Source organism: Pseudomonas rhodesiae (genome assembly GCF_007858255.1).
GTDB classification, from domain to species: domain Bacteria; phylum Pseudomonadota; class Gammaproteobacteria; order Pseudomonadales; family Pseudomonadaceae; genus Aquipseudomonas; species Aquipseudomonas rhodesiae.
In genome coordinates, this window is sequence record NZ_VFEU01000006.1 from 115,343 (window position 1) to 173,013 (window position 57,671).

The 57,671-nt window shown below is 62.5% G+C and carries 37 protein-coding genes (1 of these 37 cut by a window edge); 24 read left to right on the top strand and 13 right to left on the bottom strand.

Features of this window, described 5'->3' with window-relative positions:
• On the top strand, positions 1 to 10,296 hold the 3' portion of the coding sequence (locus FIV35_RS11325; protein WP_231980919.1) for a non-ribosomal peptide synthase/polyketide synthase. The gene continues 3,840 nt to the left of window position 1, outside the view; the window shows 10,296 of its 14,136 coding nt (coding positions 3,841-14,136); the start codon falls outside the window, past its left edge; its stop codon occupies positions 10,294 to 10,296.
• Positions 10,296 to 14,393, top strand: a complete 4,098-nt coding sequence (locus FIV35_RS11330; RefSeq protein WP_052198947.1) for an amino acid adenylation domain-containing protein — start codon at positions 10,296 to 10,298, stop codon at positions 14,391 to 14,393. Before FIV35_RS11325 ends, FIV35_RS11330 begins: the two co-directional genes overlap by 1 nt.
• 64 nt (positions 14,394 to 14,457) lie before the next feature.
• On the opposite strand, the gene FIV35_RS11335 is transcribed toward FIV35_RS11330, so the two are convergent.
• Both FIV35_RS11335 and FIV35_RS11340 read right to left on the bottom strand, forming a co-directional pair.
• Positions 14,458 to 16,875 (bottom strand): TonB-dependent siderophore receptor, encoded by a 2,418-nt coding sequence (locus FIV35_RS11335; RefSeq protein ID WP_034137862.1) that lies wholly within the window; start codon positions 16,873 to 16,875, stop codon positions 14,458 to 14,460.
• Positions 16,876 to 16,979: 104 nt separating this feature from the next.
• Complete coding sequence (locus FIV35_RS11340) at positions 16,980 to 18,632, bottom strand: cyclic peptide export ABC transporter (RefSeq protein WP_034137863.1); 1,653 nt, start codon at positions 18,630 to 18,632, stop codon at positions 16,980 to 16,982.
• 200 nt (positions 18,633 to 18,832) lie between these two features.
• On the opposite strand from FIV35_RS11340, the gene FIV35_RS11345 reads away from it, so the two are divergent.
• Positions 18,833 to 19,666: a formyl transferase gene (locus FIV35_RS11345; protein WP_034096975.1), complete on the top strand. Its 834-nt coding sequence runs from the start codon at positions 18,833 to 18,835 to the stop codon at positions 19,664 to 19,666.
• A gap of 171 nt (positions 19,667 to 19,837) precedes the next feature.
• On the opposite strand, the gene pvdO is transcribed toward FIV35_RS11345, so the two are convergent.
• Genes pvdO through pvdM form a run of 3 tightly spaced genes read right to left on the bottom strand, consistent with a single transcriptional unit; the run spans position 19,838 to position 23,385 of the window.
• Complete coding sequence (gene pvdO, locus FIV35_RS11350) at positions 19,838 to 20,710, bottom strand: dihydropyoverdine dehydrogenase (protein ID WP_034137864.1); 873 nt, start codon at positions 20,708 to 20,710, stop codon at positions 19,838 to 19,840.
• Between the two features lie 34 nt (positions 20,711 to 20,744).
• Positions 20,745 to 22,016: a pyoverdine-tailoring periplasmic protein PvdN gene (pvdN, locus tag FIV35_RS11355; protein ID WP_034137865.1), complete on the bottom strand. Its 1,272-nt coding sequence runs from the start codon at positions 22,014 to 22,016 to the stop codon at positions 20,745 to 20,747.
• A gap of 19 nt (positions 22,017 to 22,035) precedes the next feature.
• Positions 22,036 to 23,385: a pyoverdine-tailoring dipeptidase-like protein PvdM gene (gene pvdM / locus FIV35_RS11360; RefSeq protein ID WP_034137866.1), complete on the bottom strand. Its 1,350-nt coding sequence runs from the start codon at positions 23,383 to 23,385 to the stop codon at positions 22,036 to 22,038.
• A 141-nt stretch (positions 23,386 to 23,526) separates the two neighbouring features.
• Between pvdM and pvdP the strand changes: the two genes are divergently transcribed.
• Positions 23,527 to 25,158 carry a pyoverdine maturation tyrosinase PvdP gene (gene pvdP / locus FIV35_RS11365; protein ID WP_034137867.1) on the top strand — a complete coding sequence of 544 codons (1,632 nt, stop codon included), beginning with the start codon at positions 23,527 to 23,529 and terminating at the stop codon, positions 25,156 to 25,158.
• Positions 25,159 to 25,268: 110 nt separating this feature from the next.
• Positions 25,269 to 25,706: a carboxymuconolactone decarboxylase family protein gene (locus FIV35_RS11370; RefSeq protein ID WP_034137868.1), complete on the top strand. Its 438-nt coding sequence runs from the start codon at positions 25,269 to 25,271 to the stop codon at positions 25,704 to 25,706.
• A 4-nt stretch (positions 25,707 to 25,710) separates the two neighbouring features.
• Here FIV35_RS11370 and FIV35_RS11375 read toward each other — a convergent pair whose 3' ends face one another.
• The gene (locus FIV35_RS11375; protein WP_034137869.1) at positions 25,711 to 27,861 is read right to left on the bottom strand and encodes a TonB-dependent siderophore receptor; all 2,151 of its coding nucleotides are present in this window, start codon (positions 27,859 to 27,861) and stop codon (positions 25,711 to 25,713) included.
• A 169-nt stretch (positions 27,862 to 28,030) separates the two neighbouring features.
• Between FIV35_RS11375 and FIV35_RS11380 the strand changes: the two genes are divergently transcribed.
• On the top strand, positions 28,031 to 28,810 hold the full coding sequence (locus FIV35_RS11380) for an acetoin reductase (protein WP_034137870.1): 780 nt from the start codon (positions 28,031 to 28,033) through the stop codon (positions 28,808 to 28,810).
• Positions 28,811 to 29,008: 198 nt separating this feature from the next.
• On the opposite strand, the gene FIV35_RS11385 is transcribed toward FIV35_RS11380, so the two are convergent.
• A complete protein-coding gene (locus tag FIV35_RS11385) occupies positions 29,009 to 30,880 on the bottom strand; it encodes a sigma-54-dependent Fis family transcriptional regulator (protein WP_034137871.1) in 1,872 nt (623 codons plus the stop codon).
• Between the two features lie 309 nt (positions 30,881 to 31,189).
• On the opposite strand from FIV35_RS11385, the gene FIV35_RS11390 reads away from it, so the two are divergent.
• From FIV35_RS11390 to FIV35_RS11405, 4 genes are all read left to right on the top strand, one after another.
• Positions 31,190 to 32,167 carry a thiamine pyrophosphate-dependent dehydrogenase E1 component subunit alpha gene (locus FIV35_RS11390; protein ID WP_034113112.1) on the top strand — a complete coding sequence of 326 codons (978 nt, stop codon included), beginning with the start codon at positions 31,190 to 31,192 and terminating at the stop codon, positions 32,165 to 32,167.
• Positions 32,168 to 32,193: 26 nt separating this feature from the next.
• Positions 32,194 to 33,213, top strand: a complete 1,020-nt coding sequence (locus FIV35_RS11395) for an alpha-ketoacid dehydrogenase subunit beta (RefSeq protein ID WP_034137872.1) — start codon at positions 32,194 to 32,196, stop codon at positions 33,211 to 33,213.
• Positions 33,210 to 34,310: an acetoin dehydrogenase dihydrolipoyllysine-residue acetyltransferase subunit gene (locus FIV35_RS11400; protein ID WP_034137873.1), complete on the top strand. Its 1,101-nt coding sequence runs from the start codon at positions 33,210 to 33,212 to the stop codon at positions 34,308 to 34,310. The genes FIV35_RS11395 and FIV35_RS11400 overlap by 4 nt, the downstream gene beginning before the upstream one ends.
• Positions 34,311 to 34,503: 193 nt before the next feature.
• Complete coding sequence (locus FIV35_RS11405) at positions 34,504 to 34,920, top strand: SRPBCC family protein (protein WP_034137874.1); 417 nt, start codon at positions 34,504 to 34,506, stop codon at positions 34,918 to 34,920.
• 54 nt (positions 34,921 to 34,974) lie between these two features.
• Here FIV35_RS11405 and FIV35_RS11410 read toward each other — a convergent pair whose 3' ends face one another.
• Together FIV35_RS11410 and FIV35_RS11415 are read right to left on the bottom strand one after the other, a co-directional pair.
• Positions 34,975 to 36,366, bottom strand: coding sequence for a sensor histidine kinase (locus FIV35_RS11410; RefSeq protein WP_034137875.1), 1,392 nt, complete (start codon positions 36,364 to 36,366; stop codon positions 34,975 to 34,977).
• Positions 36,344 to 37,027, bottom strand: coding sequence for a response regulator transcription factor (locus FIV35_RS11415; protein WP_034096990.1), 684 nt, complete (start codon positions 37,025 to 37,027; stop codon positions 36,344 to 36,346). Before FIV35_RS11415 ends, FIV35_RS11410 begins: the two co-directional genes overlap by 23 nt.
• Positions 37,028 to 37,316: 289 nt before the next feature.
• Here FIV35_RS11415 and FIV35_RS11420 point away from each other — a divergent pair, with 289 nt between their 5' ends.
• Positions 37,317 to 38,210 (top strand): hypothetical protein, encoded by an 894-nt coding sequence (locus FIV35_RS11420; protein ID WP_034096991.1) that lies wholly within the window; start codon positions 37,317 to 37,319, stop codon positions 38,208 to 38,210.
• 86 nt (positions 38,211 to 38,296) lie between these two features.
• Here the strand turns inward: FIV35_RS11420 and FIV35_RS11425 are convergent, their stop codons facing one another.
• Entirely contained in the window at positions 38,297 to 39,532 is a 1,236-nt protein-coding gene (locus FIV35_RS11425) for a multidrug effflux MFS transporter (RefSeq protein WP_034137876.1), read from the bottom strand.
• Positions 39,533 to 39,624: 92 nt separating this feature from the next.
• On the opposite strand from FIV35_RS11425, the gene pdxR reads away from it, so the two are divergent.
• A complete protein-coding gene (gene pdxR, locus FIV35_RS11430; protein WP_034137877.1) occupies positions 39,625 to 41,040 on the top strand; it encodes a MocR-like pyridoxine biosynthesis transcription factor PdxR in 1,416 nt (471 codons plus the stop codon).
• A gap of 19 nt (positions 41,041 to 41,059) precedes the next feature.
• Here the strand turns inward: pdxR and FIV35_RS11435 are convergent, their stop codons facing one another.
• Positions 41,060 to 41,968, bottom strand: coding sequence for a MurR/RpiR family transcriptional regulator (locus tag FIV35_RS11435; RefSeq protein WP_034137878.1), 909 nt, complete (start codon positions 41,966 to 41,968; stop codon positions 41,060 to 41,062).
• A gap of 284 nt (positions 41,969 to 42,252) precedes the next feature.
• Here FIV35_RS11435 and FIV35_RS11440 point away from each other — a divergent pair, with 284 nt between their 5' ends.
• The 12 genes from FIV35_RS11440 (at position 42,253) to FIV35_RS11490 (ending at position 56,625) form a co-directional block, all read left to right on the top strand.
• Entirely contained in the window at positions 42,253 to 44,190 is a 1,938-nt protein-coding gene (locus FIV35_RS11440) for a bifunctional 5-dehydro-2-deoxygluconokinase/5-dehydro-2-deoxyphosphogluconate aldolase (RefSeq protein WP_034137879.1), read from the top strand.
• Between the two features lie 104 nt (positions 44,191 to 44,294).
• Positions 44,295 to 45,182 (top strand): myo-inosose-2 dehydratase, encoded by an 888-nt coding sequence (gene iolE / locus FIV35_RS11445; RefSeq protein ID WP_034137880.1) that lies wholly within the window; start codon positions 44,295 to 44,297, stop codon positions 45,180 to 45,182.
• A 3-nt stretch (positions 45,183 to 45,185) separates the two neighbouring features.
• Positions 45,186 to 45,974 (top strand): 5-deoxy-glucuronate isomerase, encoded by a 789-nt coding sequence (iolB, locus tag FIV35_RS11450; RefSeq protein ID WP_034137881.1) that lies wholly within the window; start codon positions 45,186 to 45,188, stop codon positions 45,972 to 45,974.
• Between the two features lie 79 nt (positions 45,975 to 46,053).
• Positions 46,054 to 47,985, top strand: a complete 1,932-nt coding sequence (gene iolD / locus FIV35_RS11455; protein WP_034137882.1) for a 3D-(3,5/4)-trihydroxycyclohexane-1,2-dione acylhydrolase (decyclizing) — start codon at positions 46,054 to 46,056, stop codon at positions 47,983 to 47,985.
• A gap of 19 nt (positions 47,986 to 48,004) precedes the next feature.
• Positions 48,005 to 49,015 carry a bifunctional inositol 2-dehydrogenase/D-chiro-inositol 1-dehydrogenase gene (gene iolG, locus FIV35_RS11460; RefSeq protein ID WP_034137883.1) on the top strand — a complete coding sequence of 337 codons (1,011 nt, stop codon included), beginning with the start codon at positions 48,005 to 48,007 and terminating at the stop codon, positions 49,013 to 49,015.
• 74 nt (positions 49,016 to 49,089) lie between these two features.
• Positions 49,090 to 50,118 (top strand): Gfo/Idh/MocA family protein, encoded by a 1,029-nt coding sequence (locus FIV35_RS11465; protein WP_034137884.1) that lies wholly within the window; start codon positions 49,090 to 49,092, stop codon positions 50,116 to 50,118.
• 128 nt (positions 50,119 to 50,246) lie between these two features.
• Entirely contained in the window at positions 50,247 to 50,423 is a 177-nt protein-coding gene (locus FIV35_RS29575) for a hypothetical protein (protein WP_167417500.1), read from the top strand.
• A 49-nt stretch (positions 50,424 to 50,472) separates the two neighbouring features.
• Positions 50,473 to 51,408: a sugar ABC transporter substrate-binding protein gene (locus FIV35_RS11470; RefSeq protein ID WP_034137885.1), complete on the top strand. Its 936-nt coding sequence runs from the start codon at positions 50,473 to 50,475 to the stop codon at positions 51,406 to 51,408.
• A 65-nt stretch (positions 51,409 to 51,473) separates the two neighbouring features.
• The gene (locus tag FIV35_RS11475) at positions 51,474 to 53,027 is read left to right on the top strand and encodes a sugar ABC transporter ATP-binding protein (protein ID WP_034137886.1); all 1,554 of its coding nucleotides are present in this window, start codon (positions 51,474 to 51,476) and stop codon (positions 53,025 to 53,027) included.
• A 59-nt stretch (positions 53,028 to 53,086) separates the two neighbouring features.
• Positions 53,087 to 54,109, top strand: a complete 1,023-nt coding sequence (locus tag FIV35_RS11480) for an ABC transporter permease (RefSeq protein ID WP_034097004.1) — start codon at positions 53,087 to 53,089, stop codon at positions 54,107 to 54,109.
• A gap of 339 nt (positions 54,110 to 54,448) precedes the next feature.
• Positions 54,449 to 54,853 (top strand): TraR/DksA family transcriptional regulator, encoded by a 405-nt coding sequence (locus FIV35_RS11485; RefSeq protein WP_003191666.1) that lies wholly within the window; start codon positions 54,449 to 54,451, stop codon positions 54,851 to 54,853.
• 545 nt (positions 54,854 to 55,398) lie between these two features.
• On the top strand, positions 55,399 to 56,625 hold the full coding sequence (locus FIV35_RS11490) for a methyl-accepting chemotaxis protein (RefSeq protein ID WP_377731462.1): 1,227 nt from the start codon (positions 55,399 to 55,401) through the stop codon (positions 56,623 to 56,625).
• 24 nt (positions 56,626 to 56,649) lie between these two features.
• Here the strand turns inward: FIV35_RS11490 and FIV35_RS11495 are convergent, their stop codons facing one another.
• The gene (locus tag FIV35_RS11495) at positions 56,650 to 56,892 is read right to left on the bottom strand and encodes a DUF2789 domain-containing protein (RefSeq protein WP_034113134.1); all 243 of its coding nucleotides are present in this window, start codon (positions 56,890 to 56,892) and stop codon (positions 56,650 to 56,652) included.
• 72 nt (positions 56,893 to 56,964) lie between these two features.
• Entirely contained in the window at positions 56,965 to 57,195 is a 231-nt protein-coding gene (locus FIV35_RS11500; RefSeq protein ID WP_034137888.1) for a hypothetical protein, read from the bottom strand.
• Positions 57,196 to 57,671 lie beyond the last annotated feature (476 nt).

The following is a 57,671-nucleotide window of genomic DNA, read 5'->3' on the forward strand; positions in this document are numbered from 1 at the left end:
GCCGGCGAGCAACGGGTGCTGGACTTGCCGCTCGATCATCCCCGCCCCCCGGCGCAAAGCCACCGCGGTGCGCGTGTGGAATGGCTGTTGGACCCCGCGTTGCTGGAGGCTTTGCAGGGCCTGGCCCAACGGCAAGGCGCGACGCTGTTTATGGTGTTGCTGGCTGCGTTCCAGGCATTGTTGTATCGCTATACCGGCCAGTCGGATATTCGCGTGGGCGTGCCGATTGCCAACCGTAACCGGGTGGAAACCGAGCGTTTGATCGGTTTTTTTGTCAACACTCAAGTCCTCAAGGCCGACATCAGCGGCGAGCTGTCGTTTGTCGAGCTGCTCCAGCAGGTCAAGCAGGCGGCCTTGGAAGCCCAGGCACATCAGGACCTGCCGTTCGAACAACTGGTCGAAGCGCTGCAGCCGGAACGCAGCCTGAGCCATAGCCCACTGTTTCAAGTGATGTTCAACCATCAGATCGATGCGCGCGGCACTGCGGCGCCGCAGGCGATGGGGCTACAGGTTGATGCTCTGGAATGGGACAGCCACACCGCGCATTTCGATGTGAGCCTGGATACTCAGGAAACCGTCGATGGGCTTTGGGCGACATTGACCTACGCCACCGATCTGTTCGAGGCCGGCACGATTGAGCGTATGGCGCAACACTGGCTAAGCGTATTGCGGGCCGTGGTTGCACGCCCGAACGAACACCTTGCAGACCTGCCGATGCTGGGTGCCAGTGAGCGTCAGTGTCTTACGCAGACCTGGAACGCCGGTGCACCGGCCGCGCCTTGGACGGGCGGGGTGCAGCGTCTGTTCGAGGCGCAGGCACGGCAGCGCCCACAGGCGGTAGCGTTGGTGCTCGATGGCGTATCGCTGAGCTATGCCGAGCTGAACCTGCAGGCCAATCGCCTGGCCCATTGCCTGGTGGCCCACGGCGTCGGGCCGCAAGTGCTGGTCGGGATTGCCGTTGAGCGCTCCTTCGCCATGGTGATCAGCCTGCTGGCAGTGCTCAAGGCGGGCGGGGCCTACGTGCCCCTCGACCCGAGTTACCCGCGCGAGCGTCTGGCCCACATGCTTGAAGACAGCGGTGTGCGTCTGGTGCTGACACACGCCCACGTGCCTATCGTGCTTCCCGAAGGGGTCGCAGCCTTGGCCATTGACCAGGCAGGACTGGCCGAGTACTCCGGTGAAGACCTGGCCGTGGCGGTCGGCGCGGATCATTTGGCCTATGTGATTTACACCTCCGGCTCTACCGGCAAACCCAAGGGCGTTGCCATCGACCATGGCGCCCTGAACGAATTCGCGAGTATTGCCGCCGGCTATTCGCAGCTGACGCCCCAGGACCGTGTGCTGCAATTCGCCACGCTTAACTTCGATGGTTTTGTCGAGCAACTGTATCCGGCCTTGACCCACGGCGCGGCGGTGGTCCTGCGTGGCGCGTCGCTATGGGACAGCGGCCGGCTGTATACCGAGATCCTGAGCCAGGGGATTACCCTGGCCGATTTGCCGACCGCCTATTGGCACCTGTTTGTGCTTGATTGCCTGGCCGCGGGGCCCCGTTCGTATGGTGCCTTGCGCCAAGTGCACATCGGCGGCGAAGCCATGCCGCTGGACGGGCCCGCACAATGGGTACGCGCTGGCCTGGGCCATGTGCGTCTGCTCAATACCTATGGGCCGACCGAGGCGACGGTGGTGTCCAGTGTGCTGGATTGCAGCGCAGCGGATGAAGCCCTGAGCGCTACCGCCAGCCCTATTGGCCGCTCGTTGCCAGGGCGCGCCCTGTATGTCCTGGACCGCGATCTCAACCTCGCACCCCTGGGGGCGGTGGGCGAGTTGTATATCGGCAGCGCCTGCGGCCTGGCTCGTGGGTATTTGAATCGTGCGGCATTGACAGCCGAGCGTTTTGTCGCCAATCCGTTCGCTGACGCTGGCGAACGCCTGTACCGCACCGGCGACCTGGCCCGTTATCGCGCCGACGGCGTGATCGAATACGTCGGGCGTGTCGATCATCAAGTCAAGATTCGTGGCTTCCGTATCGAATTGGGTGAGATCGAGACGTTGCTGCTGGCTCAGGCCAATGTCCGCGAAGCGGTGGTGCTGGCCGTCGATAACCAACTGCTCGCGTACCTGGTGGCGGATCAGCAGGAGACTGCGGCGCTGGGTGAAACCCTCAAGGCGGTATTGCGTGAACAACTGCCGGATTACATGGTGCCGGCGCACCTGGTCTTTCTTGACCGCTTGCCGTTGAACCTCAATGGCAAGCTGGATCGCCAAGCCCTGCCCAAGCCTGACGCGCATCTTTCGCAGCCGACCTGGGTGGCACCGGTCAGCGCCGTCGAGCAACAAGTGGCAGCGATCTGGGCCGATATTCTGGGGGTGGCACGGGTCGGGCTGACGGATCACTTCTTCGAGCTGGGCGGTCACTCGTTGCTGGCCATGCAGGTGACCTCGCGTCTTCGCCACGCGCTGGCCCTTGAGGTGCCGCTCAAATTGCTGTTCGAGCAGCCGCGCCTGCAAGGTTTCGTCGCAGCGTTACCCGCCTGCGAGGGGGCCGACCAAGGGCGCGCGCCGGCGCTGGTTGCGTTGCCGCGTGACGGTGGGGTACCGCTGTCATATGCCCAGGAGCGCCAGTGGTTCCTCTGGCAGTTGGACCCGGACAGCCGCGCCTATCACGTGCCGAGTGTGTTGCGCCTGAAGGGGCCGTTGGACATTGGCGCGCTGCAACGCAGCTTTGATCATCTGGTGGCCCGTCATGAGAGTCTGCGCACCGTGCTGCGCCACGGCAGCGATGGCACCGTGCAAGTCGTGCGCGAGCCTGCGCCGGTGGTCATCAGTCACAGTAATGTCCAGGAAGCTGATCTGCAGACGTGTGTGGAAGCGAAAATCGCCCTGACCTTCGATCTGGAGCAAGGGCCGCTGCTGCGCGTGGATCTGCTGCGCCTGGCCGAGGATGATCACGTACTGGTGCTGGTGCAGCACCATATCGTCTCCGACGGTTGGTCGATGCAGGTGATGGTCGAGGAATTGGTGCAGGTCTACGCCGCCTTTAGCCAAGGCCAAGAGGTGCGACTGCCGCCACTGCCGATTCAATATGCCGATTACGCAGTGTGGCAACGCCAGTGGATGGAGGCGGGCGAGAAGGCGCGTCAGCTGAGCTACTGGCGCGAGCTGCTGGGCGGTGAGCAACCGGTGCTGGAGCTGCCGTTCGATTATCAGCGCCCGGCGGAGCAGAGCCATCGCGGCGCGCGTTCGCACATAGAAATACCCACGTCGCTGGTGGTCGACCTCAAAGCCCTGGCCCAGCGCGAAGGTGTAACGCTGTTCATGCTGTTGCTGGCCTCGTTCCAGGTTCTGTTGCACCGCTACAGTGGCCAACAGGACATTCGCGTTGGCGTGCCGATTGCCAACCGCAACCGTGTGGAAACCGAGCGTCTGATTGGTTTCTTCGTCAACACCCAGGTGCTCAAGGCCGATATCGATGGGCAAACCACTGTTGGCGGCTTGCTGCAGCAGGTCAAGCAGCGGTCGTTGGAGGCCCAGGCCCATCAGGACCTGCCCTTCGAGCAATTGGTCGAAGCGCTGCAGCCAGAGCGCAGCCTCAGTCTGAACCCGTTATTCCAAGTCATGTTCAATCACCAGGCCGAACGACGGCAGGCGATGTCGACTGCGGCCTTGCATGAGCTGCGCGTCGAAGGGCTGGCCTGGGAAAGTCATACCGCACATTTCGATCTGGACCTGGATGTGCATGAGTCGAGCGAGGGGCTGGCAGCCTCTCTGGGCTACGCCACCGACCTGTTTACCGCCGCCACCATCGAGCGCATGGGCCGCCACTGGCACAACCTGTTGCAGGCAATGGTGGCCGACCCGCAGCAGAGCATCGGCCAGTTGAAATTGCTGGATGACGCGGAACAACAGCACATTCTGCACCTGTGGGACCGCAGCGATGCCGGCTTCTCGGCCCAGCGCCTGGTGCACGAATTGTTCGCCGACCGCGCCCAGGAAACCCCCGATGCCGTGGCGGTGAAGTTCGACACCCAAACCCTGACCTACGGCGAGCTGGACCGCCTGGCCAACCGCCTGGCCCATGCGTTGATTGCCCGTGGGGTTGGCGCCGAGGTTCGCGTGGCTATCGCCATGCCGCGCAGTGCCGAGATCATGGTGGCGTTCCTGGCAGTCATGAAGGCTGGCGGCGTGTATGTGCCGCTGGATATCGAATATCCGCGTGATCGCTTGTTGTACATGTTGGAGGACAGTCGAGCGCAACTGTTGCTCACCCACAGCAGCGCGTTGCCGCGACTGCCTTTGAGCGAGGGCCTGCAAACACTGGCCATCGACCATACCGACAGCTGGGCCGAGCACTGCGACACCGCCCCCAATGTCGCACTGGACGGCGCCAACCTCGCCTACGTGATCTACACCTCCGGCTCCACCGGCATGCCCAAAGGCGTGGCGGTGGCCCACGGCCCGTTGGTGGCGCATATCATCGCCACTGGCGAGCGCTACGAAACCGGCCCGACCGACTGCGAACTGCACTTTATGTCGTTCGCCTTCGACGGTTCCCACGAAGGCTGGATGCACCCGCTGATCAACGGCGCCAGTGTGCTCATCCGCGACGACAGCCTGTGGCTGCCCGAGTACACCTACGAGCAGATGCACCGTCACCACGTGACCATGGCGGTGTTCCCGCCGGTGTACCTGCAACAACTGGCCGAGCATGCCGAGCGCGACGGCAACCCACCGAATGTGCGCGTGTACTGCTTTGGCGGCGATGCGGTGGCCCAGGCCAGTTACGACCTGGCCTGGCGCGCGCTGAAGCCGACGTACCTGTTCAACGGCTATGGCCCGACCGAAACCGTGGTCACGCCCTTGCTGTGGAAAGCGCGACGCGGCGACCCATGCGGCGCGGTGTACGCGCCCATCGGCACCTTGCTGGGCAACCGCAGCGGCTACGTACTGGACGCGCAACTCAACCTGCAACCCATCGGCGTGGCCGGTGAGTTGTACCTGGGCGGCGAGGGCGTGGCGCGGGGTTATCTGGAGCGCCCGGCACTGACCGCCGAGCGCTTTGTGCCGGACCCGTTCGGCAAACCCGGCAGCCGCGTGTACCGCAGCGGCGACCTGACCCGCGGGCGTGGGGATGGGGTGGTGGATTATCTCGGGCGTGTGGACCACCAGGTGAAAATCCGTGGTTTCCGTATCGAACTGGGCGAGATCGAAGCGCGCCTGCGCGAGCAGGACAACGTTGGCGAAACCGTGGTGGTGGCCCACGACGGCCCGTCCGGTAAGCAACTGGTGGCCTACGTGGTGCCGGCCCGCGCCACCGACCACGGCGCACTGCGCGACAACCTGCGCCGTGCCCTGAAAACCCGCCTGCCGGACTACATGGTGCCTACGCACTTTATGTTCCTGGCGCAGATGCCGCTGACCCCCAACGGCAAGCTCGACCGCAAGGGCCTGCCGGCGCCGGACGCGAGCCTGATGCAGCAGACCTACGTGGCGCCCGAAACCGAGCTGGAACAACAGATCGCCGCGATCTGGGCCGAGGTGCTGCGCTTGCCCCAGGTGGGGGTGAACGACAACTTCTTTGAGCTGGGGGGCGACTCGATCATTTCGATCCAGGTGGTCAGCCGCGCGCGGCAGGCTGGTATTCGCTTCACGCCCAAGGATTTGTTCCAGCACCAGACCGTGCAAAGCCTCGCCGCGGTAGCTCGTCAAGGCGAGGGCGCAGTGGTGCTCGATCAGTCCGCCTTGACCGGCGAGCTGGCGCTGCTGCCGATCCAACAGGCCTTTTTTGCCGATCAGATCCCTCAGCGTCACCACTGGAACCAGTCTGTGGTCCTGCGCCCGCACCAGCCGTTGCAGCCAGCTGTACTGGGCGCCGCGTTGCAGGCGTTGATCGTGCACCATGACGCCTTGCGCAGTGCGTTCGTCCACGGGGCGAGCGGTTGGAGCGCTGCCTACCGCGATGCGGCGCAGCATCAGGCCGAGCAAGTACTGTGGCACGTCCAGGTGAACGATACCGAGGCGTTGGCAGCGCTGGGCGAACAGGCCCAGAGCAGTCTCGACCTGGGTACAGGCCCGCTGTTGCGTGTGGTGCTGGCGGACCTGGCCGACGGCTCGCAACGCTTGCTGCTGGTGATTCATCACTTGGTGGTGGACGGTGTTTCGTGGCGCATCCTGCTGGAAGATTTGCAAACAGCTTACCGCCAGATTGCTCAGGACGGCCGCGCGGTACTGCCGACCAAAACCACTTCGATTCGCGCCTGGGCTGAGCGGCTGCGCCGGTATGCCGGCAGTGCTGCGTTGCAACAGGAACTGGCCTGGTGGCAACAGCAGTTGCACGCTAGCCCGGACGGCCTGCCTGGAGCGAACCCACAGGCCAGCCTCAGTAACCGCCATGCCTTGAATGTAACGACCCACCTCGACCAACGCTGGACCCGACAGTTACTGCAGGAAGCCCCAAGCGCCTACCGCACCCAGATCAACGATCTGTTGCTGACGGCCCTGGCCCGGGTGATGGTGCGCTGGACGGGAACCCCGTCGATGCTGATCAGGCTGGAAGGTCATGGCCGCGAAGACGTGTTCGATGACGTTGACCTGACGCGCACGGTCGGCTGGTTCACCAACCTCTACCCGCTGCAACTGGTGCCGGCGCCGAGCCTGGCGGATTCGCTCAAGGGCATCAAGGAGCAACTGCGCGCCATTCCTGACAAGGGCCTGGGCTTCGGCGCGCTGCGCTACCTGGGCGATCATGCTGCGCAGCAAGCATTGAGCCAACTGCCACGCCCGCGCATCACCTTCAACTACCTGGGCCAGTTCGACGGCAGTTTCGACGACGCCGGCCAAGGCAGTCTGTTTGCACCGTCGGGCGATGCTGCCGGTGCCGATCAAAGCCTCGACGCGCCACTGGGCAACTGGTTGGAAATCAACGGCCAGGTGTACGGCGGCGAGCTGAGCTTGAGCTGGAGTTTCAGCCGCGAGATGTTCGACGAGGCCACCGTGCAACGCTTGGCGGACGATTATGCCGAGGAGCTCAAGGCGCTGATTGAGCACTGTTGCCTGCCGATCAATCGCGGCGTGACGCCGTCGGACTTTCCATTGGCCGGGCTGACTCAGGCGCAATTGGACACGTTGCCGCTGGTGTTGGCAGAGGTCGAGGACCTGTATCCGTTGTCACCGATGCAGCAGGGCCTGTTGTTCCAGTCCTTGTACAGCGAGGGTTCGGGGGACTACATCAATCAGATGCGCGTGGATGTACGCGGTCTGGATGTGCCGCGTTTTGAGCGCGCCTGGCAAGCGGCGGTGGATCGCCACGAGGTGCTGCGCAGTGGCTTCCTCTGGCAGGCTGAGTTGAACCAGCCATTGCAGGTGGTCTACAAGCATTTGCACGTGACAGTGGTGGAGCACGATTGGCAGGGGCGTGAGGATCGCGCCGCCGCGCTTGATGGCCTGGCCGCTACGCAACGCGCCCAGGGCTTTGCCCTGGAACAGGCGCCATTGCTGAATCTGGTGCTGGTGCGTACCGGGCCGTCCAATCATCATTTGATCTACACCCATCATCACATCCTGATGGATGGCTGGAGCGGTTCGCAGCTGTTTGGCGAGGTGCTGCAACACTATGCCGGGGAGCCTTTGCGTCCGGCGCTCGGGCGTTACCGTGATTACATCGGTTGGTTGCAGGGCCAGGACAAAGTCGCCAGCGAAGGATTCTGGAAAACCCAGCTGGCCGCGTTGCAAGAACCCACACGCCTGGCCCGTGGCGCGTCGACTGGCCTTGATGGGCTGCCGATGGCCAACGGTGAACACACACTTAACTTCGAACCGTCGCAGACCCAGCGCTTGAAAGCTTTTGCCCAGGGCCACAAAGTCACGCTCAACACGCTGGTGCAAAGCGCGTGGCTGCTGCTGTTGGCGCGCCAGACTGGCCAGGCGACTGTGGCCTTTGGCGCCACGGTGGCGGGGCGTCCGGCGCAATTGCAGGGAATCGAGCAGTTGGTCGGGTTGTTCATCAACACCCTGCCGGTGGTGGCTACCCCGGACCCGCAAATGTCGATCGGCCAATGGCTGCAGCAGATCCAGGCGCAAAATCTCAGGTTGCGCGAGCAGGAACATACCCCGTTGTTCGACGTACAACGCTGGGCTGGCTTAGGCGGCGAGGCGCTGTTCGACAGCATCCTGGTGTTCGAGAACTACCCGGTGTCCGAAGCCTTGGAGCAGGGCTCGCCTACGGGGCTGCAGTTTGGCCCAGTGCAGAACCTGGAGCAGACCCACTATCCGCTGACGGTGCTGCTGGGCGTCGGGCAGACTCTGGGGCTGGAGTTCAATTACAGCCGGCAAGCCTTCAGCGACGCGGATATCCAGCGCCTGGCTACGCACTTCAGCCATTTGCTGCTGGCATTGGCAAACCCGGTACATACACGTTTGGCCGACTTGCCGTCGGTGACTGCCGCTGAGCGTCACACTACGGTGTATGCCTGGAACGCCACCGCCCGCGACTACCCGCAAAACCAATGGGTGCATCACCTGATCGAAGCCCAAGCCGAGCGCCAGCCGCAGGCCACGGCTCTGCTGTTTGCCGAGCAACGTATCGACTACGCCGAGCTCAACCGCCGCGCCAACCGCCTGGCCCATCGCTTGATCGAGGCCGGTGTCGGCCCGGATGTGCGTGTGGGCCTGGCCGTGGAGCGCTCCTTCGACATGGTTATCGGCCTGCTTGCGGTGCTCAAGGCCGGCGGCGCCTATGTGCCGTTGGACCCCGACTACCCACGCGAACGCCTGGCCTACATGCTCGACGACAGCGGCGTGCAACTGCTGCTGACCCAAGCGCCGTTGCTCGGCCAGTTGCCGATTCCGCAAGGCTTGGAAACCCTGATACTGGGCGAGTCGACCTACGAGCAATACAGCGAGCAAAACCCGGCTGTCGCGCTGGACGGCGAAAACCTTGCCTACGTGATCTACACCTCGGGCTCCACCGGCCAACCCAAGGGTGCGGGCAACCGCCATTCGGCCTTGCTCAACCGCCTGCAATGGATGCAGGAAGCCTACGGGTTAAGCGCGGCCGACAGCGTATTGCAAAAGACTCCGTTCAGTTTCGACGTGTCGGTGTGGGAGTTTTTCTGGCCGCTGATGACCGGCTCGCGCCTGGTGATTGCCGCCCCTGGCGATCACCGCGATCCAGCCAGATTGATCCAGGTGATCAACGCCGAACAGGTCACCACGCTGCACTTTGTGCCGTCGATGTTGCAGGCGTTCTTGCAGGATGCGGCGGTGTCCAGCTGCCGGAGCCTGCAACGTATCGTGTGCAGCGGCGAGGCGTTGCCGGTGGATGCGCAGCAGCAGGTGTTCGCCAAGCTGCCGCACGCTGGGCTGTACAACCTGTATGGCCCGACCGAAGCCGCCATCGACGTGACCCACTGGACCTGCGTCGACGAAGGCCGCGACACCGTGCCGATTGGCCGGCCGATTGCCAATCTGGGCTGCTACCTGCTTGACGATAATTTCGAACCGGTGCCGGTCGGCGTGCTGGGCGAGCTGTACCTGGGCGGCGCCGGTCTGGCCCGTGGTTATCACCGCCGTCCTGCATTGACCGCCGAACGCTTTATCGCCCACCCGTTCGTCCACGGCGAGCGCCTGTATCGCACCGGCGACCTGGCGCGCTACCGCGAAGACGGAGTGATCGAATACGCCGGGCGTATCGACCATCAGGTCAAGCTGCGCGGCCTGCGTATCGAGTTGGGCGAGATCGAAGCGCGGTTGCTGGAGCACGAGCAGGTCCGCGAAGCGGCGGTGCTGGCGGTGGACGGCAAGTACCTGGTGGGTTACCTGGTGCTGCACCATGCCGGAGACGATTGGCGCGAGGTGCTCGGTGCGCACCTGGCCGAACACCTGCCGGATTACATGGTGCCGGCGCAGTGGGTGTTGCTGGAGCAGATGCCGTTGAGTCCCAACGGCAAGTTGGATCGCAAGGCGTTGCCCAAGGCCGATGCGGGCCAGCCATCCAGTGTTTATGAAGCGCCGCAAAGCGAGCTGGAGCAGCAGATCGCGGCGATCTGGGCGCAGGTGCTGGAAGTCGAGCGCGTGGGCCTTAATGACAACTTCTTTGAACTGGGCGGGCATTCCTTGCTGGTGATCAACGTTATTTCGCGTATGCAGCTTGAACTAGGCCTGCGACCTTCACCGCAGGATATTTTCCAGCACCCGGATGTACGGCGCCTGGCGGCGCACCTTGAAGGGCAGGGCGGTGCGGTGACGCAAGACAAACTCAGCCGTCTCGATGCGCTGTTTGATGATATGGGGCCGTTTTGATGGACACTCAGGTTGCACAACGCATCGTCAAACGGTTTATCGGCTTGCCGCTGGAACAGCGCCGGGTCTACCTGCAAAAGATGCTCGCCGAGGATGTCTCGCCCGCCAACTTACCGATTCCAGTGACCCGCGATGAGGCGCCGCAGTTGCTGCTGTCCTACGCTCAGGAGCGGCAGTGGTTTATCTGGCAGTTGGAGCCCGACAGCGCCGCTTATCACCTGCCCACGGCGTTGCGCTTGCGCGGGCCATTGGACGTCGCGGCATTGCAGCGCAGCTTCGATAGCCTGGTTGCCCGCCACGAAACCCTGCGTACCTGCCTGCGCCAGGACGGCGAGCGTCGGGTGCAGGTGGTCGACCCACAGGCCATTGTGCGGATTCAATCGATGGAGATTGACCAGGCCCAGATGACCGACCGGTTGGACGCGCTGATCGCCCAGCCCTTCGATTTGCAGAACGGCCCGTTGCTGCGCGTCGCCTTGATGCGTCTTGACGCGCAAGAGCATGTGCTGGTGTTGGTTCAGCACCATGTCGTGTCGGATGGGCACTCGATGCAGATCATGGTCGAGGAACTGGTGCAGTTATATGCCGCGTACGCCCAGGGGTATGAGGCGCAATTACCCGCCTTACCGATCCAGTATGCCGATTACGCCTTGTGGCAGCGGGCGTGGATGGAGGCCGGCGAACAGGATCGCCAACTGGATTACTGGCGCGGTCGCCTGGGGGGCGAGCAGCCGGTATTGGCGCTGCCGTTCGATCGTGCCCGCCCGCTGCTGCAAAGTCACCGTGGCGCGAGCTTGGACATTGCGTTACCGGCGGGCCTGGTGGCTGCGCTGCGCGACCTGGCGCAGCGCGAAGGCGTGACGATGTTCATGCTGTTGCTGGCCTCGTTCCAAATGCTGATGTATCGCTACAGCGGCCAGCCGGATATCCGCATCGGGGTGCCGACGGCCAACCGCAATCGTGTCGAAACCGAACGCTTGATCGGCTTTTTTGTGAACACCCAAGTGATCAGGGCGGATATCGACGGGCAGATGTCAGTGTCCACGTTATTGCAGCAAGTGCGGGCCCGTGCGCTGGAGGCTCAGGCGCATCAGGACCTGCCTTTCGAACAATTGGTGCTGGCCTTGCAGCCGGAGCGCAACCTCAGCCATAACCCCTTGTTCCAAGTGATGTTCAATCACCAGGCCGATACTCGCAAAGCCGGCAGCGCCCAGTCGCCGGGGCTGCTGCAGGTCGAAAGCCTGGAGTGGCAGAGCCGCACCGCGCAGTTCGACCTGAGCCTGGACACCCGTGAGTCCGCCGACGGTATCTGGGCCGCGCTGACCTACGCCACGGACCTGTTCGACGGGCCAACCGTGCAGCGCATGGCCATGCACTGGCAGCATCTATTGCAGGGTATGGCCCAGGATGCACGGCAACCGATTGGGCAACTGGAGATGCTCGACCGCGATGAGCGACACCGCATCGTCCACGGTTGGAACGCCACCGCCCAGGCTTACCCTCTGCACCGCTGCGTGCATCACTTGATCGAAACGCAGGTCGAGCGCACCCCCGAAGCGCCGGCGCTGTATTTTGCCGAGCAATCCTTGAGCTACGTCGAGCTTAATCGGCGTGCCAACCGCCTGGCACATCGCTTGATAGCGTTGGGAGTTGGCCCGGATGTGCTGGTCGGGCTGGCGGTAGAGCGCTGCGTCGAAATGGTGGTGGGACTGCTGGCCGTGCTCAAGGCCGGGGGCGCCTACGTGCCGCTGGACCCGGAGTACCCGCGCGAACGCCTGGCCTACATGCTGCACGACAGTGCGGTGAAGTTGCTGTTGACCCAGACGCAGGTGCTGCAAGCACTGCCGATACCCGCAGGTCTTGAGGTGCTGCTGCTGGATGAGGAAAGGCTCGATGGGCTCAGTGATGCCAATCCTAATGTCGCTTTGGACGGCGAGCACCTGGCCTATGTGATCTATACGTCCGGCTCTACCGGCAAACCCAAGGGGGCCGGCAACCGTCATGGCGCACTGACCAACCGCCTGTGCTGGATGCAGGATGCCTACTGCCTGGACGCCCGCGATGCGGTGTTGCAGAAGACGCCGTTCAGCTTCGACGTATCGGTGTGGGAGTTCTTCTGGCCATTGATGACCGGCGCACAGCTGGTGGTTGCCGCGCCAGGCGATCACCGCGATCCCGAGCGCTTGATCGGCCTGATCGATCGCCATCAGGTCACCACATTGCATTTTGTGCCGTCGATGCTGCAGGCGTTTGTACAAGACCCAGGCGTCATCCGCTGCCAGAGTCTGCGCCGCATCGTGTGCAGTGGCGAGGCGTTACCGGTGGACGTGCAGCAGCAGGTGTTCGCCAAACTGCCCTGGGCCGTGCTGTATAACCTGTATGGCCCGACCGAAGCGGCCATCGACGTGACCCACTGGACCTGTGTCGCCGAAGACTGCGACAACGTGCCCATCGGCCGGCCGATAGCCAACCTGGCCACTTATGTGCTCGATGCACAACTGATGCCGGTGCCGGCGGGCGTGTCGGGCGAGCTGTACCTGGGCGGCGTCGGACTGGCGCGCAGCTACCATCAACGACCGGCACTGACTGCCGAACGGTTTGTGCCGTGCCCGTTTCATGCCGGTGCGCGGCTGTACCGCAGTGGTGATCGGGTACGCCAGCGCTCTGACGGGGTGATTGAATACCTGGGGCGCCTGGATCACCAGGTCAAGCTGCGTGGCTTGCGCATCGAACTGGGCGAAATCGAGGCGCGTGTGCTGGAGCACCAATGGGTGCGTGCAGCGAGTGTGCAAGTCTTGGAAGGTAAGCACCTGGTGGCCTACGTGGTACTGCACGACGCAGTCGAGGGCTGGCGCGATGCGCTCAGTGCGCATCTGGCGCGGCATCTTCCGGACTTCATGGTGCCTGGGCAATGGGTGGTGCTCGACCGCATGCCGTTAAGTCCCAATGGCAAGTTGGACCGCAAGGCCCTGCCCACGCCCGATGCCCCACAACAGGCCGCCTACTTGGCGCCGCAGAGCGTGCACGAGCAACAACTGGCGGCTATCTGGTCCGATCTCTTGGGCGTGCCACGGGTGGGCCTGCGCGATAATTTCTTCGAACTGGGCGGTCACTCCCTGCTGGTGTTGTTGCTCAAGGAGCGCATCCGTGCCGCAACCGGGGTCAGCGTATCGGTGGCCCAGTTGATGCTCAACCCCACGGTGCAGGGGCAAGTCGACAGCCTGCACGGCAGCACCCGCAGCGATTTGCTCGTGCCACTTAACAGCGGCGCGCCGGGCACGCCATTGTTTGTGTTCCACCCCAGTTACGGTTCGGTGCATTGCTACAAAGCGATTGCCCTGGCACTGCGTGACCAGCGACCGGTGATCGGGGTGATCTGCCGCGCGCTGGCGCAAGAGGGCGGCGAAGTTCCGTCCTGGACAAGCATGGTTGAGGATTACACCGCTCAGCTGTTGGAGGCACAACCTCAGGGCGCTTTCCGTCTGGCAGGTTGGTCGCTGGGGGGCAATCTGGCGATGGAGGTGGCTTATCGTCTGGAACAGGCCGGTCGTGAAGTGGCTTGCGTGGGCTGGATCGATGCGCCGCCGCCGTACCGCGTCGCCGGATTCTGGGATGCACAAACCGCCGCCGAAGAGCGCGTGGTGTCCGTCAGCGAGCAACGCGCCGAGATGCTCGGTGTGCTATTTCCGCACCATGCCGAACAGATCCACGCCGTGTGGCTGGGCAGCGGAGACGAGGGTGACGATACGCAGCGGTGGGCGAGGGTGGATAGCTGGGCGCAACGCACCTTGGGCACTGCCTACGAAGGCTTGCGGCGTGAGTTGCTGGAGGGCAGTGAAGCGCAGGTGTCCTGGGAGGTGAAACGCTTGCTGGACCTCAGGTTGCAGGACGCCGACTATGCGCCGATCAAAGCCCCCGTCGCTTGCTGGTGGGCATCGCGCAGCAAGGGCGGGCAGCATCGTGAGCTGATTGAGTCCAGTATGCGGGCCGTCATCGGCGCGGCGGGGATCACCCAGTCGATGCTGATCGACACGACTCACGATCGGATTGTCGATAACCCTCAGTTTGTCGGCAGTTTTGCATCAGTCATGGGCTAATGCCCCAGGCAAACAAAAGCCCCTGGCCACATAAATGGCCAGGGGCTTTTTTATTACGAGCGAGTTAGAAGCTCCAGCGCGTGGTCAGCATGACGTTGCGTGGGTCACCGTAGTACGAGGAGTTATAGAAGCCGATGTTGGTGTAGTACTTCTTATCGAACAGGTTGTTGACGTTGAGGGTGGCGGACACATTGTCGGTCACTTGGTAGCGTGCCATTACGTCCACTAGCCAGTACGGGTCCTGCGAGAATTTGTCGGTGGTCCTTTTCGGGCGGTTGTTCAGGTACTGCCAACCCTCACCCTGCCAGCGCGCGCCACCGCCCAGGGTGAGTTTGTCCCAGGGGCCGGTAAGCTTGTAGGTGGTGTAGAAGTTGACCTGATCTTCCGGTTCCCACGTGGACACCTTCGTACCGCTCTGGTCGCGAATGATCTTATGGGTGTATCCGGCCTGCAATTGCCAGCCAGGTGCAAGTTCGCCGGAGATTTCCGCTTCATAGCCTTTGGTCTTGGCGGTGATGCCCTTGTAGGGGTTGTCGACCAGGGACTTATCGGCGGTGCTGTCGAATTCCGCGCGGTTTTCCTCATGCACTTCGAAGTAAGCCAGGCTGGTGTTCAGGCGGCCCTCGTAGAACTCGCCCTTGAGACCGATCTCGTAGTTGGTGCCTTCATCCGGCTCCAGCATTTTGTTGCTCGCGTCCCGATACGCCGTTTGCGGCAGGTAGATCTCGGTGTAGCTGGCGTAGAGGGAGTAGTTGTCGTCCAGATCATAGGTCAGGCCGGCATAGGGAATGACTTTGCCGGTGTCCTTGGTATCGCTGGTACCCGTGACCTGATAGTTGGCGATACGCGTGCCGAGCAACAGGTGCAAGTCATCGGTCAGGCTGAAACGGCCGGTCATGTACACGCCGGATTGGCGAGTGGTTTCGTCGTTTTTGAAACCGACATCGCCCCAGTTCGGCTCAATGCTGTCGCCATTCCAGTTGTAGAAGTCAATGACGTTATTGGTGAATGTCGGACTGTAGTAGTCCTTACCTACCCAATGGGACGACGAGATGGACGAGCCGATCACCAACTCGTGTTCGCGCCCGAGCATGCTGAATGGGCCGGTCAGGTACATATCACCGCTGTCGCTGATGGTTTCACCGGTGTACTTTTGGCCATAGACCGAAGACAGCCCGGTGGTCGGATTCGGTGAGGCCAGGGAGCCCAGTGGAGCGTTGTAGCCGTTGATCTGGTGGTTGTACTGCCCTTTGGCGACCCAGCCGTTGCTGAAGGTGTGCTCCAGCGTCGCGAACGCGGTGCGCGAGTATTGCTCCCACTTGCTCCATTTCGCGCCATTGTTGAAGGAGCGCGGCAAGGTGATCGGGTTGCCTGCCGAGTCATACACAGGACTGCTGCCGGACCAGCTGGAGCCTTTGGGGTCGTTGTCCTGGTAATCGGCGCCTACCGTGAGCAGGGTGTCTTCATCCAGGTCGACTTCGAGAATGCCGTAGAACACGCTGGTTTTACGCTGATAGTGATCCATGAACGAGTGCTCGTCCTGGTACGCAGCCACGGCGCGACCTCGCACGTTACCGGTCTCGGTCAAGGGGCCGCTGACGTCGATTTCCGAGCGGTATTTGTCCCACGATCCCGCGCCCAGCTCCACATGCCCCTGGAACTGCGCGGTAGGTTTTTTGCGCACCAGGTTGATGGTGCCGCCGGGGCCGCCAGCGCCGGTGAGCAGGCCGGTTGCGCCTTTGAGCACTTCGACCCGGTCGTAGATGGCCATGTCGGTCAGGGTCTGCCCGGCCGAGTAGGGCGCGTTGCGGGTCATTGGAATGCCATCGTACTGGAAGTTCTGGATGGCAAAACCGCGCGAATAATAGTTGGTGCGTTCACTGTCGTAAGTCGAGACGGTGATGCCCGGTGTATGGCGCATCACGTTGTCGATGCCGGTCAGCCCGAAGTCATCCATGGCCTGGCGGGTAACCACCGAGATCGATTGCGGCGTCTGTCGGGGGGTGAGGACCATGCGCGTGGCGGTTGCAATGGTGCCTGGGGTGTAGGAACCGGTTCCTTCGGTGACCGTACCCAACTGGTTCGCGTTGACCTGGGTCGCACCCAGCTCCAGGGTACTGGAGCTGCTGTTGGCGCTGATGGTTATGGCGTTGCCCTGCAAGCTGTAGTTGATCCCCGAACCTTTGAGCAGCGCGGCGATGGCCTGTTCCGGTGCGAGCTTACCCTTGACTGTGGCGCTGCTTTTGTTCTGGACGTCCGTCGGGCTGTACAACACTTGCATATTGGTCTGGCGACCAAATTCCTGCAGCGCCGTCCCCAACGGTTGTGCAGGAATATTGATCTCAAGCGCCTGGGCTTGAACATAACCGGCAAGAGGCAGCGACACCGCAAGCGCGAGCGCGCTGGGCTTGAGGTTGACATGCAGGGCCCTTCGCATGGATAGCGCTTTACTCAAGGGGCTCAGACCGAGTCGTGCAGACATGGGGCGTTCTCTTCTATGTTTTAGGTGGGCAGTTTGATTTTATTGAGGTTAGTTCTCATTAACAGTAGTGAGACGTTCCTACCTGCAGAAACCGGAAAAAAAATTCACGCCAGCTCCCGTTCATGCACCACCTGGCCCGCGCGCAGTCGCACCAACTGGTCGGCGATGTCGAAATAGCGGTCGTCATGGCTGATCACGACGATGGTTTTGCCCAGGCGTTTGAGGTCCGGCAGCAGCTCGGTATAAAAGATGCGACGGAAGGCCGGGTCCTGGTCGGCGGCCCATTCATCGAACACCAGCACTGGGCGTTCTTCCAGCCAGGCGTTGACCAGTGCCAGGCGCTTGCGTTGGCCGGTGGAGAGGTCGGTGGTACTGAACGCACCGTCTTTGATCGTGACCTTATGCGCGATTTCCAGGCGCTCCAGGTATTGGGTTGCGCCATCCAGCGAGGTTTTCCCACCGCCCTGAACGAGATCATCGAACAGGTAATAGTCCGCGAACACCGTCGTGAACAGTTGACGGTAATCGTCACGGCTCGTGGCGCTCACGGGTTGGCCATTGAGGTGGATTTCGCCGGATTGCGGGGTGTACAGCCCCAGCAGCAATTTGATCAGTGTGGTCTTGCCGCAGCCGTTTTCGCCGACAATAAATACGATATCGCCTTGCTTGATGCTCAGGTCGATCGGGCCCAGATGGAACGGTTCGCTGCCGTCCACCGGCGGCGGGCTGTAGCTCACCCCACGCAGTTCCAGGCTGTGCACCACCGGTTTTGGCGCCTCGCTGTCTTCGAGCAGCAGATGGGGCTCAGGCGATGAGAACCGCTCGGACAGCTCAGCGATACGCGAGAACGCGATCTGCGCACGGCTGACGATCGGCAGTGCGGTCACTACGTGTTCCAGCGGGCCTTTCATGTACAGCAAAACCAGGACGAAACCGGTGATCACGGCCGGGTCAGGGCTGGGGTAATAGGCTTGGAACGCCAGCGCCAGACCGATGACCACAAAGAACAGCATCGAGCCGAACGTTTTGGCGATGATGAAGATGTTCACCGAGCGGATCTGGATATCACCGATGCGATCGGCGGTCGCCTGGATGCGATGGGTATTCATCCGGTAGCGACGGGGGCGGTGGATGCGCAACTCCTTGGCGCCCGAAGCGATGGCGGTGTAATAACGCTGCAACTCGTCTTCCTGGTCACGGGCCGCTTCAAAACCCTGGATGCCTGCAGAACGCGCCGCGTACTGCACGGCGGTGCCGATCACAATCGCCACGATCATGATCAGGAACATGGGCACCGACAGGTACGCCAGGTAGCCCAGGCATCCGAGGGTCACCGTAGTAGCGATGGCCAGGGGCGTGAAAGAAAAGGAAAAATCGCTGATGGTATCGACGTCGTGAGTCAGCACCGGGATCAGCTTATGGGTGCGGTAGCGCTCGATTTGTTCGATAGGCGCCGACAGCACTTTCTCGCCCAACTCCTTGCGCAGCGCCGCAATAATGCGTTGGCCGACAAAGTTGGTGCCGATATCCGACACGATCGAACTGACCAACGCCAACACGCATAACGCAGCAAAAGTCAGGATCACCCCCTGGGTCATGCCTTGGGGCGAGTGCAGGGCGTTATTGATCGTCGCCAGCAGCAACGTGATGGCCAGGCCGCCGGCCATGCCCAGGGCCACGGAGACCGTGACGATGGTGCGAAAGGGCCTGAGCAATGCGAGCAGACCGTTGAAGGCGCCGCGCTTGGGGTCGGTCATAAGTACTTCCCGGAAAGTGAAAAGAGGGGGCTGGGCACACAGACCCTTACCCATGACAAACGAAGCATCGCCGTGACGATTTAGCCTGGTGCGCCTGGCGGTGAAGGCGGCGGATAAATTGCCCGGGAGCTGGTTCGTTCTTGTTGTGTAGGCGCACGCGTAGCCGCGCAGTGCGTGATCCCTTCAGCGAGAGCGAAACAATGACGAAGAAGAATCTGGTGTACGTGTGGTCCCTGAGAAACGCCGCCGCCGATAAGGCCGGGCAGCCGGTGGCCTACAAGGATCACCAGCGCTATATGAAGTCGGTGCTGGAGTTTCTGGTGGGGTCGCTCAACGACACGCCATTGGGCGAGGCTTATCACTTGGTAGGCGTGGTGTATGACGACGATGAGCAGAACCCTCGGGATCAGCAACTGGTGGCCGATTATGGCTTTGCCTACCAGCCGGGTCGCCAGTGGCTGTACCCGGCTGATCTGCGGGTGCAGGGCACGCTGGTCAACGATTTGCTGCTGAGCGTGCCGTCCACCTACCGCCGCCTGCCACGGGGCAGTGCCGAACACATCGCCGGCAAGCAGGACTTCGAGCGCCGTTTGCATGACACGCTGGTGGAATTGAAGGCGGATATCGTGGTGCTCGACGGCCTGCTGGTGATCCTCGATGAACTGGTACGGCCGGGTGCGCCGTTTGCCCGTCGGATCATGAACATTCACCCCGGGATCACTCGCATCGACTCTCCCTACGAGCGCCGTGGCGCCTACGCCACCTGGAACGCGCTGTACGGCGCCCGTGGCCAAGCGGTGGTGGATTGGACGACCAAGGCAACCCAGCCATGCGAGCCGCTGTACCGCACCGGCGCCTCGTTCCACTACGTGGACAATGGCATCGACTCCGGCGAAGTGTTCCATGACGTGCTCAACACCGACATCGCAGCGGACGACACCATCCTCGAACTGCGCTGGAACAACTTCAACAACAGCCTGTTCCCGGCCTTGCATGAAGGGCTGGAGCGCCTGGCCAAACAAAGCCAACCCTGAAATTTGAGGCTTCTGTAGTGAGCGGGCTTGCCCCGCGCCGGGGCGCGAAGCGTCCCCAAACCCAGGCACCTCGGTTTACCAGATAAATCACATTGTCTGGAGCGGGGCCGCTTCGCGCCCCAGCGCGGGGCAAGCCCGCTCACCACCGCAAGCCCGCTCACCACTACATAATCAGAGGTCGCGCACGACCCTGAACCCAATCCAATCCCCGCGTGTCTGCGGGTAGATATTGTTGCGGTTGCCCGAGCGTGAGAACACCGGTGCTTCGCCCCAGTCATTGCCACGGATCTGGTAAGACTCGCAGTTCGGTTCAACCCAGGCGCTGCCGTCGGTAGGTGCGCCGATGTAGTTGGGGTGTTCGCAATCGGCCACGCGTTCGTAGACATTGCCGTGCATGTCGTACAGGCCAAACGCATTCGGTGGGTAGCTGCCCACTGGCGAGGAATAGCTGTAGCCGTCCGCCGGGCCGTAGGTATTGGCGTGTTCGGCGATGCTGTAGTCCTTGCCCGCATCGAACGGGAAGGGGAATGGCCCGGTGGAGCCGGCGCGGGCGGCGTACTCGCGCTGGGCCTCGCTGACCATGTGGTACTGCTGGCCGGTCTTCTTCGACAGCCAGGCCACGTAGTTTTTTATATCGTCCATGTCCATGCACACCGCCGGCTGGCGTGGGCCCTGGGGATAGCGCGGCTTGCTGGCGATGCATTCGCGGCCGGGGCGAGTGTCGCCGTCGGCGATCTTTACGCCGGTCTGGCGCACGTAGCTGTCCCATTCGCCGGCAGTGATCTGGAAGCGGCTCATGGCGAACGGCTTGGCAAAGGTCACTTCGTGCATCGGCCCTTCGTCCGGCTCGCGGCCGACTTCATCTTCCGGCGTGCCCATGGTGAAGGTGCCGGCGGGCAGCACCACCATTTCCGGGCAGTCCTTACAGTCCTTGAACACTTTGCCGGCGGCTGGCGCGGCGGCGTGGGCCAGGCTCGGCAGGCTGGCACCGCACACGGCGGTCAGGGCCAGGGCGGTCAAGGGTTTGAATCGGGATGCGCGCATAGGGGGCCTCGGGTTCAAAAGGTGAAAATTGGCATCACGCCCGTGCGCTGAGCAGGGTCATGAAGCGTTGGATCTCTTCGCTGGAATTGAGCAGGCCAGGGGCGGTGCGGATCACTGGGCCGACGTCGCGGTCCACCGCATCGATCACCACGCGCTGGCGCACCATGTGCGCCGCCACGGCCTCGCAGTCCTGGCCCTTGACCCGGAAAAACGTGAAGCCGGCCGACAGCTCGCTACTCTGAGGCGTAACCAGTTCGATGCGCGGATGGGCCTGCAACTGTTCCTTGAGTTCACGGTTGAGCGCGTGGATGCGCGCCTGCACCGGCGCCTTGCCCAGTTGCAAGTGCAGCTTGAATGCCTCGTCCGCCGCCCAGCGATGTTCGAACGCATGGAAGCCACCCGGGGTCATGATGGTGGCGAAATCCTTGTCCTCGGAAAACGTCGGCACCATGGGCGTGACGTATTTGTTTTCGGGGTCGCGGGCGCAGACCAGACCGGTGCCGCGCGGGCCGAACATCCACTTATGGGTGCCGGCGATGAAAAAGTCGCAGTGCATGTCCGGGAAATCGAGGTTCTCTACGCCCAGGCCGTGCACGCCATCCACCACATACAGAATGCGATCACGTTCGTCGCGCTGGCGGTTGTGGTCGGCCACCAGCGTGCCGATTTCGCCAATGGGCAGCTTCACACCGCTGCCGGACTGCACCCAGGTCATGCCCAGCACCCGGGTGTTGGGGCGGATGGCGCGCTGGATATTGCCCAGCACTTCATCGACCGATACCCGGCTGGGGCTTTCAAACAGGCTGATCCGCCGCACTTGGGTGCCTTGTTGTCGCGCCCGAAAATCCAGCACGTTCTGGGTCGCGTAATGCTCGTGAACGGTGGTGAGAATCTCCTGGTCGGCGCGCACCTGGAGGCCGCCGTAAATCATGGCCAAGCCTTCGGAGGTGCTGCCGGTGAGGGCGATCTGCGGCGGCGTGGCCTTGAGGTAACGCCCGGCCCATTCGCGCACCTGGCCTTCGCGCTTCCAGGTTTCCTGCAGGTCCCAGTCCATGGCCAGGCCGGGGTTGCGATCGATCTGCACGCGGTAGCGTTCGATGGCCTCGCGCACGGGCCTGGGGTGCGACGCCACCAGGAAGTTGGAAAAGTGCAGGTAGTCCGGGTCTTGGTTGAACAATTGCTTGAAACCCGTCCATGGGTTGTCCGTTGGGGCGGCGGCTGCGACCTGGGGTAGAAGGGCGGCGCCCAGAGGCAGGCTGGCGGCCAACACCCCAGCGTGCTTAAGAAATGTACGACGGTCGGTCATGGACTTACTTCATGGTTGATTAGCGTTGCGCCACAGGCTTGGCGGCGTGTTGAACCTGCTCCCACACGCGCAGGAAATTGCCGCCCCACAGCTTGGCGATATCCGCCTCGGAGTAGCCGCGCTGGATCAGTTCGGCGGTGACGTTGCGAATCTCGCCAACGTTGTTCCAGCCGTCGATACCGCCGCCGTCGTTGAAGTCCGACGACAGGCCCACATGGTCGATGCCGATCTTGCGCACGGTGTAATCGATGGCATCCCCCAGGTCCTTGAGGCTGGCCTTGGGTTCTTCGTCGAGGATGGCGTACAGCGCGCTGGCGTACTCGCCGAACTTCTGCTCCGGCCAGGCGGCGATGATCGCGTCGCCCGGCATCAGCGCCATGGCCAGGTTGGGCAGCGGCGGCAGGTCGAAGCGCGCGCGCAGTTGGTTGAGCTTGTCCTGGGTCGGTTGGCTGAGCGGGCGCAGGTAGGCCGAGAAGCCGACAATCTGCACCACGCCGCCACTCTGCTTGATCAGTTGCAGCTCTTTGTCGCTGAGGTTGCGCGGAATATCCACCGCCGCCCGCGGTGCCGAGTGCGACGCCACCATCGGCGTACGGCTCAGCTGCGCCACTTGCTCCAGGGCCTTGGTCGACATCTGCGACACATCGATGATCACCCCCAGGTCATTGAGGCGCTGCACGGCTTGCTTGCCGATGTCCGAAAGGCCATCCAGCGCATCCACCGAATCATTGAAAAACGGCAGCGGGCGCGACGAGTCGGACCAGGCGTTATTGCCCACGTAGCTGAAACCGAACATGCGCATGCCGCGCGCGGCCCACAGGTCAAGCTGGTTCAGGTCGTTGCCCAAGGGGTAGGCGTTGAGCATGCTGATGAAAATCGCAAACTTGCCTTCCCCGTGCAGGCGCCGAAAGTCATCCGGGGTGTAGGCGATGGCAACCTGGTTGGGGAAGTCGCGCACCATGCCGCTGATGATCTTGTAGCGCACCTCCTGCTCGTGGCGCGCCGCTTCGATGAAGCCCTCGGTCGGCTTGTGCGGCGCATTGGGGCCGTTCCAGATTTCCGGCCAGCCGAAGATCGTCAGCGCCGCGCCGGACAAGCGTCCGCGCGCGGCCTTGACCAGGTCGAACTGGCCTTCACCGTCCTTGTCCGCCTCGTTGCCGGCGGTGCCGAAATCGATGGGCACGGTGATATGGCTGTCGAACGACAGCACGCGATCCTGCAGCTCATTGGCCTGCTTGATCACCGCCAGCGGGTAACCGGCATTGCCTTTGAACCAGTGATCCCAGACCAGCCAGCCAGCCCCGGCACCGATGGCCAGCGCCAGCGGCAAGCCGATAAACAGCGCCTTGTTCGAACGTGGTTTTGTCATTGCCATCTCAGTCAGTTGAGGCCATCGCTATCAGGGAAGAACGAGCCATGGGCGGCGAAATTTAGGCGCCGGCGGCGCGCGGTAAATTTCCCCGGGCTGCGTACGTTCTAGCTCTGATAAAGGCGTTTCCTAAGGTAGACAATGACCCTCTCTCGACGTGGCTTCATCGCCGGCCTGGCGCTCACAGGTGCCGCGGTGCCGGCGGCTTTCTATGCCCATCGCGAGTTGACGCGCGAAGAAGCGTTGCCCATCACTCCCGGCGAAGCCACGGTGGACCTGGCCGACAGCGCCGGGCAGCACCTGGCCAACACGTTGCGTGGGGTGTGGAGCCTGCGTCTGGAAGGTCGCGATGCCGGCCTCAAAGGCCTGCCGTTGGAGGGCCTGCAATTGCTGCTGGACATCGCCCCCCGTGGCCGCGGCCTGCGCGGCTACCTGGACACCGCCGCCAATCTGCGTGCCGAGGGCGAGCCGCGCTACCGCGTGCTCGGCGATCTGGTAACGGGCGAGGGCGCTTTGCTCTACTGGCGCCTGATCGACCGCAACGCCACCAACGGCGTGCCGGCCTACGAATTCAAAATGACCCTCGACGAAGTCTGGGCCGATTTCGCCAACGCCGGCAGCAGCACCCTCAGCGGACAGATCCTCGACCTCGATCGCCCCCTGGCCATGACCGAGCGCGATAACCGTTTTATCGCCCACAAGCACAGTTTCCCCGAAGCCCGCCAACGCATTGGCCTGGACCCGGCCCTGCTGGCCTGGCTGATCGCCCCCGAACATCGCCTGTTCCATCAGCTGTGGCACGCCACCCGCGATCAGTGGCACAAGCTCCCCGACGACAAGCGCGATGCCTTGCGCGGTATCGGTTGGCAGCCTGGCCCGCGCGGCCAGGAGCGCGACGCGCGCGGTGACCGCAAGGACCGCAACGGCTCGGGTATCGACTTCTTTTTTATGCACCGACATATGCTCGGCAAGGCCCGCTCTATGCAGGACTTGCCTTCCTGGCCGCAATTCCCCGCGCCGCAACCGCCCCTGGAACGCGATCGGCTGGGCTTTCTGCGCTATTTCGATAACCATGACGGCTTCGCGCTTCCGCCCACCTGGTCGGCCCCGGACGACAGCGATTACACCCAATGGGTCAGCGATATCAAGGCCGCCGAGACCTACCACAGCAACTTCCAAGTGTGGGAATCCCAGTACCGCGACCCGCGCTACCTGGCCAAACTGACCCTGGGGCAACTGGGTTCCGAAATGGAATTGGGCCTGCACGACTGGCTGCACATGCGTTGGGCCTCGGTGCCGCGCGACCCTTCCAACGGCGCCCCGGTGCCATTTGCCCGCGACCCGGCGGACTTTGCGCCACGCTGGTATACGGCCGAGAACGACTTCCTCGGCGACCCGTTTTCCTCCCACGTCAACCCGGTGTTCTGGCACTTCCACGGCTGGATCGACGACCGCGTCGAAGACTGGTTCCGCGCCCACGAACGCTTTCACCCCGGCGAGGTCAGCCGCCTGGAGGTCAACGGCGTGCCTTGGTTCGCCCAGGGGCGCTGGGTCGAAGTGGGCGACCCGTGGCTCGGTCCGGACACCCATGGGTGCAGCACCACCCCAGGGCTGCAGATGGGCAAGTCGATGGAAATGGACCCGGAGACCATGAAACTCGCGCTGCGGATCACCTTTGGCGCCGATGAGCAGGCATTGCAGGGTTTGTTCAAACGCGTGCCGCAACGGCCCTGGTATGCGCGGCATTTGAAGGTCAAGACGCGGGAGCAGTAAGGGGATAACAGGGCAACATTGGTCACCCATTCTTCGCCGTAATTGGCTATTTCTCCCGCAAGGGCCGGTGGCTAACCTAGCCACCACTTCCCACCGTTCTGGAGTTCCCCATGCAAAGCCGTATCGATTTCTACAACGCTTCCCCGGACGCCATGAAAGCCATGCTCGCCCTGGAAGCCGCCGTGGGTAAATTGTCCATCGAACTGCCGCTGCTCGAACTGATCCGCCTGCGCGTGTCGCAGATCAACGGCTGTGCATTCTGCCTCGATATGCACACCGCCGACGCCCGCAAGGGCGGTGAGACCGAACGGCGGCTGTACACGCTGTCGGCGTGGCGCGAGACGCCGTTTTTCACCCCACGCGAACGCGCTGCGTTGGCCTGGGCCGAAAGCCTGACCCTGATCAGCCAGACCCACGCGCCGGACGCTGACTACACGGCATTGGCTGCCGAATTCAGCGCCCAGGAACAGGTCGATCTGAGCCTGGCTATCGCCACCATCAACAGCTGGAATCGCCTCGCCGTGGGCTTTCGCAAGATGCCCAATTAACGCTTTAGAAGTTCACCGTTGCACTCAGGCGCGCCGTCAGCGGTGCGCCCTGGAACAGGTAGTCGTCGCCCAGGTATTCGCCCGCGTCGCGCCAATAGCGCTTGTCGAACAGGTTGTCGACGCTCAGGCGCAACACGGTTTCGTAACCGTCGACGTGGGTGGTGTAGCGGCTGCCGACGTTGACCACCGCGTAATCGCCCACCTCCACATTACCGCTGCGGTTGGCGTACTTCTTGGCGCTGTATTGCACGCCACCCAGCAGCGCCAGGCCATTGACCCACGGCAGCGCATAGTCGGCGTAGAGGCTGGCGCGCAGCTTGGGCACGTTGATCGCCTGGTGCCCTTCATAGGCTGCTGTACCGCTGCCGCTCACCCGTGCACGAATCGCCGCCACGCTGGTGGCGATCTGCAAACGCTCGGTGGCCCAGCCATTGGCCGACACTTCCAACCCGGTGTTTTTCTGCTCGCCCTGTTGCACATAGGTAAAGCTGCCGGCGCCGTCGGGCCTGGCGTACTGGTAGGCCTGGCGGGTCTGGAACAGCGCCGCCGCGAAGCTGATGCGGCGCCAATCGTATTTGATCCCGGCTTCGATCTGCCGCGAGGTGGTCGGTGCCAGGGTCTCACTGGCATTGGTCGCGAACCACGGCGCGGTGCCTCCCAGAGACAAGCCTTTGCTGTAGCTGGTGTACAGCGACACGCTGTCCACCGGCTTATAGATCAACGCCGCCTGGGGCAGGAACACATACTGCTGCGTGTGGCGGGACGGGCTGCCGTTGCTGTCGAATGCCTGTTCATCGAGACGCACTTCACGCCCACCGAGCACCGTTTGCCACTGCTCGTTAAAACGGATGCGGTCGGTGACGAATAGGCCGTACTGGCGGCTGTCGAGGCTGCGGTGGCTGTCGTTGAGGGGCACGTCGGTGGGCGCGAAAGTCGCGGCGTCCTGGTGGATATTGCCGCTGCCGATCCGTTCGTTGACCGCTGTGCGCTGGTCGATGACCCGGCGGAACGCGCTGGTGCCGAAGGTCAATTCGTGGCCCAGGCCTGCGGTGTCGAACAGGCCGGTCATGGCGGCCTGCATTTCGTCGTCGCGCCGGGTGTCGTCGGGGCTGCGGTAGTCGTAGATGTCGTAGTCGCCTTCGGGGCTGAAGGTGTTGGCATTGCAACTGCCGATGTAATAACAACCCCAGGCGAACGAGCTGTAGTCATCGATCACCACTTTGCTGCGCGCGGCGCTGAGCTGGCCGGTCCAGTGATCGCTGAAGCGGTATTCGAACTTGCCGTTGAGGTTCAGCGAGTCGATGTCCACCGGTTTGGCGCCGCTCTGGTGCCCCAGCAGTTTCTTCGGTGAGGCGCCGTGGGGTACTTCGCTGCCGCCGAGCAGTTGGTAGCCCGGCACCGAGCGCTGTTGTTTGTTCTGGTATTCGGCGTCCAGTTGCAGCACGGCGTCGGGGCTGATGTTCCAGTCAAAAGCCAGGGACACAAAATCGCGCTGGCCATTGGCGTGTTCCACGTAGGAATGCAGGTCTTCGTGGGCGACGTTGGCGCGCAGGCCGAATTGCTGCTCGCTGCCGAACCAGCCGCCGATGTCGGTGGCCAGGTAACCGCTGCCGCGATCATCGGTGGAGACGGTCACCGAGCGCACGTCTTCCGGGCGCTTGGTCACATAGTTGATCACGCCGCTGGGCTCGGCAACGCCGCTCTGCACGCCCGACAGGCCCTTGAGCACTTCCACTTGCTGCTTGTTTTCCAGAGCGACGTTCTGCTCGCCGGTGATGGTGCGCCCGTTGATCTTGTAGCTGCTGGCCGCGTTCAGCGAAAAACCGCGCACTACGAAGTTTTCGTAGTAGCCGATGGGCGCATAGCTCTCGCCCACCGACGCATCGTTGCGCAGCACCTCGCTGAGCAGGCGCGCCTGCTGGTCCTTGAGCAGCGCGGCGTTGAACACGCTGACCGACGCCGGAGTGTCCAGCAGCGGCGCTTCATTGAAGCCGCCGACCGAGGCCGTTTCGGCGCGATAGCCGGACGTGTCCTGGCCCTGGACCTGCACCGCCGGCAGTTCGAGCTCGGCCGCCAGGCTATGGCCGATGCCGCCGCTGAGCAACAGGCCGAGGGCAACACGAGAAGAGGCGACAGGGCGGAAACGCAAAACCATGGGCAGGGCCTTAGAGCGCGGGGCAGGGGGCGCATAAGCTAGGCATTACGGCTCGGTTTTACAAGTGAGACGTCCCGTCTCAGCTCACTCGCCGCAGCCTTATGGCCTCGACAGCCGCCTGGTGTAGCTGCGATAGACAAGGCTTCTCTCATTCGTGCAGGAGATCGTCATGGGTATCGCTGGAAAAGTTGCGCTGGTCACCGGCGCCGGGCAGGGCATCGGCCGGGCCATTGCCTTGCGCTTGGCTCAAAAGGGCGCCGATATCGCCCTGGTGGACATCAATGGCGCCAAACTCGCCGCCGTGGCCAGCGAAATCACGGCCATCGGGCGCAAGGCATCGGTGTTTATCGCCGATGTGTCCAAGCGCGAACAGGTGGTGGCGGCGGTGGAGCATGCGCACCAGACCCTGGGCGGCTTCGACATCATCGTCAACAACGCCGGGGTGGCGCAGATCGATGCACTGCTGGAGGTGACCCCGGAACAGGTCGAACGCACCTTGGGTATCAACGTGCAGGGCGTGTTGTGGGGCATCCAGGCCGCCGGCAAGAAATTCAAGGCGCTGGGGTGCAAGGGCAAGATCATCAACGCCTGCTCCATCGCCGGCCATGAAGGGTTTGCGCTGCTGGGCGTGTACTCGGCCACCAAGTTCGCCGTGCGTGCGCTGACCCAGGCGGCGGCCAAGGAACTGGCCAGCGCGGGGATCACCGTCAATGCCTACTGCCCGGGCGTCGTGGGCACCGATATGTGGGTCGAGATCGACAAGCGCATGGCCGAGATCACCGGGGCCGAGGTGGGCGCGACCTACAAGCAATACGTGGACGGTATCGCCCTGGGCCGTGCCGAAACCCCGGAGGATGTGGCGGGGCTGGTGGCGTTCCTGGCGGGGCCGGATGCGGACTACATGACGGGGCAGTCGCCCTTGATCGACGGTGGGCTGGTCTACCGCTGATCTCGCAAAGCGTGCGTTGGTGGTGGTTCAATTAGTATTTTTTTCGCTGACCCACCGCCATCGGGGGCAAGCCCCCTCCCACATTGACCTGCGACAGCGAGATCCCACTGTGGGAGGGGCGGTGCGACGATTCGACTTGCCCCCGATAGCTTTCGCTCAGGCAACATGTGTGTCACTGACACGCCGCTATGAGCGTCCTCACTGTGTCAGGGAAGCCTTGCCAGGCATATCGATCCCCAGTTGGTTGACTCGGCGGTACAGGGTGGCTCGGGAAATGCCCAGCGCCTGGGCGGTCGGCGATGGTTTCCAGCGATGCCGGATCAGTGCATCCAGTACCACTTGCCGCTCCGGGCTGGCGCTTTGTTCAGCCGGCGCTGCGACCTGTTCGCCGCGCACTTCCACCGGCAGGTCCGCCAATTGCAGGGTATCGCCGTCGCACACCGCGCAGGCGTACGCCAATACATGACGCAGCTGGCGCACATTGCCCGGCCAGCCATAGCTCAACAGCACCTCAAGCGCCGCCTGGCTGATGCCCAGCGAGACCGCGCCGCCATGGGATTCCTGGGCCAGCAGACGGTGGATCAGGGCCAGTTTGTCGGTGCGATCGCGCAAGGGCGGCAGGCTCACACGGGCACAGCCGAGACGAAAGTACAGGTCTTCGCGAAAACGCCCCTCGCTCACCAGTGCCGCCAGGTCGCGGTGACTGGCGCAGATCACCTGGATATCCACCGTACGGGTTTTGGCCGCCCCCAGGGGCGCCACTTCCCCCTCGGCCATCACCCGCAGCAAGCGGGTCTGCAAGGCCAGCGGCATATCGCCGATCTCATCGAGAAACAACGTGCCGCCATCGGCCTGCACCAAAAGGCCTGGCATGCCCTTGCTGGAGGCGCCGGTAAACGCCCCGGCCACATAGCCGAACAGCTCGCTTTCAATCAGGTTTTCCGGAATCGCCGCGCAGTTCACCGCCACGAACGGGCCTTGGCGTCGCGCGCTGCGCTCATGCAGCTGGCGGGCGAAGACTTCCTTGCCGGCGCCGGTCTCGCCTTGCACCAGCACCGGCAGGTTGCGGTCCTTGACCCGCACGGCCAGGCGCAGATGCTCCTCCACCCGGGGGTCGAGCTGGGTGCTGGGGGCCGTGCGCGGGCGAGGGCGCTGGGGGGGGTTGACCCGCACATGCAGCGCGCCGGGTTCGCCTAGCCAGTTCAACTGCTGGGTGCGCTGGTCGGTCACCGCCCGCAAGGCATCCAGGTCGAACACCTCGCCGATATGCGCCGGCACCTGGCCGAAGCGCCGCCGCAACGCTTGGCGTGCCTTGCTGTTGAGGGCCAGCAGGCGCCCGTCCTGGTCCCAGGCCAGCAACAAGTCGGGCTGGCTGTCCACATAACCGGGGGTGCTGTGGGCTTGCAGCACCCAGTGCTGACGGGCGCTGTGCATGAAGAATGCATTCTCGATGGCCTGGGCGCTCTGGGCCACCATCTGGCGCACCAGGTGCTGGCTGCGGCGGTCGTCCGGCGACTGGAGCGCCGAAGCATCCATCACCCCCAGCAGGTTGCCCTGGGGGTCGAAGATCGGCGCGGCGGAGCAGGTCAGGTCGATAAAGGCAGCGCGGAAGTGATCGCGTTTGTGCACGGTCACCGCTGCCTTGCTGGTCAATACCGTGGCTACGCCGCAGGTGCCTTCTTCGGCTTCCGACCAGCAGGTGCCCAGATACAGGCCGGCTTTGCGGCAATCGTTGCGAATGCGGCTGTCGACGCGATGGTCGAGGGTCTGGCCTTGGGCGTCGGTGAGCATCACGCAGTAGTCGGCATGGCGCACGCGGTGGTGCAGTTGCCCGACCTCTTCACTGGCGATGCGCATAAACAGCTCGGCGCGCTCGCGACATTCCTTGAGCAAGGGTTCGCTGAGGATGCGTGGCCCTTGCAGTGAGCCGGGGTCGAGGTGGTGTTGTTCCATGGAGCGGCGCCAGGAATCGAAAATCAGCGACGGCACCGGTGCCTGGGGCAGGCGATCGGCATTGCGGACCACGCGACTGACGCAGTCGACGTGTTCTCTGGAGTTCGCGGCGAGCATAAGGCCTCCGGTTCTCACGCGTTGTTGTTATGCGTGCCATTAAGCGCCTGCGCGCGCGGGCGGACAAGGCCGACCTGACCGACTGCCACCGCTGAGACGCAGCGTCTCATTTGCCCTGAGACAGCGGCGGCGGGCTGCGCGGCAGCGTCTCATTCTGGGTGGGCAGGCTACGCACGTTCAAGGTCACGGCACTGCTCTGGATCAAGGCTTTGCCAGGTTTTTGCCGGTTCTGGCACAGGCTGTGCTGAGTGGCCTGTAGCTGGCCGACGCCAGCCTTTCGTGTGTCGAGACAACCTGGAGAACAACAAGATGTCCACCCACCTGTCCACCGATCAATTGCTGCATGCCTACACCGTGATGCGCACCATCCGTGATTTCGAAGAGCGCCTGCATGTGGAATTCGCCACCGGCGAGATCCCCGGTTTCGTGCATTTGTATGCCGGCCAGGAAGCCAGTGCCGCTGGGGTCATGGCCCATCTCAACGATGACGACTGCATTGCTTCCAACCACCGTGGCCACGGCCATTGCATCGCCAAGGGCGTGGATGTGTTCGGCATGATGGCCGAGATCTACGGCAAAAAAACCGGCGTGTGCGGCGGCAAGGGCGGCTCCATGCACATCGCCGATCAGGAGAAAGGCATGCTCGGCGCCAATGGCATCGTCGGCGCCGGCGCACCGTTGGCTGCGGGTGCGGCGCTGGCCTCCAAGCTCAAGGGCAGCCAGGGCGTGGCCGTGGCGTTTTTTGGTGATGGCGGCTCCAACGAGGGCGCGGTGTTCGAAGCGATGAACCTGGCCTCGATTATGAAACTGCCCTGCCTGTTCGTCGCTGAAAACAACGGCTACGCCGAAGCCACCGGTTCCGGCTGGTCGGTAGCGTGCAAAGACATCGCCGAGCGCGCCGTGGGGTTCGGCATGCCAGGGGTGATCGTCGATGGCAATGATTTCTTCGCCGTTCATGCCGCACTGGGCGTTGCCGTCGAGCGCGCGCGCCGGGGCGAGGGGCCTACCCTGGTGGAGGTCAAGTTGAGCCGTTTCTACGGCCACTTCGAAGGCGATGCCCAGACCTACCGCGGCCCGGATGAAGTGAAAAACCTGCGCGAGACCCAGGATTGCCTGGCGCTGTTCCGCCAGCGTTGCCAGGCCGAAGGCTGGCTGGACGCGGCGCAGTTCGAGCGCATCGATGGCGAAGTCGCGCAGTTGATCGAAGACGCCGTGCGCCTGGCCAAGTCCGATCCCAAGCCCCAGGCGGCCGATCTGCTCAGCGATGTCTACGTCGCCTACCGCTAATAACAACAAGACCCGGAGAGAATTTCATGGCTCGCAAAATCAGCTATCAGCAGGCAATCAACGAAGCCCTGGCCCAGGAAATGCGCCGCGACCAGAGCGTGTTTATCATCGGCCAGGACGTGTCCGGCGGCACCGGTTCGCCCGGCGAGCAGGACGCCTGGGGCGGCGTGCTCGGCGTCACGAAGGGCCTGTACCCAGAGTTTCCCGAGCGCGTGCTGGATGCGCCACTGTCCGAGGTCGGCTACGTGGGCATGGCCGTAGGCGCCGCCACCCGGGGCATGCGCCCGGTGTGCGAATTGATGTTCGTCGACTTTATCGGCTGCTGCCTCGATCAATTGCTCAACCAGGCGGCCAAGTTCCGCTACATGTTCGGCGGCAAGACCACCACGCCCCTGGTGATCCGCGCCATGTACGGCGCCGGCCTGCGCGCCGCCGCCCAGCATTCGCAGATGCTCACCTCGATGTGGACCCACATTCCCGGCCTGAAAGTGGTGTGCCCGGCCACCCCCTATGACGCCAAGGGCATGCTGATCCAGGCGATCCGCGATAACGACCCGGTGATCTTCCTCGAACACAAAATGCTCTACAGCCTGCAAGGCGAAGTGCCCGAAGAGCTGTACACCGTGCCATTCGGCGAGGCCAACTTTGTACGCGAAGGCCGCGACGTCACCCTGGTGACCTACGGGCGCATGGTGCATATCGCCCTGGAAGCCGCCGCCAACCTGGCGCGCCAAGATATCGATTGCGAAGTGCTGGACCTGCGCACCACCAGCCCCCTGGACGAAGACAGCATCCTGGAAAGCGTGGAGAAAACCGGGCGCCTGGTGGTGATCGACGAGTCCAACCCGCGTTGCTCGATTGCCACCGACATCAGCGCCCTGGTGGCGCAGCGGGCCTTCGCTGCGCTGCGCGCGCCCATCGAAATGGTCACCGCGCCGCACACGCCGGTGCCGTTTTCCGATGCGCTGGAAGACCTGTACATCCCCGACGCCGCCAAGATCGAAGCCGCCGTGCTGAAAATCGCCGACAAGAGGAACGCCGCATGATCCATACCTTGACCATGCCCAAGTGGGGGCTGTCGATGACCGAAGGGCGTATCGATATCTGGCTCAAGCAACCCGGAGACCGGGTGGAGAAGGGCGAGGCCGTGTTGGATGTGGAGACCGACAAGATTTCCAGCAGCGTGGAAGCGCCGTTCAGTGGTGTGTTGCGTCGGGTCTTGGCGCTGAGCGATGAGACCTTGCCGGTGGGCGCCTTGCTCGGTGTGGTGGTGGAAGGCGAGGCCAGCGACGCCGAGATCGACGCGGTGATCGAAGGCTTCCAGGCCGGGTTCGTGTCCAATGCCGCCGAGGCCGAAACGGCCGGGCCGAGTGCGCAGAAAGTCGAGGTGGGCGGGCGCTTGCTGCGTTACCTGGACCTCGGCGAAGGCGGCACGCCGCTGGTGCTGGTGCATGGCTTTGGCGGCGACCTGAACAACTGGCTGTTCAACCAGCCGGCCCTGGCCGCCGAGCGCCGGGTGATCGCCCTGGACCTGCCGGGGCATGGCGAGTCGGGCAAGACCCTGCGCAGCGGCGAGGCAGCTGAATTAAGCGAGGCGGTGCTGGGCTTGCTCGATCATCTACAGCTGGACCGCGTGCATCTGGCCGGCCATTCCATGGGCGGGCTGGTGGCCCTGACCGTTGCCGAGCAGGCGCCCGCGCGCGTGGTCTCGTTGACCCTGATTGCCAGCGCCGGCCTGGGTGCCGATATCAATGGCGATTATCTGCAAGGGTTTGCCGACGCTAACAATCGCAACGCCCTCAAGCCGCAGCTGGTGCAACTCTTCAGCGACCCGGCGCTGGTGACGCGGCAGATGCTGGAGGACATGCTCAAGTTCAAACGGTTGGAGGGCGTGGATCAGGCGCTGCGCCAGCTCAATGGGGTGCTGTTCGACGGCGGGCGGCAGAAGGTGGATGTGCGCCATGTTGTCGGTCGACAGCCGAGCCTGGTGATCTGGGGCAGCGACGACGCCATTATCCCGGCCAACCATGCCCAAGGCTTGGAGGCCCAGGTGGAAATCCTGCCGGGGCAAGGGCATATGGTGCAGTTGGAGGCGGCGGAGCAGGTTAACCAGTTGATGCTGGCGTTCCTCAAGCGCCATTGAGCTGAGACCTGTGGGCCCTGACCCGCTGCAATCGGGGGCAAGCCCCCTCCCACAGTGCTGACTGTGTGGGAGGGGGCTTGCCCCCGATTGCGATCAGTCAGCCACCCCCTTATCCGAGCATTCAGAATGGATGCAATGACGCGCCAGGCGTGGCAGTCTGGGCGACGTTTTCCATGACTTCTGGAGATTGACCGTGCCAACCGCATCCGCAGTAATTGAAATCCCTGTATCGGCCGATCAGGTCTGGCAATTGGTGGGCGGCTTCAACAGCCTGCCGGATTGGTTGCCGCTGATCGCCAAGAGCGAGCCCGGCGAAGGCGGCCGGCTGCGCCATCTGACAACCGCCGACGGTGGCGTCATCGTCGAGCGTTTGCAGACTTTCGACAATGTGGCGCGCACTTACAGCTACACCATCGAGCAGTCGCCGTTTCCGGTGAGTGCGTACCTGGCGACTTTGCAGATCGAAGCCTTGACTGACACGTCGACGAAGGTGACGTGGTCGGGCGTATTCACGCCGGCGGCGGGGACCACGGATGAGGCGGTGGAGGAGCTGTTCGCCGGTGTCTACAAGGGGGGCGTTGAAGCGCTGCGCGCCAACTTCAAGGCCTGATTCGACTGCCAGGGTGGGAGAGGCCGGCTCGCTCCCACCTCGGAGCTTACTGACTTATTCGGGCATCAGTTGCTGGCGACATTCCAGGATCAGCCGCGCGCCGCCACGGGCGCTGCTGCCCACTTCCAGCTTGAAGCCATGCAGGTTGATGATCGCCGCGACAATCGACAACCCCAGCCCGAACCCACCGGGCTGGTCGCTTTCCTCCACGCGATAAAAGCGCTGGAAAACCGCCGCGCGTTCCGCCGCCGGGATACCTGGCCCCGAATCGTGCACTTCGATGCGGGTGCTGCCCGCGTCGTTGAGCCCGCGCAAAATCACTTCGCCGCCCGGCGGGGTGAACTTGATCGAATTGCTCAACAAGTTAGCCACGGCTTCGAACAGCAGCGCGCGGTCGCCGGTGATCCACGGCAGGGATGCTGGGGCGTCCAGCACCAGTTGCAGTTCGCCTTCTTCGGCCAGCGGCAGATAGAAATCGTGCAATTCCCGCAGCAGCGGCAACGGGTCCAGCACCAGAAAGCCTGAGCGGCGCTGGTGGTCTTCCAGTTCCGAAATACGCAACAGCCCGCGAAAACGCGCCATCAGGGTGTCGGTTTCGGCAATCGCGTCATCCAGCTTGACCGCGTAGCCCGAGTCTTGCTCGGCCTCCTGCCGGATGCGATACAGCTGCGCGCGCAGGCGCGTCAGCGGCGTACGCAGGTCGTGGGCAATGTTGTCGCACACGCCCTTGACCTCGTTCATCAACTTCTCGATACGGTCGAGCATGGCGTTGACGATGGCCGCGAGCATATCTAATTCGTCACGTCGGTTGGACAGCGGCAGACGGTGGGTGAGGTCACCGGCGACGATGGCTTCGGCGCTGGCCTGGATCCCGCGAATGCGTCGCAGCGGGCGGCGGCGCAGCAAGTGCCAGCCGGCGGCGCCGGGAATGATGGTCAGCGACAGCGCCCACAGCAATGCGTGCCAGATGATTCGCGTCACGCCGAACAGCGAACCGTTGGCGCGCACCAGCACCAGCCAGCGCCCGTCTGCGGTGTGGGTGGCCACGGCATCGCAGCTGTCCTTGGGCAATTTCGGGTCGTCGGAATCGACGCAATTGGCCAGGGCGTGGATCTTGCCGTCCAGGGGCAGGTCGGACGGAATCGCGCGGATTGGCCCGTTCAGGGGGCGGAACTGCTCGTCGAACAGGCCATAGGCATCCACGCCTTTCATGTCGAAGGTCATGCTGGTGGTCAGCGCCTCCACCAATTCCTCGCCGTCGAAGCGCTGGAACAGGTGCTGGCGCTGCAGCAGGGAATGGCGCGACAGGTCGCTCAGGTAACCCGATACTTCGTAATACAGCACCCCCATCAGGATGCAGCTCCAGGCCACGAACAGCGAGCTGTACAGCGCCAGCAGGCGGCTGCTGGAGGAGCGCCAGCCCTTAGAGGGGTTCAGCAATGACATAACCGGAACCTCGTACCGTGCGGATCAGCGGCGTGAGGCCCGGTGGGTCGATTTTCTTGCGCAGGCGTCCGATGTGCACATCGATCAGGTTGGTGCCGGGGTCGAAGTGATAGCCCCAGACTTCCTCGAAGATCATCATCCGCGACAGGATCTGCCCGGTGTTGCGCATCAGGAATTCCAGCAGTTTGTATTCGGTGGGCAGCAGAGTCAGCGGCTGATCGGCGCGACTGGCTTCGCGGCTGATCAGGTTCAACTCCAGGTCGGCCACGCGCAAGGCGGTCTCGAATTCCTTGACCGTGCTTTTGCGGCGCAGCAGTACTTCGACGCGGGCGGCCATTTCATCGGAAGCGAACGGCTTGGTCAGGTAGTCATCGCCCCCGGCGCGCAGGCCGCGCACGCGTTCATCGACGTCGGAGAGGGCGCTGATCATCAGGATCGGCGTCGATACTCCAATGGTGCGCAGGGTGGTGACGATGGCCAGGCCATCCAGTTCCGGGAGCATACGGTCCAGGGTGATCAGGTCGTAATCACCACTCACGGCGCGGACCAGGCCTTCGCGGCCGTTGTCCACCCAATCAACCTCCAGTCCATGGCTACTCAGCTCGGCGACAATCTCGCGGGCCGTTACGGCGTCATCCTCGATGGTCAAAATGCGGGTCATAGGCATACCTGGCGAGCGATTCACACTAGAAGTGAGGCATTTTGCCAAGAATTGGCTGAATGCTTCCTAAATAAAACTTCATGTAGGCAAACCGAGCTCCCTCCCATGACGGAATGCAATACGCCCGCCCTGATTGAGCGTTTCTTGCAAGTTGCATGGTCTTAGGAAGTTCAACTTATCTAACCTGTTGAAAATAATAGGGTTTTATTTTTCATGCGACTGGCACGGGGCCTGCACTGTCCCTTTTGAGACTTGTAACACTATTTTTCCTGCCGGGAGCAAAACAACAATGATCACACCTTCAACCACGCTGCAAGAATCGAGCGCGCGCTCCGGGGTTTCCTGGGGGGCGATTTTTGCCGGCGCCGCTGCGGCGGCTGCACTCTCATTGATTCTGGTGTTGCTGGGCTTTGGCCTGGGCTTCTCGGCCGTTTCGCCGTGGGCCAATAGCGGCGTCAGCGCCAAGGGGCTGGGCATTTCCACAATTGTCTGGCTGGCGTTTACCCAGATCGTCGCGGCAGGGTTGGGCGGTTATATCGCCGGCCGTCTGCGGGTGAAGTGGGCCAATATGCATGGCGATGAGGTGTACTTTCGCGACACCGCCCATGGCTTCCTGGCCTGGGCCGTGGCCACGTTGATCACCGCCACTCTGGTGGTCAGTTCGGTCAGCAGTGTGGTCGGTGGCGGCGTGCAAGCCAGCGCCAGTGTGGCCTCGGGTGCGGTGCAAGCCGCCGGCAGCGCAGCGCAGGGCGTCAAGGGTGATGACTTCGGTTATTACGTCGACAGCCTGTTCCGCGATGACCGCCCAGCCGCCGTCAGCGATGACGCCGCCCATGCCGTTGTAGCGCGCATTTTTGCCCGCACCCTGAGCAATGACGGCCAACTCGCCGCCGAAGACCGTGCCTATCTGGCCCAGTTGATCAGCCAGCGCACCAACCTCAGCCAGGCCGATGCCGAAGCGCGCATCGACAAGGTCTACGGCGACGCCCGTAAAGCCGTCGAAGACGCCAAGCTCAAAGCCAAGCAAGCCGCTGACACCGCCGCCAAAGTCGCTGCCTGGACTGCACTGTGGATGTTCGTCGCGCTGCTGATCGGGGCCTTCTTCGCCAGCTTCGCCGCGACCTTCGGCGGCCGCCGTCGCGATGCCGTGGTGTATGTCGAAACCGAACATTACGTCCGTTAATTCAAGGAGAAAACAATGCGCTCATTACTGCTGTGGTTCCTCGGCGTGCCTATCCCGGTCATCATCCTGATCGCGATCTTCATGCACTAAACCCGAGTTCGGCTCGGAACCTCGTGGGAGGGCGCTTGCGCCCTCCCACTTTGCTTTGGGTGGAGCGTCATCCAGGTCGCCACCAGCAAAATACTGGCGACGCCTGTCATGATCAGCAAGGGCTGCGAGGTGCCGTCCGATAACCAACCGGTGATCCCACTGCTTATGGCGGTGAGGAACATCTGGATGAAGAAGAACAGTCCCGAGGCGGTGCCGGCAATCGCGCCATAGGGCTGCAACACCGACAGTTGGCACGCCGGAATCACCAATCCTACCGACACCATAATCACCACCATCGGCAGTACGATCGCTAGCCATTGTTGCGCCCATGCGCTTGTGGTGACGGCGAGCAGAACGCTGCCTGCCACGTTCAATGCGATGGCTGCGCTGATCAATCGGTCCGCTTCAAAGCGCAGCACCAGTCGACGAAACAGATTCGCTCCCAGCATATAGCCGCTGATCGTTGCCGCGAACACCAGCGCATAGGCCGTGGCGGATAAGCCAAAGCCCCGTTGCAGCAGCGCCGATGACTCACTGATAAAGGGAAAATACGTGCTGTAAACGCAGCCGATGGCCAGCGCGTAACGCAGGAAATAGCGGTCGCGCAGCAACTGCCCATACAGACCCAGCAGATTACCCGGTGGCGTAGCGGCTACGTGCGCCGGGCGGGTTTCCGGCAGGCGGCGATACACCGCCCCATACAACAGCGCACCGATCACGCCCAACAGCAGAAACAAGCCACGCCACCCAAACCACGGCAGCAACAGGCTGCCCACTACCGGCGCGGCCATCGGCGACACCGCCATCGCCATGGAGATCAGCCCCAGCAGGCGTGCCTGTTCGTTGCGGTCGAAGTGATCGCGCACGATCACGCGGCCAATCACCGTGGTGCAGCAGCCGCCCAGCGCCTGAAACAACCGCGCGGTTATCAGCACGGCCAGGCTATCGGACAAGGCGCAGGCCAAGGTGGCCAGCCCATACAGCGCCAGTCCCGCCAGTAACACCGGGCGACGGCCGAAGCGATCGGTCAGCGGGCCGCTGACCAGCAGGGAAATGGCCGAACCGAGGGTGTACAGCGTGAGGGTCAATTGCAGCTGACTGTCGCTGGCCTGAAAGTAATCGGCCATGGCTGGCAGTGCTGGCAGGTGCATGTCCAGGGTGATGCGCGGCAGGCCGATCAATACTGTCAGCAGCACCAGCCAGGAACCCAGGGAAAGAGCACGTTGAGTCATGGGCAAGCTCGTGGGAGTAAGTGGAGCCAGAACTCTATCGGCTTTGTGGTTTAATCCTGTGGGCCACTTATGCCAAAAAAGAATGGACCACTATGAGCCGAGGTAAAGCTGCATCCGCCCTTGATCTGCCACGCCCCGACACGCTGGACGCGGGTAAACAGCAGGGCGCGTACGAGGCATTGCGCGCGGCGATCCTCAACCGGCAATTGCCGGCGGGCAGTCGTTTGCCGTCCACGCGCAGCCTGGCCGAGCGGTGGCGGGTGTCCCGCGGCACGTTGGAAACTGCGTATGAACGTTTGCAGGAGGAAGGGTATGTGCAGCGCATCGCGGGGTCCGGCACGCGCGTGTGTGCGGTGATCCCCGAACACTTTATCGCGGCGCCGAGGCCACACCACATGCCGCGTCGCCCGGTACAGCCGGACCGCCCGTACGCGGACGTGCAAAGTCATGTGCCTTTCGTCGCAAGGCGTCCGGATGCCGGCCTGTTCGACATGAAAGCCTGGGCCCGCTGCCTGTCTCGTGGGCTGTTGGCGGCGGGGCCAGGCGCGCTGGAAGCGTCCCATCCAGCGGGCGTGCCGGAGCTGCGTACCCAGATCGCCGACTACCTGCGCCGGCATCGCGGGATGCACTGCGAGGCAGATGAAGTGATTGTCACCACCGGTATTCGACATGCCCTCGATTTGATTGCGCGCACACTGCTCAACCCTGGCGACACGGCGTGTGTCGAAGACCCTGGCTACCCACCGGCACGACGCTTGTTTGAGCTGGCCGGCGCTGGCGTACAGGCGGTGCCGGTCAGCGCTGATGGCCTCGACACCACCCAGCTGCCCGACGTTGCGCGCCTGGTCTACGTGACACCGGCCCACCAGGCGCCGCTGGGCATGACCCTGTCGGTATCACGCCGTCTGGCCTTGCTGGACTGGGCCGCACGTGCGCAGGCATGGGTGGTCGAGGACGATTACGACAGCGAATACAATTATCAGAGCGCGCCGCTGGCCGCACTCAAAGCTCTGGATTCCGGCGACCGGGTGATTTACTGCGGTAGCTTCAACAAAAATCTGTTCCCTGGCTTGCGGGTGGGCTTCATGGTGGTGCCCAAGGCGCTGCGCCGGTCGCTGCTACGCACTCTGCACCTCACCGGGCATTCGGTCGGCGCCAGTGATCAATTGGGCTTGGTGGAGCTACTTGGCAGTGGGGCGTTTGTGCGTCATCTGCGGGCTTCACGCCAGGCTTATCTGGCCCGTCGCGATACGTTGCTCGAATGCCTCGGCGGCCACGGCAGCGTCACTGGCCAGCAGGCTGGGCTGCACTTTGTGTTGTGGCTGCCGACAGGAACTGAAGAAGCGGACTTCTGTGCACGGGCGGCATCTGTCGGACTCACGCTGCAACCGCTGGGCGCGTTCTGTCATGAGGCGAGGTTGCCGCCGGCGGTGATCATTGGCTACACCGCGCTGACCTTGGCGCAGATTCGCTATCACGGTCGGGCACTGGCGGCATTGTGTCAGTGAGCAGGGGCGGGCCGCGAGGTCAGTCTTCGAACCCGACCTGCTCGTGAATCTCGTCCACTTTCAATTCCAGGCGGTACGCCACCGCAATGAACAGCGCCTGGCACAGGCACAGCGTGGCGCTCAGTGAGCGGAATGCGAACGAAGAACCCTCGTTTACCAGCAGCACCGCGTTGGCCCGCTTGGCCAGGGGCGAGAGGTTGCTGTCGGTGATGATCAGGGTCTTGGCCTGGTGGTGCTGGGCGATACGCAGGCAGTGCTGGGTTTCTTTGCCGTAGGGCGTGAAGCTGATGGCGATCACCAGGTCATTGGCGCGCACGCTGCGCATCTGCTCGCGGTAGCTGCCTCCCAGGCCGGAGATCAGGTGGATGCGCTTGTTGGTGTGCTGCAGGTTGTAGACCAGGTAGTCGGCCACCGCGAAGGAGCGGCGCACGCCGACCACGTAGATGTTGTCGGCATTGACCACCAGGTCCACAGCTTTTTCGAACATTGCGTCGTCCAGCTCCAGCCCCAGACGCTCGATGCCGGACAGGGTGGCATTCACGCACTCGCGCGCCAGGTCGCCGCCGCTGGCCTTCTGCGACTTGTTGGCGATCATGCTGCGGATGCGCTGCTGGTAATTCTGCACCGGGGTGGTTTTGTGGGTGTAAGCCTCGCGGAACAGCGCCTGCATCTCACTGAACCCGCTGAACCCGAAACGCTGGGAAAAACGCACGATGGCCGAGGGGTGCACTTCGCATTCGCGGGCAATGTCGCTGATACGGTCGACCATGATGCGGTCGCTTTGCTGGCTCATATAGCTGGCGATGCGTTTGAGCTGGCGCGGCAGGCTTTCGTATTCGTCGGTAATCAGCTGCAACAGGCGTTCGGCATTGATCGGAGGGCTGGCGATGGTGTCTTCCAGGGAGGTCTCGGGATCGGTGCGGGACATGGGCAATCCTTCTGGCGTGTTCGTCTGTTGCGCTGATGGGTGGCGTCAGTCTACAGGGTAGGCGCAAAAAAATACCCCGACATCACGGCCGGTGTGGCGTGCTGAAACGATGCACGCCGGCTAGGGAGACCATTATGCCGGGTTATTGGAAAAAATATTCCACTAAAAATAAATATGGAATAAATATTGATTGGTGCCGCTGAACGTTCTAGTCTGCTCCACCAAGAGCGTTTGCCGTCGCCACGGCGGCACAACGCAGGCTGATAAAAATAACAGGAGCCAGCATGGGCCAGACTCGTTTTGCCAGTGGGCGTCAATTGGATCTGATTTGCCTCGGGCGCCTGGGCGTCGACCTCTATGCACAGCAAGTCGGTGCACGGCTTGAGGACGTGTCCAGTTTCGCCAAGTACCTCGGCGGTTCCTCCGCCAATATCGCTTTCGGCACCGCGCGGCTGGGGCTCAAGTCGGCGATGCTCAGCCGCGTGGGCGACGACCATATGGGGCGCTTCCTGGTGGAATCCCTGGCGCGCGAAGGGTGCGATGTCAGCGGCATCAAGGTCGACCCGGAACGCCTCACCGCCTTGGTGTTGCTGGGCCTCAAGGACCGCGAAACCTTCCCCCTGGTGTTCTACCGCGAAAACTGCGCCGACATGGCCCTGCGCGCTGAAGACATCAATGAAGCCTTTATCGCTTCCAGCAAGGCGCTGTTGATCACCGGCACGCATTTCTCCACCGACGGCGTGTACAAGGCCAGCATCCAGGCCCTGGATTACGCGGCCAAACATAACGTCAAACGTGTGCTCGATATCGACTACCGCCCTGTGCTGTGGGGGCTGGCCGGCAAGGCCGACGGCGAAACCCGCTTCGTCGCCGACCGCAATGTCAGCCAGCATGTGCAGAACATCCTGCCGCGCTTCGATCTGATCGTCGGCACCGAAGAAGAGTTTTTGATTGCGGGCGGTAGCGAGGATTTGCTCACGGCCTTGCGCACGGTGCGCGAGCTGACCCCGGCGACGCTGGTGGTCAAGCTCGGCCCGCAAGGGTGCACGGTGATCCACGGCGCGATCCCGGCGCGCTTGGAAGACGGTGCGATCTACCCCGGCGTGCGGGTGGAAGTGCTCAACGTACTGGGGGCCGGCGATGCCTTTATGTCGGGCTTTCTCAGCGGGTGGCTGAATGACGCCAGCGACGAGCGTTGCAGCCAGTTGGCCAATGCCTGCGGCGGTCTGGTTGTATCGCGCCATGCCTGCGCGCCGGCCATGCCCACGCCGGCGGAGTTGGATTACCTGTTCAGCAGCCCCGTGCCGATCACCCGGCCCGATCAGGACGAGACCCTGCAACGCCTGCACCGGGTGACGGTGCCGCGCAAACAGTGGAAGCAGCTGTTTATCTTCGCCTTCGACCATCGCTGGCAATTGGTGGACCTGGCCCAACGCGGTGGCCAGGACCCCGCGCGCATCAGCGACATCAAGCAGTTGTTTATCCAGGCCGTCGAACGGGTGGAGCGCAAGCTCGCCGAGCAGGGCGTGGAGGCCGATGTGGGCCTGCTCGCCGACCAGCGCTTTGGCCAGGACGCACTCAATGCGGCCAGCGGGCGCGGCTGGTGGATCGCGCGGCCGGTGGAAGTGCAGAACTCGCGGCCGCTGGCCTTCGAGCATGGCAGGTCCATCGGCAGCAACCTGATCGCCTGGCCCCAGGAGCAGATCATCAAGTGCCTGGTGCAGTTTCATCCCGACGATGAGCCCTTGCTGCGCCTGGAGCAGGAAGCACAACTCAAGGCGGTGTACGACGCCTCCCTGGTCAGCGGCCATGAGCTGTTGCTGGAAGTCATCCCACCCAAGGATCACCCATCCACCTACCCGGATGTGCTCTACCGCAGCCTCAAGCGCCTGTACAACCTGGGTATCTACCCGGCGTGGTGGAAGATTGAGGCGCAGTCGGCCGAAGACTGGAAAAAACTCGATGAGCTGATCCAGGAACGCGACCCGTACTGCCGTGGTGTGGTGCTGCTGGGTCTGAATGCCTCGGCCGAATGCCTGGCGAGCGGGTTCCAGCAGGCCAGTCAGAGCACGACGTGTCGAGGGTTTGCGGTGGGCCGCACGATCTTTCAGGAACCCAGCCGTTTGTGGATGGCGGGAGAGATCGATGATGAGACCCTGATTCAGCAAGTGCAGGCGACCTTCGAACAACTGATCAACGCCTGGCGCAGCGCGCGAACCTGACCACAGCTTTGAATGTGCGCTGCAATTCCAATGTGGGAGGGGGCCAGCTCTCTCCCACAAAAAGCAGAACTCAGTGATACCTGAAAAATAATAAAGGTGCAGCCATGCCCGCAATCCGAATTGGCATCAACCCGATCTCCTGGAGCAACGACGACCTCCCGGCCCTGGGCGGTGAAACGCCGCTCAGCACCGCGCTGAGCGAAGGCAAGGACATCGGCTACGAAGGTTTCGAACTCAACGGCAAGTTCCCCAAGGACGCCAAAGGCGTCGGCGATGTGCTGCGGCCCTATGACCTGGCGCTGGTGTCGGGGTGGTATTCCAGTCGCCTGGCCCGGCGTTCGGTGGCCGAGGAGATCGAAGCCATCGCCGGCCATGTCGAGCTGCTCAAGCAGAACGGCGCCCATGTGCTGGTGTACGGCGAGGTGGCGGATTCTATCCAGGGCTCGCGCATTCGCCTGATCGAACGCCCGCGTTTCCACAGCGAACAGGCTTGGCAGGACTACGCCGACAAACTCACCGAACTGGCGCGCTTCACCCTGTCCCAGGGCGTGCGCCTGGCGTACCACCACCATATGGGCGCTTACGTTGAGTCTCCTGAAGACATCGATCAACTGATGCAGCGCACCGGCCCGGAGGTCGGCCTGCTGTTCGATTCCGGCCATTGCTACATGGGCGGCGGCGAACCCATCGAAGTGCTGCGCAAACACATCGGGCGCATTTGCCATGTGCATTTCAAGGACGTGCGCAAGCCGGTGGTGCAGTTGGCGCGCAACCAGATGTGGAGCTTCCCAGACTGCATCGTCAACGGCACGTTCACCGTGCCCGGCGATGGCGATATCGACTTTGCCGAACTGCTGGATGCATTGATGGCCGCGAAATATGAGGGCTGGCTGGTGGTGGAGGCCGAGCAGGACCCGGCCGTGGCGCCCAGCTATATCTATGCAAAAAAGGGCTACGACACCTTGCGTGCGCTTCTCAACGAGAGGACTTGAGTGATGAGCTTGTTGGTCAAAAGCAGCAAACGCGGACAAACCATGGTTGCCTTGGAAGCAGGGCGGCTGGAGTACGTCGGCTTCTCGGCCTACCGCCTGAGCCTGGGCGAAACCCTGCCGGTCAGCGCCGGTGATAAAGAGCTGTGCCTGGTGCTGCTCAGTGGCCGGGTGAATATCGAAGGCGAGGGCTTCAACTGGCAGAACGTCGGTGATCGCCAGTCGGTGTTCGAGGACAAGTCGCCGTTCGCCGCGTACCTTCCGCCGGGCACCGCCGCCCAGGTCACGGCCTTGAGCGATGTGCAGATTGCCGTGTGCGCCGCCCCCGGCGCGCCGGGTTACGAACCACGCTTGATCCGTCCCGAGGACTGCAAGCGCAGCGTGCGCGGCAAAGGCGCCAACACCCGCTATGTGTGCGACATCCTGCCCGACAGCGCGCCGGCCCAATCGCTGCTGGTGGTGGAGGTGCGCACGCCGTCGGGGCATTCGTCGAGCTACCCGCCGCACAAACACGACACCGACGACCTGCCGCACCAGAGCTTTCTGGAAGAGACCTACTACCACCAGATCAACCCGCCCCAAGGCTTTGTGTTCCAGCGGGTGTACACCGACGATCGCAGCATCGACCAGGCCATGGCCGTGGAAAACAGCGACCTGGTGGTGGTGCCCAAGGGCTATCACCCGGTCAGCGTGCCGTACGGCTACGAGTCCTATTACCTGAACGTGATGGCCGGCCCCAAGCGTGCCTGGCATTTCCATAACGACCCGCAGCACAGTTGGCTGCTGGACCTTTAGACGCTGTTGGCGCGAGCGAGCCCGCTCGCGCATTGGATGACTGTCGATCGACGGATTTGCATTCCTACAAGGTGCGAACATGACCACAACAAGATTGACCATGGCCCAGGCCCTGGTGAAGTTTTTGGACAACCAGTACATCGAAGTCGATGGCGTGCAGAGCAAGTTCGTCGCCGGCGTGTTCACGATTTTCGGCCACGGCAATGTGCTCGGCCTGGGCCAGGCCCTGGAGCAGGACAGTGGTGACCTGGTGGTGCATCAGGGCCGTAACGAGCAGGGCATGGCCCACGCGGCCATCGGTTTCGCCAAGCAGCACCTGCGGCGCAAAGTGTATGCATGCACTGCTTCGGTCGGGCCGGGGGCGGCGAACATGCTCACCGCTGCGGCCACCGCCACGGCCAACCGTATTCCGTTGCTGCTGTTGCCGGGCGATGTGTACGCCAGTCGCCAGCCCGACCCGGTGCTGCAACAGATCGAGCAGTTCCACGACCTGAGCATCAGCACCAACGATGCGTTTCGGTCCGTGAGCAAGTACTGGGACCGTATCAACCGTCCCGAACAACTGATGAGCGCCGCGATCCACGCCATGCGCGTGCTCACCGACCCGGCGGAAACCGGCGCGGTGACCCTGGCCTTGCCCCAGGATGTGCAGGCCGAAGCCTGGGACTATCCGGACTACTTCTTGCAAAAACGCGTGCACCGTATCGAGCGTCGCCCAGCCACCGCCGCGATGCTTAGCGATGCGCTAGCGGCCATCCGAGGCAAGCGCAAACCGCTGATCATCTGCGGTGGCGGGGTCAAGTACTCCGGTGCGAATGCGGCGTTGCAAGCGTTCGCAGAGCGCTTCGATATTCCCTTCGCCGAGACGCAAGCGGGCAAGAGCGCGCTGGTGTCCAGCCACCCGCTCAACGTCGGCGGCATCGGCGAAACCGGGTGCCTGGCGGCTAACCTGCTGGCGCCCGAGGCCGATCTGATCATTGGCGTCGGCACGCGCTACACCGACTTCACCACCTCGTCCAAATCGCTGTTCAAGCACCCGGATGTGACGTTTCTCAACCTAAACATCAGCCCCGCCGATGCGTTGAAACTCGATGGCGTGCAGGTGCTGGCCGATGCGCAGGTTGCCCTTCAAGCATTGACCGATGCCCTCGGTGACTACCGCGCAGGTTGGGGCGAGCAGATTGCCGACGCCAAGGCGCAACTGGACGCCGAAGTCGACCGCGTGCATCAAGTGGAGTACCACGGCGATGACTTTGTGCCGGAAGTGGATGACCACCTGGACCGCGCAGTACTGCGGGAATTTATCGAGCTGACCGGCTCGTGCCTGACCCAGAGCCGGGTCCTGGGTGTACTCAATGAGACGGTGGCCGACGATGCAATTATCGTCGCCGCCGCTGGCAGCCTGCCTGGTGATTTGCAGCGTGCCTGGCGCAGCAAAGGCGTCAACACCTACCACGTCGAATACGGCTACTCGTGCATGGGCTACGAGATCAACGCCGCCCTCGGCGTGAAGCTCGCCGAGCCGAGCAAGGAGGTCTACGCGCTGGTCGGCGATGGCTCCTACATGATGCTGCATTCCGAGCTGGCTACCTCGATTCAGGAGCGGCGCAAGATCAACGTGGTGCTGCTGGACAATATGGCCTTCGGTTGCATCAACAACCTGCAGATCGGCAACGGCATGGACAGCTTCGGCACCGAATTCCGCTACCGCAACCCCGAAACCGGCCAGCTCGACGGCGGCCTGGTGCCGGTGGATTTCGCCATGAGTGCGGCGGCCTATGGCTGCAAGACCTACAAGGTCAGCAACGTAGAGCAATTACAGGCCGCGCTGGCCGATGCGCGCACGCAAACCGTCTCAACCCTGATCGACATTAAAGTGCTGCCCAAGACCATGGTTCACGGCTACCTGTCCTGGTGGCGGGTGGGGGTGGCGCAGGTCTCCACCAGCGAACGCACGAACGCGGCGGCGAAGAAACTCAACGAGCACCTGGCCAAGGCCCGGCAGTACTAATAACAAGAGGAGCGTGTGTATGTCTTTGAAGCTAGGTGTAATCGGGACCGGCGCCATCGGCCGCGACCATATCCGTCGTTGCAGCCAGACCTTGCTCAATAGCCAGGTGGTGGCGGTGACCGACATCAATCTGGACCAGGCCGCCAAGGTAGTTGCCGACTTGCAGCTGGCCGCCGAGGTGTACCCAGACGGCCATGCGCTGATCAACTCGGCCGAGGTTGAAGCGGTTCTGGTGACCTCCTGGGGGCCGAGTCACGAAGAATTCGTGCTCGCCGCGATTGCCGCCGGCAAGCCGGTGTTCTGCGAAAAGCCGCTGGCGGTGACCGCGCAAGGCTGCCGCAAGATCGTCGACGCCGAAGTGGCCCATGGTAAGCGCCTGGTGCAGGTGGGCTTTATGCGTCCGTACGACGAGGGTTATCGCGCCCTTAAAGCCGTGATCGACAGCGGCCAGATCGGCGAGCCCTTGATGCTGCACTGCGCACACCGAAACCCCAGGGTCGGCGAAAACTACAAGACCGACATGGCAATCACCGACACCCTGATCCACGAACTGGATGTGCTGCGCTGGTTGCTCGACGACGACTACGTGTCGGTGCAAGTGGTGTTCCCACGCAAGACCAGCAAGGCCCTGGCCCATTTGCGCGATCCGCAGCTCGTGCTGCTGGAAACCGCCAAGGGCACGCGCATCGACGTGGAAGTATTTGTGAACTGCCAATACGGCTACGACATCCAGTGCGAAGTGGTGGGCGAGAGCGGCATCGCCAAATTGCCGGAACCGTCCCAGGTGCAACTGCGTAGCGAGGCGAAGCTGTCCAACGCGATCCTGATGGATTGGAAGGACCGCTTTATCGGTGCCTATGACGTGGAGTTGCAAGCCTTTATTGATAGCGTGCGCGCCGACAAGGTGGGCGGGCCGTCGGCGTGGGACGGCTATGCGGCGGCGGTGGCGGCGGATGCGTGTATCGAGGCGCAGGGCAGTGGGCAGATCGTCAAGGTCAGCTTGCCCGAGCGCCCACGCTTCTACGGCTGACACTCGGTCAAGGTGGGGAGGGCTTGTTCCTTCCCCCTTTGGATTGGGTTTGTACTTCAATCAAGGAGTCAATCATGCGAATTGGACTAGTTGGCTATGGCCATGGAGGGCGCTTCTTTCATGCGCCGCTGATTGCAACCTTGCCCGGTGCCACGTTTGTCGGCGTGGTCACCCGTTCCCCTGAGCGGCGCCAGCAATTGAACGCCGACCACCCGGGTGTCCAGGCTTTCAACAGCATCGGCCAGATCGTCGAAGCCGGTGTGGATGCCCTGGTGATTTCCACCACGCTTAAAGGTCGCCCGGCACTGGTGCTCGAAGCCATCGAGCACGGTGTGACGGTGGTCAGCGACAAACCCTTTGCCGCCAACGCCGAGCAAGCCCAGGCGCTGATTACCGCGGCTGAGCGCCAGGGGACGCTGCTCAGTGTTTATCAGAACCGCCGCTGGGACTCGGATTACCTGACCCTGCGCAAGCTCATCGATGCCGGCGCCCTGGGCACCATCAGCCGCTTTGAATCGCGGGTGGAACGCTACAGCCCGCAGGCGGTGGGCAACGCCAGCGGTGGCGGTTGGCTGCGGGATTTAGGCAGCCACCTGGTGGACCAGGCGCTGCAATTGTTCGGCCCGGTGGACAGGGTATTCGCGCAATTGCACTACAGCGCCGAACATCCCCATGTCGACCACGGTTTTTTTGTGTCTCTGACCCATGCCAATGGGGTGATTTCCCACCTGTGGGGCAATGCCTTGCAAAACAGCCAGGCGCCGCGCTTTCGCGTCAGTGGCAGCGCTGGCTGTTACACCGTCGAGGGGCTGGACGGCCAGGAAGAAGCACTGATGGCCGGCAAATCGCCGAAAACCGAGGGCGAGCACTGGGGCGCCGAAGAACACCGACGCTGGGGCTGGTTCGAGCAGGGCCCGGAACGTGAACGCGTGCCGTCGGAGAAGGGCTGCTGGACCCAGTTCTATCGTCAGTTGCAAGCCGCCGTGCAAGGCCAGGGACCGCTGCCGGTCAATGCCTATGACGCGTTGGAAACCACCCGTATATTGGACGCCGCACGCCTGAGCGCCGAGCGCCAGCAGGTGGTTTCAACAAAAATAGAATAAAATTCTAAAACAGGTTGATATGGAAATTATTTTCCAATAAAGTCTTTTCCAGGTTGCAAAAAGTACGTCGCGGGCTCGATCCGCACGGCTCAACAAAAACAAGATCAAAAACAACCAGGTACCGTCAGATGAAAATCTTCAACGCTGTACTGCGAGTTTTACGCCCCCTTTCTGCGCCGCGCGGTCTGCCCCGCACCCGCCCGTTCTACTTCTCCTTCCTTAATGTGCTGTGTGTCGAAAATAACGACGCGCTGGTGTGCTGCATTCCCGGGGCGCCAGTCGTGCGACTGCCCACCTCGCTCTGAACAACGCAACGTCCAACAAAACCAACAAGAAAGTGGAGACAGACCGTTCATGAAGACCCCGATCCGTTTTACCGCGCTGGCCTTGTCCATGCTGCTGGCCAGTGGGTTTGCCAGTGCCGCCGATATCAAAGTGGGCGTGAGCATGTCCGCTTTCGATGACACCTTTCTGACCTACCTGCGTGAAGACATGGACAAGCAAGCCAAGTCGTACCCCAAGGGTGATGGCGTGCAGCTGCAGTTCGAAGACGCCCGCGCCGATGTGGTCAAGCAACTGAGCCAGGTCGAGAACTTTATCAGCCAGAGAGTCGACGCCATTATCGTTAACCCAGTGGACACCGCATCGACCGCCAACATCATCAAGGCCGCCACCGCCGCGAAAATCCCACTGGTGTTCGTCAACCGCCGGCCAGATCAGAAGGACCTGCCCAAGGATGTCGTGGCCGTGACCTCCGACGACGTCGAAGCCGGCAAGCTGCAAATGCAGTACATCGCCGAAAAACTCGGCGGTAAGGGCAAGATCGTGATCCTGCTGGGTGACCTGGCGAACAACTCCACCACCAACCGTACCAAGGGCGTGAAAGAGGTGCTGGCCAAGTATCCGGACATCAAGATCGAGCAGGAACAAACCGGGACCTGGCTGCGCGACAAGGGCATGACGCTGGTCAACGACTGGTTGACCCAGGGCCGCGAATTCGACGCGGTGCTGGCCAACAACGATGAGATGGCTATCGGTGCGTCCATGGCCTTGAAATCATCCGGCAAGGAAAAGGGCAGTGTGTTGATCGCCGGCGTCGACGGCACGCCGGACGGTTTGAACGCGATCGCCAAGGGGGACATGGCTGCGTCGGCATTCCAGGACGCCAAGGGCCAGGCCGTCGGCTCGGTGGAAGCGGCGCGCAAGATGGCAAAAAACGAGGCGACGGAGCAGAACGTGGTGATCCCGTTCAAGCTGATCACTCCGGACAACGTCAAAGACTTCAAGTAGCCCCGACCTCACAATAATAAGCCGGCAGGGCGGTCGTGCCCGCCCTGTCGATGGAGTACCTGTCTATGCTCGCTCAAGCCACAGCCTCGCAGCCTGCGGGTATCCAGCCCCGTGCGCTGGACGAACCCTACCTGCTGGAAATCCTCAACATCAGCAAAGGCTTCCCCGGTGTCGTGGCCCTGGACGATGTACAGCTGCGCGTGCGCCCCGGTTCCGTGCTGGCGCTGATGGGCGAGAACGGTGCGGGCAAATCGACGTTGATGAAGATCATCGCCGGCATCTACCAGCCCGACAGCGGCGAAATCCGCCTGCGAGGCGAACCGATCGTATTTGACACCCCGCTGGCCGCGCAGAAGGCCGGGATTGCGATGATCCATCAGGAACTCAACCTGATGCCGCACATGAGCATCGCCGAGAACATCTGGATCGGCCGCGAGCAGCTCAATGGCCTGCGCATGGTCAACCACCGCGAAATGCACCGCTGCACCGCCGACTTGCTGGCGCGCTTGCGCATCAACCTGGACCCCGAGGAACAGGTGGGCAACCTGAGCATCGCCGAGCGGCAGATGGTCGAGATTGCCAAAGCGGTGTCCTACGACTCCGACATCCTGATCATGGACGAACCGACATCGGCCATCACCGAGAAGGAAGTGGCCCATCTGTTTTCGATCATTGCCGACCTCAAGTCCCAGGGCAAAGGCATCGTCTATATCACACACAAGATGGACGAAGTGTTCGCCATCGCCGATGAAGTGGCGGTGTTCCGCGACGGTCAGTACATCGGCCTGCAACGGGCCGACAGCATGGACAGCGACAGCCTGATTTCGATGATGGTGGGCCGCGAGCTGAGCCAGTTGTTCCCGGTGCGCGAAACGCCCGTCGGCGAGCGCTTGCTGTCGGTGCGCGACCTGCGCCTGGACGGGGTGTTCAAGGATGTGTCGTTCGACCTGCACGCCGGGGAGATTCTCGGAATTGCCGGGCTGATGGGCTCGGGCCGCACCAACGTGGCCGAAACCTTGTTCGGTATCACCCCCGCCGACGGCGGCCAGATCACCCTCGACGGCGAGCCGGTGCGCATCACCGACCCGCATATGGCCATCGACAAAGGCTTTGCACTGCTGACCGAGGACCGCAAGCTCAGTGGCCTGTTCCCCTGTCTGTCGGTGCTGGAAAACATGGAAATGGCCGTGTTGCACCACTATTCGGGCAACGGCTTTATCCAACAGAAAGCCCTGCGCGCACTGTGCGAAGACATGTGCAAGAAGCTGCGGGTGAAAACGCCGTCGCTGGAGCAGTGCATCGACACCTTGTCCGGCGGCAACCAGCAGAAGGCGCTACTGGCTCGCTGGCTGATGACCAACCCACGCCTGCTGATCCTCGACGAGCCGACCCGCGGCATCGACGTCGGCGCCAAGGCTGAGATCTATCGACTGATCTCGTTCCTCGCCAGCGAGGGCATGGCGGTGATCATGATTTCTTCGGAGTTGCCCGAGGTGCTGGGCATGAGCGATCGGGTGATGGTGATGCACGAAGGCGAACTGATGGGCACCCTGGACCGTAGCGAAGCGACCCAGGAAAAAGTCATGCATCTGGCCTCGGGTATGACCGCAGTCCACTGACGCACCGCCGCGCGGGCCGGCGGTTGGCCTGCGCTTCAGAATAAAAAAGGTGAATGGTTATGAACGCAATAACGGATAACAAGCCTGCCTCGGCGCCGGTCAAACATCGGCGTCGAATGCCCACCGAGCTGAGCATCTTTTTGGTGCTGATCGGCATCGGCCTGGTATTTGAGGTGTTTGGCTGGATCGTGCGCGATCAGAGCTTCCTGATGAATTCCCAGCGCCTGGTACTGATGATCCTGCAAGTGTCGATCATTGGCCTGCTTGCCATCGGCGTGACCCAGGTGATCATTACCACGGGGATCGACCTGTCTTCGGGTTCGGTGCTGGCGCTGTCGGCGATGATCGCCGCCAGCCTGGCGCAAACGTCGGACTTCTCGCGAGCGGTGTTTCCCAGCCTGACCGACTTGCCGGTGTGGATTCCGGTCGCCATGGGCCTGGGGGTCGGGCTGCTGGCGGGAGCGATCAACGGCAGCATCATCGCCGTTACCGGGATCCCGCCGTTTATCGCCACCCTGGGCATGATGGTCTCGGCCCGTGGCCTGGCCCGCTATTACACCGAAGGCCAGCCGGTGAGCATGCTGTCTGATTCCTACACCGCGATCGGCCACGGTGCGATGCCGGTGATCATCTTCCTGGTGGTGGCGGTGATCTTTCATATCGCCCTGCGTTACACCAAGTACGGCAAGTACACCTATGCCATCGGCGGCAATATGCAGGCGGCGCGGACGTCGGGTATCAACGTCAAGCGTCACCTGATCATCGTCTACAGCATCGCCGGTCTGTTGGCAGGGCTGGCCGGGGTGGTTGCCTCGGCGCGGGCCGCCACGGGTCAGGCCGGCATGGGCATGTCGTATGAGCTGGATGCGATTGCCGCTGCGGTGATCGGCGGGACCAGCCTGGCGGGCGGGGTAGGGCGCATCACCGGCACCGTGATCGGCGCGCTGATCCTGGGCGTGATGGCCAGCGGGTTTACCTTTGTAGGGGTGGATGCGTATATCCAAGACATCATCAAGGGCTTGATTATTGTGGTGGCGGTGGTGATCGACCAATATCGCAATAAGCGCAAGCTTAAACGCTGAGCTGTAAGGCACATGGCACAAGCTGCAAGCTGCAAGTCCGATTAGCTCTACAGCTTGTCGCTTGCAGCTTGCGGCTTATAGCTGCTCTACGAACTTTCCTGCTATAAACGCACTCCGATGACCATTCGCCAAGCCCGTCCTGGTGTCTTTGGGGGTTATATCGGAAAAAATGCCTGTCTTTTCAGTTGCTGCGCCCTCAAGTCGGCCTTAGACTGCCGCCCCTCGTAAATTGAGTGCCGGGTGGCGCTTGGAATGGATGGCGCCCTTCCGAGACCTGCACAGGTCGGCCGGAACGCTCCCTTATTCGCCTTAATGCACGTATTTTTTATAGAGAAATCAATGACAAAGGAAAAGTTGCTGGCCATGCCGGCGGATGACTACATGAATGCCGAACAGCACGCTTTTTTCGAGAAGTTGCTGCAAGACATGAAAGTGGAACACCACGAGCGCATTGAACAGAACCGTATCGCCATTGAAAGCCTGGACACCCCGGCTGACCCGGCCGACGCTGCTTCCGTGGAAGAAGAGCGCACCTGGCTGGTCAACGCCATCGACCGCGACCAGCGCATGCTGCCGCAGCTTGAGCGTGCACTGGAACGCATCAAGGAAGATTCCTTTGGCTGGTGCGATGACAGCGGCGAGCCTATCGGCCTCAAGCGCCTGCTGATCAGCCCGACCACCAAGTACTGCATCGAAGCGCAAGAGCGTCACGAGCAGATCGACAAGCATCAGCGCCAAGCCTGATGCGGTGAAGCCGGGGAGCCGTCCGCATGGTTCCCCGCAGGAATACCCGCCACACCCCGTCTACTATTGATCTACTGCACGGCACCCCACTAAAGGCCCATGGATAATGGCCGGATAGTGGCGTTTAATGCCGTGACAATAAAGACAAACAGTGGGGTGACGAAATGGCTGGGGACGGATCTCTGATGGGCGCAGCAGTGCCGCCACATGCGGTGGCGCGCCGGTTGCCCGGCTGGCTGACGCCGCTGTTGCAGAGCACTGCTCTGGTGCTGATATTGTCAGGCCTGGCATTCGCCCAGCTGCCGATCTACCTGTGTCTGCCCATCGCCCTGTTGGTGATCTGGCTGCCTCGCTTGCGCAGCCGCCCGGTTGGCCCTGCGCCGGTAGCCGTCGATGCGATTGGCGAACTGACCCGGGATCTGTCCTACACCACCAGCCATAACGCACTGTCCGCAGCCGGCGTGGCCTATTCGGTCAAGCAATTGGCCGCGCGCCTGCAGTCGCAATTGACGGCGGCCAAACAGATTGTCAGCAATGCCGAAGTCATGATCAGCACCGAACAGGTCACTTCCCAGCTCAGCCGCCAGGCCTTGGGGGCCGCCAGCCAGGCCCATCAGCGCAGTACCGAAGGCCGGGAAGTGCTGGTGCACTCCATCACCCGCATGCGTCAGCTCAGCCAGCGCGCCAATGCCAGCCGCGAGTTGATCGAAGCCTTGAGCCAGCGCAGCGAGGAAATCCAGCGGGTAACCCTGGTGATCCAGTCCATCGCCAGCCAGACCAACCTGTTGGCGCTCAATGCCGCCATCGAGGCGGCACGGGCCGGTGAGCATGGGCGCGGGTTTGCGGTGGTGGCCGACGAAGTGCGCGGGCTGGCCGGGCGTACTGCCACGGCCACCGATGAAGTCGGGGTGATGGTGGCGGATATCCAGCAGCGCACGGCTCAGGTCGTGGAGCAGATTCGCCAGTTATCGGCGGATTTGCACACCGGCGTCGAGCAGGTGGAGCACGCCGGCGAACAGTTGGAAAGCATTGCCAGCCTCGCCGCCGATGTGGAAGGCCAAGTCAATGAAATCGCCCAGGGCACCGACACCAACCAGGCGCAGCTCGACAGCCTGTTCCATGCGGTGGAACAGATGCGCAGCGATTTGAGCATCAGCGACGAGCAAACCCGCCAGTTGGCCGACGCCGCGATCCAGATGGAAGGACAGGCCGAAACCATCAGCGAGCGTCTGGCGGCGGTGGGGCTGGACGACTATCACCAACGGATCTACGACCTGGCCCGCGAGGGCGCCAGCCGCATCGCTGCGCAATTCGAAGCGGATGTACAGCAAAACCGCATCAGCCTGGATGACCTGTTCGACCGTACTTATACCCCGATTCCCAACACCAGCCCGAGCAAGTACCACACCCGCTTCGACAGTTACACCGACAAGGTGCTACCGGCGATCCAAGAGGCGCTGTTGCCGCGTCACGAAGGCTTGGTATTTGCCATCGCGTGCACGCCGCAGGGCTACGTGCCGACCCACAATAATGCGTTTTCCCAGCCGTTGACCGGCGATGCCAAAGTGGATGCGGTGCAGAACCGCACCAAACGTAAGTTCGACGACCGCACAGGCATTCGCTGCGGCAGTCATCAGCAGGCGGTGTTATTGCAGACCTACACCCGCGATACCGGCGAGCTGATGCATGATTTGTCGGTGCCAATCATGGTCAACGGCCGGCATTGGGGCGGGTTGCGCCTGGGTTATAAACCAGAAAGCGCCAAGCGCTGAGGTCGTACGCGACGGGCGGTCGCGTTACGCCTTGGCGGGCTCATGCAGCAGCGCGTTCAGGTCGTCCACCGCCGGCGCCCATTCGGCGTCGACGTGCAGTTGCTCTTTGAGAAAACTGGCCTGTTGCGCGCTCCAGAACGGGGCGTCGACCAATTTGACGTCGTCCGGCAGACGGTGCTCGGCGGTGAACCGCTCAATACCTTCTTGGGATGAATCCAGGCCAAGTTGATCGAACAGGGTTTCCAGAGTAGGGGTGGTGGTGTCCATTGGTATCTCCATGCAGAGTGAGCAGCGTTATGCATGGGAGGGCCCTGACACGGCAGAGTTCGAATTTGTTCGTCAGCAGGTCAGTGCGCCGGCATCCACGGCGCTCTTGAGGGCCTGGGCCGACTCTTTGGCGGCGCTGGCAGCGGCCTCCACGGTCTTGAACCAACGGTCTTTTTCAACTTGGTGGGTGGTAGTAGTGGTCAGGGGCGGCTTGGCACGCATTACGATGACCGCTTGAAATTCACCGTCAACTTCCCTGGCTTCGCCACGGATAAAAAATTCGCCAATATCAAATTCCGTCACGTATCGCCTTCCCTTCGAGGTATTCAACTGCACTGATGAAACCTGACCCGCCGGCGGGGCAAACTTCAATGGACGGGTCAGTATGGCAGTTGTTGGAGGGCTGTGGCGCGGTAAAGTCAACCAGGTGACGAAACGATCCCAACGTACAGACTGGCTTCCAGTTGTTTGGCCAGTTCACACGCCTTGATATGGTTGCTGCGGAAACCCCTGATTCGGCCACTGGTCACTTCCAGGATATGAAAGAAGTTCCTCCCGGCAGGTACCACTTGGTAAAGAACAGAATTGGAGTACCCTTCCAGGCCTGGCAAGCAGTAATATTGGCGCTCGTCTGGACATGATGAACGAGTGCCGGAAGACGTAGCCTGATAGTGACGTCGTTGCATGGTCAGCTCCTATCGATCTTGTGACTTACCGCAAACGGTTCGGGTGGTTTGAACCCTTTCGCTGTTCTACCATTGTCGTCGCGGGTCGACACT

What these genes read in the sequence shown, in the direction of transcription:
- FIV35_RS11330 (WP_052198947.1), top strand. Translation starts at nt 10,296, where the DNA reads ATGGACACTCAGGTTGCACAACGCATCGTCAAACGGTTTATCGGCTTG.
- FIV35_RS11335 (WP_034137862.1), bottom strand. Translation starts at nt 16,875, where the DNA reads ATGTCTGCACGACTCGGTCTGAGCCCCTTGAGTAAAGCGCTATCCATG.
- FIV35_RS11340 (WP_034137863.1), bottom strand. Translation starts at nt 18,632, where the DNA reads ATGACCGACCCCAAGCGCGGCGCCTTCAACGGTCTGCTCGCATTGCTC.
- FIV35_RS11345 (WP_034096975.1), top strand. Translation starts at nt 18,833, where the DNA reads ATGACGAAGAAGAATCTGGTGTACGTGTGGTCCCTGAGAAACGCCGCC.
- pvdO (WP_034137864.1), bottom strand. Translation starts at nt 20,710, where the DNA reads ATGCGCGCATCCCGATTCAAACCCTTGACCGCCCTGGCCCTGACCGCC.
- pvdN (WP_034137865.1), bottom strand. Translation starts at nt 22,016, where the DNA reads ATGACCGACCGTCGTACATTTCTTAAGCACGCTGGGGTGTTGGCCGCC.
- pvdM (WP_034137866.1), bottom strand. Translation starts at nt 23,385, where the DNA reads ATGACAAAACCACGTTCGAACAAGGCGCTGTTTATCGGCTTGCCGCTG.
- pvdP (WP_034137867.1), top strand. Translation starts at nt 23,527, where the DNA reads ATGACCCTCTCTCGACGTGGCTTCATCGCCGGCCTGGCGCTCACAGGT.
- FIV35_RS11370 (WP_034137868.1), top strand. Translation starts at nt 25,269, where the DNA reads ATGCAAAGCCGTATCGATTTCTACAACGCTTCCCCGGACGCCATGAAA.
- FIV35_RS11375 (WP_034137869.1), bottom strand. Translation starts at nt 27,861, where the DNA reads ATGGTTTTGCGTTTCCGCCCTGTCGCCTCTTCTCGTGTTGCCCTCGGC.
- FIV35_RS11380 (WP_034137870.1), top strand. Translation starts at nt 28,031, where the DNA reads ATGGGTATCGCTGGAAAAGTTGCGCTGGTCACCGGCGCCGGGCAGGGC.
- FIV35_RS11385 (WP_034137871.1), bottom strand. Translation starts at nt 30,880, where the DNA reads ATGCTCGCCGCGAACTCCAGAGAACACGTCGACTGCGTCAGTCGCGTG.
- FIV35_RS11390 (WP_034113112.1), top strand. Translation starts at nt 31,190, where the DNA reads ATGTCCACCCACCTGTCCACCGATCAATTGCTGCATGCCTACACCGTG.
- FIV35_RS11395 (WP_034137872.1), top strand. Translation starts at nt 32,194, where the DNA reads ATGGCTCGCAAAATCAGCTATCAGCAGGCAATCAACGAAGCCCTGGCC.
- FIV35_RS11400 (WP_034137873.1), top strand. Translation starts at nt 33,210, where the DNA reads ATGATCCATACCTTGACCATGCCCAAGTGGGGGCTGTCGATGACCGAA.
- FIV35_RS11410 (WP_034137875.1), bottom strand. Translation starts at nt 36,366, where the DNA reads ATGTCATTGCTGAACCCCTCTAAGGGCTGGCGCTCCTCCAGCAGCCGC.
- FIV35_RS11415 (WP_034096990.1), bottom strand. Translation starts at nt 37,027, where the DNA reads ATGACCCGCATTTTGACCATCGAGGATGACGCCGTAACGGCCCGCGAG.
- FIV35_RS11420 (WP_034096991.1), top strand. Translation starts at nt 37,317, where the DNA reads ATGATCACACCTTCAACCACGCTGCAAGAATCGAGCGCGCGCTCCGGG.
- FIV35_RS11425 (WP_034137876.1), bottom strand. Translation starts at nt 39,532, where the DNA reads ATGACTCAACGTGCTCTTTCCCTGGGTTCCTGGCTGGTGCTGCTGACA.
- pdxR (WP_034137877.1), top strand. Translation starts at nt 39,625, where the DNA reads ATGAGCCGAGGTAAAGCTGCATCCGCCCTTGATCTGCCACGCCCCGAC.
- FIV35_RS11435 (WP_034137878.1), bottom strand. Translation starts at nt 41,968, where the DNA reads ATGTCCCGCACCGATCCCGAGACCTCCCTGGAAGACACCATCGCCAGC.
- FIV35_RS11440 (WP_034137879.1), top strand. Translation starts at nt 42,253, where the DNA reads ATGGGCCAGACTCGTTTTGCCAGTGGGCGTCAATTGGATCTGATTTGC.
- iolE (WP_034137880.1), top strand. Translation starts at nt 44,295, where the DNA reads ATGCCCGCAATCCGAATTGGCATCAACCCGATCTCCTGGAGCAACGAC.
- iolB (WP_034137881.1), top strand. Translation starts at nt 45,186, where the DNA reads ATGAGCTTGTTGGTCAAAAGCAGCAAACGCGGACAAACCATGGTTGCC.
- iolD (WP_034137882.1), top strand. Translation starts at nt 46,054, where the DNA reads ATGACCACAACAAGATTGACCATGGCCCAGGCCCTGGTGAAGTTTTTG.
- iolG (WP_034137883.1), top strand. Translation starts at nt 48,005, where the DNA reads ATGTCTTTGAAGCTAGGTGTAATCGGGACCGGCGCCATCGGCCGCGAC.
- FIV35_RS11465 (WP_034137884.1), top strand. Translation starts at nt 49,090, where the DNA reads ATGCGAATTGGACTAGTTGGCTATGGCCATGGAGGGCGCTTCTTTCAT.
- FIV35_RS29575 (WP_167417500.1), top strand. Translation starts at nt 50,247, where the DNA reads ATGAAAATCTTCAACGCTGTACTGCGAGTTTTACGCCCCCTTTCTGCG.
- FIV35_RS11470 (WP_034137885.1), top strand. Translation starts at nt 50,473, where the DNA reads ATGAAGACCCCGATCCGTTTTACCGCGCTGGCCTTGTCCATGCTGCTG.
- FIV35_RS11475 (WP_034137886.1), top strand. Translation starts at nt 51,474, where the DNA reads ATGCTCGCTCAAGCCACAGCCTCGCAGCCTGCGGGTATCCAGCCCCGT.
- FIV35_RS11480 (WP_034097004.1), top strand. Translation starts at nt 53,087, where the DNA reads ATGAACGCAATAACGGATAACAAGCCTGCCTCGGCGCCGGTCAAACAT.
- FIV35_RS11485 (WP_003191666.1), top strand. Translation starts at nt 54,449, where the DNA reads ATGACAAAGGAAAAGTTGCTGGCCATGCCGGCGGATGACTACATGAAT.
- FIV35_RS11490 (WP_377731462.1), top strand. Translation starts at nt 55,399, where the DNA reads ATGATCAGCACCGAACAGGTCACTTCCCAGCTCAGCCGCCAGGCCTTG.
- FIV35_RS11495 (WP_034113134.1), bottom strand. Translation starts at nt 56,892, where the DNA reads ATGGACACCACCACCCCTACTCTGGAAACCCTGTTCGATCAACTTGGC.